We start from the raw sequence: 57671 nt of genomic DNA on the forward strand, positions 1-57671 counted from the left end.
CGAGCTGAACGACAACCTGGCGCAGTTCACGAACTCCTTCACCAACACCGATCGCGAAGTGGCGACGGCGGTGCAGGACCTCAACCAACTGCTGAGCACCACCCGCGGCTTCCTCGACCAGAACGCCACCGTGCTGACCAAGGACGTCAACAACCTCGCCGACGTCACCAACGCGATCCTGCAGCCGGAGCCGCGCAAGGGCCTTGAGACGGGTCTGCACGTGTACCCCAACCTGGCGGCCAACATCGTCAACATCGCGTCGCCCAACGCCGGCGGCATCGTCGGCCTGCCGACCATCAACAACTACGCAAACCCGATGCAGTTCCTCTGCAGCGCAATTCAGGCGGGCAGCCGGCTGGGTTACCAGGATTCCGCGGAACTGTGCGCGCAGTACCTGGCACCGATCCTGGATGCGACGAAGTTCAACTACCCGCCGTTCGGGCTAAACCAGATCAACGCGGCGATGACGCTGCCCAAGCAGATCGCCTACTCGGAGACGCGCTTGCAGCCGCCGCCGGGATACAAGGACACCACCGTGCCCGGCGTCTTCTCACGGGACACGCTGTTCTCGCACGGCAACCACGAGCCGGGTTGGACCGTCGCACCGGGCATGCAGGGCGTCGAGGTGCAGCCGTTCACACAGAACATGCTGACTCCCGAGTCGCTCGGCGAGCTCATGGGCGGACCGGACATCGTCGCACCGCCCGCGCCGCCGGCATTCGGCGTCAACAACGGCCGTCTGCCCGGGCCGCCGAACGCCTACGGCGAGAACAGCCCGCTGCCCCCGCCGTGGTACCCGCAGCCAGGTCCGCCGCCGGCACCGGCGCCGGGCGTCCTCCCCGGCGATCCGATTGGCCCGATCACCCCGGCGGGCGGAGCGGTGCCAGCCGCCGCACCCGCGCCGGCTGGACCACCGCTGCCCGCTGAAGCAGGAGCTGGTTGATGAGCCGCTTGCGCGAAGAAAAGACAAGGCCGTTGCGCATCTCGCCGAGAACCGTCGTCAAGCGCGGCGGAGCCCTGCTCGCCGCGGGTCTGATCCTGACGTCGTGCGGGTGGAAGGGCATCGCGAACGTGCCCGTGCCGGGAGGCGCGGGTACCGGCTCGAACGCGATGACCATCTACGTGCAGATGCCAGACACGTTGGCGCTCAACGTCAACAGCCGGGTGCGCGTCGCCGACGTCTTCGTCGGCAGCGTGCGGGCCATCGAGCTGAAGAACTGGGTCGCGACCCTGACGCTGGACGTGGAGCCGGGGCTCAAGCTGCCCGCCGACACCACCGCGGCGATCGGTCAGACGTCACTGCTCGGGTCGCAGCACGTCGAGCTCGACGCGCCGACGACGAAGTCGGACGGCCCGTTGCTGAAGAACGGCGACACTATTCCGCTGTCCAGGGCGAGCGCGTTCCCCACCACGGAGCGGACGCTGGCCAGCATCGGCACCATCCTCACCGGCGGCGGCATCCCGAACCTCGAGGTCATCCAGACCGAGGTCGCCAACATCCTGACCGGTCGCGGTGACCAGATCCGCGAGTTCCTGGGACGTCTGGACACCTTCACCGCCGAGCTGAACAACCAGCGCGAAGACATCACCCGCGCGATCGACTCGACGAACCGGTTGCTCGCCATCGTGGCGCAGCGCAACGACACCCTCGACCGCGTCCTCACCGAGTTCCCGCCGCTGATCAAGCACTTCGCCGACACCAGGGACCTGTTCGCCGACGCGGTGACGGCCCTCGGTCGGGTCAGCAAGGCCACCGACGACGCGCTGTCGCAGGCCAACCCGGACATCACGACCAACCTGAAGAATCTTCAGCGGCCGCTCGTCCAGTTGGGCAAGGCGTCCCCGTACCTCCTCGGTGCGCTGAAGGTCATCGGAACGGCGCCGTTCAGCATCGAGAACGTGCCGAAGGCCATTCGCGGTGACTACATCAACGTGTCGCTCAACGTGGACCTCACGCTGTCGGCAATCGACAACGGTGTGCTTTCCGGCACCGGTGTGTCGGGCATGCTGCGGGCTCTGGAACAGTCGTGGGGCCGCGATCCGGCGACGATGATCCCGGACGTGCGCTTCACCCCGAACCCGCACGATGCGCCGGGCGGACCGCTGGTCGAGAGAGGTGAGTGAGCGATGCTGACCCGCTTCATCAAGATTCAGCTGGTGATCTTCACCATCCTGACGATCATCGCGTTGGTGGTCCTCGGCTGGTACTACCTGCGGCTGCCCAGCGTGGCGGGCATCGGGCAGTACGAGCTGAAGGCTCAACTGCCCCGGTCCGGTGGCCTCTACTCGACGGCCAACGTGACCTACCTGGGCACGCAGATCGGCAAGGTCACCGACGTCAAGCCCACCCCGACGGGCGTCGAGGCCACCATGAGCATCGACAGCAAGTACAAGATCCCCGCCGACGCGACGGCGAACGTGCACTCCGTCTCGGCGATCGGCGAGCAGTACCTGGACCTGGTGTCGACGGCCGACCAGCCGGGCAAGTATCTGGCCGCCGGGTCGACGATCTTGAACGGCACGGTGCCCAGCGAGGTCGGACCGGCTCTCGACAAGGCAAACGAGGGCCTCGCGGCCCTGCCGAAGGAGAAGATCGACTCTCTGCTGACCGAGACGTCTCAAGCCGTCGGCGGGCTTGGTCCCGCGCTGCAACGGTTGGTCGACTCGACCACCGCCATCGCCAGTGACTTCAAGGACAACCTCGGCCCCGTCAACGACATCATCAACAACTCGACGCCGATCCTGGACAGCCAGGTCAACTCGGGTGACGCGATCTCGCAGTGGGCCAGGAACCTGAACACCATTACGTCGCAGACCGCCGAGCAGGATCAGGCGCTGCGCAGTGGGCTGCAGCAGGCTGCCCCGACGGCCGATCAGCTCAACGCGGTGTTCGGCGACGTCCGAGAGGCGTTGCCGCAGACCCTGGCGAACCTCGCGATCGTCACCGACATGCTGAAGCGCTATCACGCGGGCCTCGAACAGGCGTTGGTGATCCTGCCCCAGGGTGCGACGGTCGCCCAGGCGGGCACCATCTTCCCCGGCGAGGGTCTGCTGCACTTCGGTCTGTCGATCAACCAGCCGCCGCCGTGTCTGACGGGCTTCCTTCCTGCTTCGGAATGGCGTTCCCCGGCCGACACGTCGACCAAGCCGCTGCCCGACGGGCTGTACTGCAAGATCCCGAAGGACTTCCAGGGCAACGTCGTCCGTGGTGCTCGCAACTACCCGTGTGCTGACGTGCCCGGCAAGCGCGCGGCGACGCCGGACGAGTGCCACAGCAACACGCCGTACGAGCCGATGGGCACCAACCCCTGGTACGGCGATCCGAACCAGATCCTGACGTGCCCGGCGGCAGGCGCGCGCTGCGACCAGCCGGTCAAGCCCGGTTACGTGGTGCCTGCACCGACGATTAACAACGGGCTCAACCCGTTGCCCGCCGATCAGTTGCCGCCGAAGCCACCGTCACCGCTGAGCGACCCGCTTACGGCCCCTGGCCAGGGCACGGTCGCCTGCAGTGGCCAGCAGCCCAACCCGTGTGTCTACACTCCGGCAGCAGGACCGACGGCGGTTTACACGCCGTCCAACGGTCAGGTCGTCGGACCCGACGGAGTCACGTACTCCGTCACCAACTCAAGTGATCCAGGAGAAAACGGATGGAAGGAGATGCTGGCACCAGCCGGCTGAACCCCCAAGACATCCCTAGCGAATCCGACGCGTCGGTGGAGTCCGACGCACAATCCGATCTTCAGCAGGACCTGGTGACCCGTCGACCCGAGCGGTTCGGCCGCGGGTGGCTCGTCGCAATCTGTCTGGCTCTGCTCGTCCTCACCGCGGGCGTGGGAGCCGGTGGCTATCTCGCGCTCAAGTCGCACGACCAGAGCGAAGCCATCGCCCGCGAGGACGCGATGGCGCTGCAGCGGGCCAAGGAGTGCGTCGAGGCAACCCAAGCCCCCGACATCGCGGCGATGACGGCCAGCCAGACCAAGGTCATCGAATGCGCCACCGGCGACTTCGGCGTGCAGGCCAACCTGTTCGCCAGCATGCTCGTCGAGGCCTATCAGGCGGCCAACGTCAAGGTTCAGGTGTCCGACATGCGCGGCGCCGTCGAGAAGCACAACGACGACGGTTCGGTGGACGTGCTGGTAGCGGTCCGGGTGAAGGTGACCAACTCCCAAGCCGCCGACCAGGAACAGGGATACCGCCTGCGCGTGAACATGGCGCCCGCCGACGGCACCTACAAGATAAACCGCCTGGACCAGGTCACCTCGTGACGGCCGTTCTGGACGACACCACCGAGACGACGACGGCGCCGGACGACGTCGTCCGCTTCGCGTCGTGGCCGGCACGGGCGGCCGCGCTGCTGCTCGACGTGCTGCCCGGCGTCGCCGTGGTCGCGACGATGGCGCTGCTGGCGTACACCACACCCGTCGGGGGCTGGCTCTGGTGGGTGTTCATGGCAGCGATGGCGGTCGCCGTCCTCGCCACGCTGGTGAACCGGTGGCTCCTGCCGTCGGTGGTCGGCGCGACGATGGGTCGCGCGGTCGCGAGCATTCGCGTCACGACGCCGACCGGGCAACCGGTGGGCAGCGTCCGCTTGATCGCGCGCGATTTCGCCCACCTCCTCGACACGGCGGCGTTGTTCGTAGGCTGGCTGTGGCCGCTTGGCGACAAGCGGCATCGGACGTTCGCGGATCTGTTGCTGCGCACCGAAGTTCGGGTCGTGGACGACGGCGCCGAGCCCTCGGGCCGCGACGTGCGACGGATCGCCGGTTCCGTGCTGCTGGCCGCGGCCGTGCTGTGCGCGGCCGGTGGCGGGTTGGGCTACCTCCAGGTGTTCCGCCAGGACCGAGCTCTCGAACACGCGCGCACCGAGATCGCGGAGCAGGGGCCGCGGATCGTCGAGCAATTGCTGAGCTACGGCACCAAGTCCGTCGTCGACGACTTCGCACGCGCGCAGGGGCTGGCCACCGACGGATATCGGCCCCAACTCGTCGCGCAGCAGCAGGCCGTCCAGAAGGCGGGCGTCACCGACAACGAATACTGGGCGGTGAGCAGCGCGGTGCTGTCGGTGACGCAGGATCGGGCGGCGATGCTGCTGGCCTTGCAGGGGCAACGCGGATCGGATCCGAACAACCTCAAGTTCATCACAGCCACCGTGCGGGCGGACTTCGAGAAGACGAACGACCGGTGGCAGGTCGCCGCTCTCACCGTTCTGAAGAAGCCGTTGACGGGTCAGAACGGCGCCCCGCAGCAAGCGGCGCCACCGCCGCCGCCGTCCCCAAAGCCGGCCCCGCCGAAGGGGTCTGGCCGATGAGCCCGCGGCGCAAGGTGGACGCCAACGAGCGGAACTTCTTCTCGGCTGGCGCAGCCACCACCAAGGCACCGCTGCGGTGGGGCCTCCCGTTGACGGCGATCCTGGCCTTCGTACTGGCGGCCGTCGCGATCGCGGGCAGCATCTTCATGGTCGCCGACCACGAGAGCGTGAAGCGGACCGAGGACAGGGACGCGTCCGCGCTGTTCTACGTGCGTGGCTTCATGACGGAGTACACCTCGTTGGATCCGTTCCACGCCAACGACTATGCGGACCGCATCCTCGCTCAGGGCACCGGCGACTTCGCAAAGTCGTTCAAGGAGAAGCTGAACGACATCGTGATTAGGGTCGCTCGGGCCGAACCCACCACGGGTGTCGTTCAAGAGGCCGGCATACAGCGGTGGAACGACAACGGCAGCGCAGACATCCTGGTGGCGACCAACGTGAAATCCACCGGACCCGACGGCAAGACGCCCATTGAGAGCGGAACCCGTTGGGTCATTACGACTATCGAGGAGGGACAGCAGTGGAAGATCAGTCAGCTGATTCAAGTGATCTGACCGCCGACGCTGCCGCCGCCTCAGTTCCGCAGGGCAAGGCGGGGCGCAGCCGCCACCGGTTGCCGCGGCAGAAGGCGCAACAGGTCGACCAGCCAGTTGAAACGACGGAAGCCGAGGAGGAGGCTCCCGCCGCCGACGAGCCTGCCGAGGTCGTGGCAGAGGAGACGGTGGAGGCCGACGAGGCAGACGTCGCAGAGGTCGGCGATGTCGAAGCGGTCGTGCCTGCCGAACCCAAGCGCCGCCGTCGTCCGCTGTGGAAGCGCGGCACGGCCGATGCCGAGCCGGTGGCCGCGGAGGCGGAGGCGGAGGCTCCCGAAACCTCTGACGTCGAAAGCGTTGACGCCGAAAGCGTTGACGCCGAAAGCGTTGACGTCGAGAGCGCCGAAGCCGAGGAGCTCGAAGAGGTCGTCCTCGTACCGCATCGCACGGCGGGACGCGCGCTCAAGCTCGTCGCGGTGGCTGCGGGTGTGCTGTTCGTCGGTGCGACTGCCTTCGCGGGCGCCGCAATTCAGCCCTACCTCGCGGATCGGGCAGCGGTGCAGACGAAGTTCGCGATCGCCGAGACCGCGGCCAGCGCCATCACCACGCTCTGGACCTACACGCCCGACGACATGGACAAGCTGCCCGAGCGCTCCGCGAAGTACCTCGGCGGCGACTTCGCGGCCGACTACAAGCGCTACATCGACGCGATCGTCGCGCCGAACAAGCAGGCTCAGGTCACCAACAACACGCAGGTCCTCGGCGCAGCGGTGGAGTCGTTGACGCCGACGGAGGCCACCGCGATCGTCTACACCAACTCGGTGGCGACCAGTCCGGTCACCAAGGGCATCCCGTCGTTGCGGTACCTGTCCTACCGGCTCACCATGAAGCCTCAGGGCAACCGCTGGCTGATCACGCAGATGGTCGCCGTGACGAAGCTGGACTTGACCCCACGCCTGTAGCCGCGGAGGTGCGATGGCCGTCGAATCCCCTGTCTCCCAACGGTTGACGGTCACCGCGCTGCTGTTGCTTACCTTCGCGACGGGGTTGGTCGACGCCGTCAGCGTGCTGATCCTCGGCCATGTGTTCGTGGCCAACATGACCGGCAACGTCATCTTCCTTGGCTTCTGGCTGGTGCCGCACTCCGGCGTCGACATGCTCGCCGCGGTGGTGGCGATCATCAGCTTCGTCGCCGGCGCGGTGATCGGGGGTCGGTTGGCCCGGCATCTCGACGCGAAGGTCCGCCGTTGGCTGGTGGTGGCGCTAGGGCTGGAAGTCGTCATGCTGGTGAGCCTTTCGGTGTTGGCCGGTACCGGTGTCTTGCAGTACACCGGTGGCGGCCGACTGATCCTCATCTCCGGGCTCGCCGTCGTGTTCGGCACCCAGAACGCGACCGCGCGCCAGTTCGGGGTGCAGGAACTCAGCACGACGGTGTTGACGCAGACCGTCGTCGGCATCGGGTTCGACAGCAGGCTTGCCGGCGGAACTGGCGAGCGGGAGAAGCTGCGGTACGGCGTCATCCTCGTCATGTGCACCGGTGCGGTGCTCGGTGCGACGTTGACGTTGTGGACCGTTGCGCCGGTCATCGCCCTCGCCGCAACGGTAGTCGCGACGAGCGCGGCGATCTTCGCCTTCGGGTCGGCTGGCAAGGCGACGTAACTGGGGCGGTGCCAATTGGCGACGGCGCCCGTCCGCAGCACACTGACGGCATTGCCGAGAACCGCGATATGCGGTGCAAGCGCGGATTCCCACAAGTATGGGCAAAGTCGCCACTGGCGCGCGTGGCGGTGACTGCTTACCTAGCTGGGCTCGGTTGCTTGCGAGGTAAGGAATCAGCGGAGGCGAAGACGGGCGATTGCCCTGTTGACGCGGCAGAAGTCGCGCGCGCGCTCGCTTGTGGGCTAACTGATGGCACCGTCAGCAATCTGCATTTTGCCGCCCGCGTAAGTGTTAATGTGCTGTGACTCAGCGCACAACGAGGATTGAAGGGTCAGGTCAGATGGCAGGGAGTCACCGCACCAAGAGTCGTCGGCAGTTCAGCGTGGCGCTCGTCAGCGCCGCCACAGCGACGGCCACGGCCCTGACCGTCGGTGTCCAACCGCCGCCCGACCCGGCCAAGCGTGTCCGCATCGAGGGCGTCGACCTGACCGCCGCGATCCAGTTGCTGCCGACGCACGACAAAGTTCCCGACATCACCGGTGGACTGGGAACGACGATCTACAACGGCGGCCAGGCGATTTCCGACGTCGTCATCAGGGCCGTCGTCAACGGCATCAAGCTCTCTGCACTCGCCCAGGCCGCCGGCGTCGACCCGAAGAGCCTGATCACCGGACTGCTCGCCGACCTGCCCGCCAACCTGCTCCCGGGCATTCTGGCGACGCTGTCCCTGGACATACCGCTGTTGGGCCCGGTCCTCGAGCAGCTGACCGGCGGTGACCTCGCACTGCTGACAAGCATCCTGGACCTGCTGCAGATCGACGAAGTCACCGGCGCCACCCTGACCGGCGTCCTCGCGCTGCTCGGTCTCGATCTCTCTGATCCATTGAATCTCTCCAACCTCAATGTTCCGGGTCTGAACGTCGTCACGTCGGGACCGGCCTTCGCGGCGCTGAAGATGCTCGGCATCGACCTCGGCTGGGTACCGGCACTGCCGAATTCGGTGGCCGCCGACATCAACGGCACCCCGTACGCCCGCCTGGGCGTGGACGGCGTCTTGGACCTTCTCTTGGGCGAATTGAAGAAGAGTCCACTCGGCGGGGCGCTAGCGCTGATCGCCCCGCTGACCAATCTGATCGCGAGCCTCTCCGATCAGATTCCCGACGTGATCGACGTCCGTGTCGTCCCCACCGTCGGAATGGGTTTCGGAGCCTTCGCCGCAGCCATGGCGTATGAGAAGGTGCTCGCCGATCTCTCCATGCAACCCGGCGGTCTGGACCACGTCTTCGGCGCCGATCCGATACTTGGCAGCCTCACCATCCTGCCGCTGATCCTGATTAACAACCCGGCCCGCCCCGACGGCGGCGCGCTCGCCCGATTCGGGCCCCTGGCCGCGCTCTTCGGCATCAACACCGTCAACCCCACGACCCATGCCGCCAACAACGGTGACGACGATCCGTTGAACATCCCCGTTCTGGGAACCGGTGTCGAACTCGGCCATGCGAATCTGCTGCCGATTCTGATCGACGCCACCTACGAGTACCAACCGCTCTCAGACTTGGCCTCGTGGCCCAACCCCTTCACACTGCTCAACAACCTGGCGGCCGGCCTGTCGCCGACGTACATGCTGCGCGGACTGAACCTGGACCTCGACGGGCTCACCGACCAGATCCTCGAGGGTGTGGGTGCCGCCGTCGACGGAATCGATCCCGCCGACCCCAAGTCGGCATTGGCGATCAACCTGTACCTGACGCTGCACTCGGCGACGTTGCCGATGTTGGAGCCGCTCTACCTGACGTCGGACGTGCTCAACATCGTGGGACTCAACCCGTTGGCGCAGATTCCGATGCGATTGGCCAATGCCCTTGCGCCCGCGCTGCGCATCCTCACCGACGCGGGATACGCCAACACAGTGCGCAACCCCGACGGCACCTACGAACGAGACTTCTCGCAGGCGGGTACCGAGGTGCCGTTCTTGTCCTTCCCGAAACTGAACCCCGGCCTGGTGCTCAGCGACGCCTTCAACGCGTTGGTGGCCGGTTTCCAGAAGGAACTCGGACCCAACCCGACTGCGGGTACGCCGAACGTCCTGGCCAACATCCTGAAAGCTCTGCTCAAGGGCGACCTGCTCGATGGGCTGGGCGTGCTCAAGGCCCCGCTGGCCACCCCTAAGACCACGGCCCTGTCCAAGACCGCGGCGGAAGACGTTCCTTCCGCCAACGCTCAACTGCTCAGTGTCGTCCCTTCGGGTGGGGACGCCCCGAAGGGTGCTGCGCCCGAACAGAATTCGAAGTTCGGGGATATTCAGCCGGTCAGTGGTGAGACCACCCCTGCGGCAGGCGAGAAGACTCCGGCCGCCGGCGAGGAGACCCCCGGCGATGAGGGCGACAAGGAGACCTCCGGCGCGGAGGACGACAAGACTCCGGTCGTAGGTGACAAGACGCCCGCTGCCGGCGACAAGACTCCGGATGCCGGCGACAAGACGCCCGCTGCCGGCGACAAGACTCCGGATGCAGGGGACAAGGCTCCGGCCGCGAACGAGGACCCGAAGCCTGCTTCAGGACCCAAACATGCCAAGCCAGAGGGGGATTCGACGCCGTCGGTCAGTGTCAAGACCGGCAAGACGAATGCGCCGAAGCATGCCAAGCCGCAGAAGCCGAATGCCGCCGGCGTGAAGACCGGCGTCAAGGCTGGCGCGGACAAGACGACCTCGGACAAGACGGCGTCGGACAAGACCGGTGCGGACGGCGGGTCGGCCGACAAGGCGGCCTAAGGCCACTCGACGGCGAGGCGACTCGGCAGGGCGCTCGCGGGACGTCGCCGCCACCGGTTGGTGGCCGCAACGTTTCGTCGGCACCAACCTCACGAAAACGTTTACGTAAACGTTTTCATGGCCTAGTGTCACAAGTCACAACGCCCCGGGGCGTCAGTTCGAAGATGGGGATCACCAGTGAGTAGTACCTCTCGCGCCCACGAAGTGGGCGGCGGTGCGACCGTGGACGACCGAGGTGGGATCAGAGCCGAGCTCGTCGGAGCGTCGAAGCGCTTCGAGAGCGTCTACGCCGTTCGGGACGTGTCCCTGCAGATCAGGTCCGGCGAAGTGCTGGCCCTGGTGGGCGAGAACGGCGCTGGCAAGAGCACCTGCGTGAAGATGCTTGGCGGGGTCTACCACCCCACCGAGGGGGTGGTCCGGGTCGGCGGCGTCGACGTCGACCTGCGCACGCCGCTCGACGCGCAGCACCTCGGCATCGCCGTCGTTCACCAGCACCCTGGGTTGTTCCCCGACCTGCCGATCTACGAGAACGTCTACGCCGGAAGGCCTCTCACCAATCGCTTCGGTCTGCTGGACCACGCCAGGATGAGCCAGGAGGCACGCCGGTGGCTGGAGGTCCTCGGCCTGCGGGTCGACCCGGCGATGACCACCGGCGAGCTGAACACCTCCGAACAGCAGTTGGTGGAGATTGCGAAGGCGCTGGCCTTCGACGCCACCATCCTGATCCTCGACGAACCCACCGCGTCGCTGACGATCGGTGAGACGCAGCGGCTGTTCTCGGTCATCGAAGACCTCAAGGAGCGTGGCGTGGCCATGCTCTTCGTCGGCCACCGCCTCGAAGAGATCGTGGCCATCTCCGATCGGGTCACGGTGATGCGGGACGGTCGGTGGGTCGCCGACCTGGTCACTGCCGACGTCGACCAGCACCGGATCGTCGAGCTGATGGTCGGCCGCGAGCTGACCGACATCTATCCGTCCAAGACCGCAACCATCGGCGAAGTCGTCCTCAAACTGTCCAATCTCGGTGTCACGGGCCACTTCTCGGACATCAGCCTCGACGTGCGCGCCGGTGAGATCGTCGGCCTGGCCGGCCTCGTCGGCGCGGGACGCACCGAAGTCGCCCGGGCCGTCTTCGGCATCGACAAGCCCGCCGCCGGCGAGATCGAACTGGACGGGCAAGTGGTGCGGATCGGGTCGCCCGCGGCCGCCCTCGCGCACGGCATCGCCTACGTCTCGGAGGACCGCCGCGGACAGAGCATCGTTGAGGACTTCTCGATTCTCGACAACGCCACCCTGCCCGTCATCGACCAGGCGTCGCGCTTCGGTCTGATCCGGCACCGCGCCGAATTCGCGCTGGTGGACGGCCCGTTGCAGCGCATGCAGCTCAAGTTCAGGAGCTACGCCCAGCCCATCGGCAACCTGTCCGGCGGCAATCAGCAGAAGGTGGTGCTGGCCAAGTGGCTGGCGACCAACCCGCGGTTGCTCATCCTCGACGAGCCCACCCAGGGCGTCGACATCCAGGCCAAGGCCGAGGTCCACCACATCATCGCCGAGTTGGCGCAGCAGGGTCTGGCCATCCTGATGATCTCGTCGGACATGCCCGAGCTGCTGGGTACCTGCGACCGGATCTACGTGATGCACCAGGGCAAGATCACCGCGGAGTTCGACGCCGAGCACGCCAACCAGATCGACATCGGTTTGGCGGCAACGGGTCTGCTCGACTCTGGGCGGGAAGTCGGTGCCACCTCCAGCGCCGACCTCGAGGTCATCAAGGCCCGTGAGGAATCCGAGGTGGTGAGCGTCGGCGAGGGCCGGCGGTCGGGGTGGCGCAAGGTCGTCGCCAGGCGCGAGGTCGGACTGCTCGCCGCGGTGATCGCGATCCTGGTGCCGCTGGGGTTCATCAACCCAAACCTGGTCAGCCCATCCAACATTGGCGACCTCGGCGTGACGACCGCTCTCTACGGAGTGGCGTGCCTCGGTCAGATGGTGGTGATGCTGACCCGCAACATCGACCTCTCCCAAGGTTCGGTCATCGGATTGTCCGCCTACGTCGCGGCCTGGTTCATGAGTTCCCAGCCGGACGCACCCGTCGTCGTCGGAATCCTCATCGCCGTCGGGGTCGGGGTCGCGTGCGGTGCGTTCAACGGTGTGATCGTCGCCTACGGCCGGGTGCCGTCCATCGTCGTCACGCTCGGAACACTGGCGATCTTCCGCGGGATCGACGCCATCCTGTCCAACGGCCGACAGATCTCGTCGGGCATGGTCCCGCCCGGCTGGCTGGCGTGGACGGCGGGGCGGCTCTTCGGCGTCTCGCTTCTGGTGTACATCGGGCTGGCGCTGTTCGTCCTGTTCGCAATCTTCCTGCGCACCACGCGTTTTGGCCGCGACATCTACGCCACCGGCTCGAATCCGGCCGGCGCCGACCTGATCGGCATCAAGACCCAGGCGCGCACGTTCGCCGCCTTCGTCATCTCCGGCACGCTGGCCGGGTTCGCGGGAGCGATGTGGGCGTCCCACTTCGCCACCGTCGACGGCCAGCTCGCCTACGGGTTGGAGCTCACGCTCGTCGCCTCGGTCGTGGTCGGCGGGGTCTCCCTGCGGGGCGGCGCCGGGACCGTCCTCGGCGTCCTGCTCGGCACCGTCACGCTGATCATCATCCAGAACGCCATCACGGTCGCCAGGATCAATCCGTCCTACCTGCAGGCCTTCTTCGGTGGCGCGATCCTGCTCACCGTCTTGATCGACACGCTGCTCTCGCGACGCGGCACCCGAGGAGCACGCTGATGTGGGGCACCGTCACGGCCAAACTCCGGTCCTGGGAATTCATCCTCCTCGTCCTGGTCGTCGTGGTCCTGCTGGTCGCCGCGACCCTGGTGCCGGGCTTCACCAGGCCGTTCAGCATCTCCACCGGTCTGGCCACCTTCGCCCCCGCGGCGTTGATGGCGCTGCCGCTGGCGCTGCTGGTGATCGTTCGCGACATCGACATCTCCGTGGCGAGCATCGCCGGACTCTCCTCCGTCGCCGCGGGTCTGGCCATCGAAGCGGGACAGTCGGTTCCGGTGGTCATCGTGGCGGCCCTGGTCACGGGCCTGCTCTGCGGTGCGGTCAACGGCTTCTTCGTCGCAGTGATGGGACTGCCCGCCCTGCTGGTGACGCTCGGGACCCTGGCCCTGTTCCGCGGGCTGTGTTATGTCCTCCTCGGGGGGACGCCCATCTCGCCGCTCCCGGAATTCTTCACCGTGCTCGGCAACGACAACATTCCCGGCTTCGTGGTCCCCTGGGCGATCGTGCCCTTCCTGGTGCTCGCCGTGGTCTTCGGAATCGTCCTGCACCGCAGCACCGTCGGACGGCGCATCTACGCCATCGGCGGCAACCCGGAAACCGCCCGCTACAGCGGCATTCGCGTCGCGCGCATCCGGTTCATCCTCTTCGTCGTCTCCGGTGTGGTGTCCGGCCTGGCCGGGATGATCTACATGGGCATCACCAGCCAGGTCGCGCCGGACGGCGCTCAGGGCCTCGAGCTCGACGTGATCACGGTCGTGTTCCTGGCCGGGGTCAGCGTGCTCGGCGGCAAGGGACGGATCACCGGCGTCGTACTCGCCAGCATCCTGATTCTGGCGCTCCGCAAATCACTGCAGCTGATGAACGTCAGCGGCTACACCCAGGGCATCGCGGTCGGCGGCGTGCTGATCGCGTCGTTGCTGGTCACCAACCTCTCGCAACGCTTCTTCGGCGCCGTCCGCGAGCGTCGCCGCCCCGCCTCTCAGCTGGGGGCCGACACCACGTGACCCCGCGTCATCCCCGCACACCTCGACAGCCGGTTGCCACGACCCGTGGCCGCCGTACTCACCCCTTGAAAGGACTCCCCATGAATCGATCGGCCCTCACCCTGGCGGTTGGAGCGACGGCAATGCTGACGCTCTCGCTGACCTCCTGTGCTTCCGACGGCGGCGGATCCGGCGAGAGCGGCGCGAACAACGCCGCAGGCAAGTGCGTCGAGGGCCCGATCAAGATCGGCCTCATTCCCAAGCTGGGCACCGACCCCTACATGGTGACGGTGCAGAAGGCCGTCGAGGCCGCCGCCGCCAAGGACGGGTCGACGGTCATCTACACCTCGCCAAGCGACGCGACCGGCGCGGCGCAGATCCCCTTCGTCAACCAGTTGATCTCCCAGGGCGTCGACGTCATCGCGATCTCCGGCAGCGACCTGAACAGTGCGTCGGCCGCCTTGGCCAAGGCGAAGCAGGCGGGCATCAAGGTCATCTCCTGGGACTCCGACGTCGCGCCAGACTCCCGCGCGTTCTTCCTGAACCAGGCCGACACCAGCAAGATCGGTGACCAGATGCTGGCGTCGCTGTCCGACATGATCGGCGGCGAGGGCGAGTTCGCGATCCTGTCCTCCACCCAGACGGCGGTCAACCAGAACGCGTGGATCGCCAGCATCAAGGACAAGCTGGCCAACGACGCCAAGTACTCCAAGATGAAGCTCGTCACGGTGGCGTACGGCGAGGAGAAGGCCGACGTCAACGCGCAGAAGGCCAAGGAACTCGTCCAGGCGTACCCGAACCTCAAGGGCATCATCGTCCCCGCGGGCATCGGCCTGCCCGCCGCTGCCGAGGCGCTGTCGCAGAGCGGTGACCTGGGTCGCGTGAAGATCTCCGGCCTCGGACCGGTGACGCTGGTCAAGCAGTACATCGACACCGGCAACGTGCAGGACGTGTGGTGGAACGTGCAGAACCTCGGCACGCTGACCTTCGCCACCGCGGAGCAGTACGCCCGGTGCAAGATCGAGCCGAAGGAAGGCACGTCCTACGAGGTCGACGGCCTCGGCAAGTTCACCGTCGGCGAGAACGGCACGGTGCTGCTGGGCGAGCCGACCATCGTCACCCCCGAGAACGTGAAGGACTTCCCGTTCTGATCGGTCCGAGCAGCGGCTAACGAGTCGAGTCGGGGGATGCCGTGCGGTGTCCCCCGACTCGGGGCTGAGGGGAGAAGTTCGCCTGTCCACCATCAAGGACGTCGCACGGCTCGCCGGGGTGTCGGTCGCGACCGTGTCACACGTCCTGAACGGCACCCGATTCGTCAGCGTCCCCACCCGCGAGCGCGTGGAGGACGCGGTTGCCACCCTGGGCTACGTCAGCAATTCGGCGGCGGCGTCGCTGCGCTCGGGGCGCACCCAGACCTTCGGACTCGTCATGTCGGCGGTGATGAACCCGTATTTCAACGAAGTCGTCACCTCCATCGAAAGGGCAACGGTCGCAAGCGGATACAGCTTGCTGCTGGCTGACCACCGCGACGAGGCGGAGCTGGAATACCGGGCGGTGCTCAACCTGGGGACCCACAAGGTCGACGGCTTGTTGTTGCAGCCGTCGGCGGATCCGAGCCGGGCCGTGGAGTTCCTCCAGGAACGATCCGTGCCCACCGTCTTCGTCGACCGCTTCGACACCAGTGGTGGGGCCGACGGGTACGACTTCGCGGGAACCGAAAACCACGACGCCACAGTCGAAGTCGTCAGGCACCTGATCGAGCATGGCCATCGCCGGGTCGGGATGGTGTCCGGCCAAGCGGGGAGTTCGACGACCGAGGAACGCATCGCCGGGTACCGGGCCGCGCTCGACGCCGCGGGCCTGCCCCATGACCGCGCGTTGATCGAGCCGGGCCATTCCGACGAGAAGCTGGCCGAGCGGGCCACCCACCGCTTGCTGGATCTCGACGATCCGCCGACGGCTCTGTTCTCCGGCAACAACCGGATGACGATCGGGATCATGCAGGCGCTGCGCACCCGCGGAATCGTCCCGCCGGAGGGAATCGCCCTGGGCGTCTTCGACGACTTTCCCTGGGCCGACCTGTTTCTCCCGCGCTTGACCTGCGCCGCGCAACGCGCCGAGGAGATCGGCGTCGCCAGCGTCGACTTGCTGCTGCGCCGGATCGCCGAGCCCGACCGTCCCGCCGAGACGGTGCGGTTTCCCACCGACTTCCGGCGCCGCAACTCCTGCGGCTGCCACTGATCAGCTGAAGGCGAGCCAGCTCGGCAGGGCACGCTCGCGGGAGTCGCACAGCACGGCCATCGTGTCGCACGAGCCCTTGGGAACCCCTGCGCCCGCCCACATGCCGCCGCTGTCCCGGCGCAACACGACCGCCGACGAGCCGCCGCCGTCGAGCAGGATGGCGGTGTCGCTGCCCAGTCCGCGGAACAGATCCTGGATCTGGTCGGGCGTGTAGCTGCCACCCTGGAAGACGTACATCTCGTCGCGATCCCTGGCGTAGGCGATGGCCGTGCGGGCGGCGCTGGGACCGGGGTCGTTCAGCTGGCCGGTGGCCCCAGGTGCCAACAGCCCCAGCCCGCTGACGGCGACGAAGCGGGTGCCCTTGTCCACCAGATCCTTGACGACCGGGGTGGCCGCGTCGTAGTCGTCGGCCGCGCGGGGTGGCACGACGAACGGGGCGCCGCCGACGGGCAGGATCATCGTCGTCAACGCGGTCCACACCTCGTCGCCGCCGGAGAGCGCCTGCTTGCCCGCGTAGGCCAGGGTCCCGGTGACCGCGGCGTTGGCAGGCCCGCCGCCGCGGGTGTTGTCGAAGTACGCCCCAAGCGGCGAGCTGCAGCCGGTCGACTTCCAGGAGCCACCCCGTTGGCCGCGCACGTCGAAGAAGTTGGCGTTGATCGCGATCGTCGGTTTGCCGAGCGCCTGCCACGCCTGGATGGGGGTGAAGGTCTCCGAGGCTTGCAGCAGGCCCTCGCTGGTGCGGGCGCCAGGCGTCGATTCGCAGCGGGCCTGATAGCCGCGATGGGAATCGACGAGTAGCCGGGGCGTCAGCCGCTGGGATGCCGACTTGATGATCATCAGCCGGCCGCCGCTGCCCACCTCATACCGGCTGCCCGCGGCGTTGAGCATCGGAGCGGGGTTGTTGCCACCGAAGTTGTAGACCAGGTAGGAGCCCCGCGTGTTCGCGATGGCGCTCGCGAGCAGTTCGCGCCCGTCAGCGGCCCGCGCGGTGGGGGCGGTACCCATGGTCGCCAGGACCGCAGCTAGCGCCGCGGTCGTCGCCGAGGCGACGAGACGACGGAGGTTGACTGCGGTACCAGGCACGGAGAGCCCCCATCGGATGATTGCCACGACCTGCTCGAGGGCACGTACTAGCAATCACAGCCGACCCACAGTCGGCTTTGGTCACGTCACCGACACGATTCGGCAACGACCGTTTGCCGGCACGCCTCTGGTGGGTTTGCCGGCGACCTTCAGGGCAACGTCTCAGCGACCGGGGGGCGCGACCCGGTAGATGGCGTCGGCCGCGTCGTCGGTGACGTAGACGGCGCCGTCGGGTCCGACCACTGCGGCGACGGGCCGGCCCCACCGCGTCCCGTCCGCGGCCTGGAACCCGCCGACGAGCGTCTGTTGGTTGCCGAGGGTGCCGTTCTGCCAGGGGAAGAAGGACACCTCGGGTGCCCGCGGTGGTTGCCGGTTCCACGAACCGTGTACGCCGACCAACGCCCCCTTGTCGTACGGCGCCGGCAGGACGCCGTCGACGAAGGCCATTCCGAGCGGCGCCGAGTGTGCGCCCATGCTCTGCTCGATGGGCGGCAGCGTCGCGCAGTCGAGCTTCGACCCGTCGGCGTTGGTCTGCACGTCGCGGATGAGCGGCAGGTTGGCCGGACCGCCGTTGGGATTGCAATATGGCCAACCCAATTCACGGCCCGGGGTCAGCTTGGCGAGGGATTCCGGGGGATGGTCGTTGACGTAGTCGGGCACCACCTGGCCGTAGGACGGACCTTGGTCGGGCACCTCCACGTTGTCGCGGTTGTTGACCGCGGTCCACACGGCGCCGTCGGGTGCGACGGCCAGTCCGGTGCCGTTGCGGACGCCGGTCGCGAACGGCGCGTAGGGCCCACCGCCAGGCGGAACCCGCATCACGGTGGCCCGCTGGGGGTTGGCGGCGCGGTCCTCGGCGGAGATGTTTCCGGTCGATCCGATCGAAAAGTACACGGCACCATCGGGTCCCACGGCGACGCTCTTCAGCGCGTGAGAGTAGGCGCCGCGGAGGTCGGGGCTCTTCGCGTCGGGAAGATCAGCCGCGACGGTGCGTTCGGGCGTGGCCTTGCCGTCGGCGTAGGCGAAGGCGTCGACCTGATCGCTTTCGGCGATGAAGAGCGTGGAGCCCTGGAAGGCCAGGCCGTGGGGCTGATTCATGCCGTTGACGAGGAGTTGCATCTGCGGGCCCAACCCCGAGGGTTCGATCCGGATCACCTGCCCGGCGCTGGGCAGCGAGACCAGCAGGGCGCCGTCCGGCGCCCAGACCGCCAACCGCGGCTTGGGCACCCTAGCCCAGACCGACATCGTCCAGCCCTTGGGCACCAAGGCCTTTCGCGGTTCGTCGAATGGCTCGGCGGCGAGATCGCCGGAGACCTGAACCGTCACCTCGTCGAGACCGGCTGCGCTGGGCGCCTGGCTCCCGGTGGTGGTGGTCTCCGACGCCGGCGGGGCGCTCGTGGAGCACCCCGCCAGCAGTAGGACGCCGACTAGAGCAAAAGCCTTATGCCGCAGACAAACTCGCATGCATCTCCCAGACCAGGATCTCCGACGGTTCGGTCGCGGTGATCCGCTGGCCGCCCGATGCCGTGAAGCGCACGGCGTCGCCTTCGTGCAGTGGGCCCGCGCCCTCGAGTACGACCTCGCCCCGGGGGACGAACAAATGCAGGTACGGGGCCTGCGGCAACTCGACGGTGTCGCCGGGCTCCAGCCGCGCGCCGCGAAGGGCTGCGTACTTGTTGCTTATGGTGATCGCGGCGTCGTCGGCGTACTCGGGCATGCCGGAGGCGATGGTCACCAACTTGCCGCGCAGCGCCTCGTCGTCGATCTCGAGCTGCTGGTAGCCGGGCGTGATGCCGGATTCGTCGGGCACCACCCACATCTGGACGAAGTGGACGGGGTCGGCGTGCGTGGCGTCGCCGGTGAGCGTCCACGAGTCGTTCTTCTCGGAGTGCAGGATGCCTCGACCGGCCGACATCCGTTGCGCCAGACCGGGATAGATCACACCCGAGTGGCCGGTGGAGTCCTGGTGCACCAGCGATCCGCGCAGCACCCAGGTGACGATCTCCATGTCTCGGTGCGGGTGGGTGTCAAAACCCCTGCCGGGCTTGACGACGTCGTCGTTGTTGACCAGCAGCAGGCCGTGGTGGGTGTTGTTCGGGTCGTAGTTCCCGCCGAACGAGAAGGAATGCTTGGAGTCCAGCCAGGAGATCTTGGTGGCGGAGCGATCCTGTGCGCGTCGGACGTCGACGATGTCGGTCGTGGTCATGAAGAGCTCCTCGGGCGTCGTCGCCAGCCTAGGTGGCCGGCACTGGACAGGACAACTTAGATGATGTGTCATATATTCCATGTGGCTTTCCGAGGAGCAGCAGCGGGCGTGGCGTAACTACCTGTCGATGAGCGCTCGACTACAGGTGGAGATGAACCGACAGCTGCAGCGCGACTGCGGACTCTCACTCGCCGACTACGACGTGCTCGTCGCGCTCGACGAACTCGCGGTGTGCCGGGTCAACGAACTCGGGGAGCGCCTCGGCTGGGAGCAGAGCAGGCTGTCGCACCAGCTCAGACGCATGCGGACCAGGGGACTCGTCGACCGTCGCGGCGCCGACGACGACCGACGAGGCGCCACCGTCGAGCTGACCGACGCCGGTCGGACCGCGCTGCAGACCGCCGCGCCTGCGCACGTCGAGTTCGTCCGCGACGTCGTCTTCGACGGCGTGAGCGCCGCCGAACTGCGGGCACTCGACAGCTGGACCTCGCAGGTCCTGTCACGGCTGGACGGAGGGTCTGCTTAATCTGTCCTGCGTGGACATCAACGGAGCAAGTGCAATCGTCACCGGTGGCGCGTCGGGCATCGGCGCGGCCTCGGCCCGCCAGCTGGCCGCCAAGGGTGCGCGCGTCGTCGTCGCCGACCTGAACGCCGAACGCGGACAGGAACTCGCGCACGAGATCGGCGGCGTTTTCGTCAGCGTCGACGTCACCGACACCGCGCAGATCGAAGACGCCGTCAACACCGCCGCGGACCTCGGCCCGCTGCGCGCCCTGGTCAACTCGGCAGGCATCGGCTGGGCCCAGCGCACCATCGGCAAGGACGGCGAGTTCTCCTCGGCGCACAACCTCGACGTGTACAAGAAGGTGCTCGCGATCAACTTGGTCGGCACCTTCGACTGCATCCGGCTGGCCGCCACGGCGATGAGCCGCAACGAGCCCACCGAGACCGGCGAGCGCGGCGCGATCGTGAACATGACCAGCGTCGCGGCGTTCGACGGTCAGATCGGCCAGGCCGCCTACTCGTCGTCCAAGGGTGGCGTCGTTGGCCTGACCCTTCCGGTGGCCCGCGACCTGTCGGCCGTCGGCATCCGCGTCAACACCGTCGCCCCCGGCCTGATCGACACCCCGATCTACGGCGAGGGCCCGGACTCGGAGGCGTTCAAGGCCAAGCTTGGCCAGTCGGTGCTGTTCCCGCACCGCCTCGGCAAGCCCGACGAGCTGGCGTCGATGGTGGTCGAGCTGATCACCAACTCGTACATGAACGCCGAGGTGGTTCGCGTCGACGGCGGCATCAGGATGCCCCCGAAGTAGCCGCTCCCTATCCGCCGAATGTGGACTTCCTCCACGCGTTCTCGACGATGGCGTGAAGGAAGTCCACGTTCGGCGGGTGGTCCCAGGATTCGGGGCTAGCGTTGTCTGGTGCCCTCCGTCGCGGTTCGCTTGGCCGCCGTCGCCACGGCCGTGACCCTGGTGCTCGGCGGCTGCTCGCAGGATGCGAGCACCACCGCAGGCCCGTGGCCCCCCGATCCCGGACGCGGGCCGTGCGAGGTGACCAAGCAACCCGACGTGCCCGCCACGATGCGCGACGGCACCGTGCTGCGCGCCGACGTCTACCGGCCCAAGACGTCCGACGCCGTGCCAGTGATCCTGATGCGCACGCAGTACGGCAAGGACGGCGCCCAGGCCGGCACCCGATATCAGCCACCGGACTGGTTCGCCTCGCACTGTTACCTCGTCGTGGTGCAGGACATCCGCGGCCAGGGCGCATCCGGCGGCACCTTCAGCGAGTTCACCCACGACCAGGCCGACGGGTACGACTCCGTCGAATGGGCGGCCGCCCTACCGGGGTCGAACGGCAAGGTCGGCATGTACGGCTCGTCGTACGTCGGCGCGACGCAGTGGCTGGCCGCCGTCACCGCACCGCCGCACCTCGTCACGATCGTGCCTGCGAACACCGCGTCGGACTACTACGACGGCTGGACCTACGAGGGCGGTGAGTTCCGGCTCGCCTTCGTGCTGCCGTGGGCCATGGAGGCCATCGCCACCACCGCCGCACAGAACCGCGGCGACCAGACAACCGTGCACGAACTTGCCTCTGCGGTAAGGGATCCCACCCGATGGCTGGACTTCCGGCCGTTCAAGGACCTGCCGCCGATGCAGCCGGGAAACCCCGCGGTGGCGCCCTGGTACTTCGACTGGATCCGGCATTCGACGAGGGACGACTTCTGGAAGCGGGTCAGCATCCGCGACCGCTACCCGGCGGTGACCGTGCCGGTGATGCACTTCGAGGGCTGGTATGACGCCTTCCTCGCCGGCGGCGTTGAGAACTTCGCGGGGATGGTGGCCCACGGCGCGACCGCCGACGCCCGCGCGAACCAGCGCCTGATCATCGGCCCGTGGGACCACGTCGACTGGGGTCGACCCGGCTCGGAACCCGCTCCGATGCTGAAGTCGATCGGCGCGGTCGCGAACAGCCCGATCAACGAGCTGATGCTCGAGTGGTACGACCACTTCCTGAAGGGCACGTCCAACGGCATCGGTGGCGCGCCCCGGGTCGACTACTTCCTGATGGGCGCCAACGTCTGGAAGACGGCGACGAATTGGCCGCTGCCGCAAACCCGTCCGGCGACGTACTACCTGTCCGGGGCCGGTGGCTCGGACCGCACGGGCCAACTGGTGGACGCGCCGCCGGCCGCCGACGCGCCGGACGTCTACACCTACGACCCGCGCTTCCCCGCGCCCAGTCTGGGTGGGCACTCCTGCTGTGGAGCGCAGTCCGGACCGCAGGGACCCTACGACCAGACCCCGGTCGAACAGCGATCCGACGTCCTGGTCTACAGCAGCCCGCCGTTGCCGGGGGACACCGAGGTGACGGGGGCCGCGACGGTCGACCTGTGGGCCCAATCGTCGGCTCCCGACACCGATTTCACCGCCAAGCTGACGGTGGTCAAGCCCGACGGCGAGGTCGTCAACCTCAACGACGGCATCCTGCGGACGTCCTTCCGAGATTCACTGTCCAACCCGACGCCGGTGCCACCCAACCAGCCGACCCGGTATCGGATCCAGATCTGGCCCACCAGTTACCAATACCGCGCCGGGGACCGGATCAGGGTGGAGATCTCCAGCAGCGACTACCCGCAGTTCGCGCCGAACCCCAACACCGGTGAGCCGTTCGGCCAGAGCGCGAACACGGTGGTGGCCACGCAGACGATCCTGCACGACGCAGCGCATCCGTCGAGCATCACGCTGCCGGTGATTCCGGCGGGCTGACCGCCTACAGCGTGGGGGCCAGTCCGAACTTCTCGAACAGGTCGCCGTCCTGTGCGTGGAACGCCACCACGTGTGACACCCCACCGGCTTGCACGCTCAGCACGTGCAGTTGAAAGGCCTCGTGGGCGCCCGTCTCGGGGTTGAGCATGTACAGCGCCGCCGCGGGCTGACCGTTGGCGGTGGTGCTGACGAAGCGCATGTCCCCTGCGCCCTGCGCGGGGCAGTGCACCGTCGACAGGGTGACGATGTCCGCCGGACCCCGATACCAGCCGTCGAAGGGCGGCATCTCGAAGATCGCGTCCTCGGTGAACAGCTTCACCAGCTGATCCATGTCGTAGGTCTCGAAGGCGTGGACGTACTTCGCCAGCATCTCCTGGGCTTCCGGCGACTCCGGCGCGGCGATGTCGTCGTCCTGGCTCGGCTGAATCTCGTCGAGCTGCGCCCGAGCCCGCTGAAGAAGGCTGTTGACCGCCGCGGTGGACGCGCCGATCGCCTCGCCGACCTCGGCGGCCTTCCACTGCAACACCTCGCGGAGCAGCAGGACGGCGCGTTGGCGGGCCGAAAGATGTTGTAGCGCAGCGATGAACGCCAGCCGCACCGAATCACGCGATGCCACGATGACCGACGGATCCGACGGATGCTCGTCGGGGACATCCGGCAGCGGCTGCAGCCAGGTGACCTCGGGATGCTGGGCGATGTCGGCGGTCGGGTCGGAGTTGGGAGCGCCGAGACCACTCGGCAACGGTCGACGCTGACGCCCGTCGAGCGCGGTGAGGCACGTGTTGGTGGCGATCCGGTAAAGCCAGGTGCGAATCGACGAGCGGCCCTCGAAGCCGTCGTAGGACTTCCACGCCCGAAGGTACGTCTCCTGCACCAAGTCCTCGGCGTCGTGGAGTGATCCCGTCATGCGGTAGCAGTGGGCCAGCAGCTCCCGCCGGTACCGCTGGGCGTCGGCGAGGAAGGCGTCCTTGGAGTCGAATGTTTCGGCAAGCACACTCACGAACCCGAGCCTACTCAAGGGGTGTGACGAGCGACACCGTCGTCGTCTGAACCGTTCAGCCTGGCCCGCTAGTCTCCCCTGATGGCCACAACCCGCAGCGAACGCAGCTTCGACGGTGTCGGCGGCACGAAGATCGTCTACGACGTATGGACGCCCAACGTCGAGCCGCTCGGCGTGGTGATCCTGTGCCACGGATTCGGCGAACACGCCCGCCGCTACGACCACGTCGCGCAGCGCTTCGGCGAAGGCGGGCTCCTCACCTACGCCCTCGACCTGCGCGGACACGGCCGCTCCGGCGGCAAGCGCGTCTACCTGAAGGACATCGACGAGTACGCCGACGACTTCCACCACCTGGTCGGCATCGCCACGGCCGCCGATCCTGGGCTCAAGCGCGTCGTGCTCGGCCACAGCATGGGCGGCGGCGTCGTCTTCACCTACGGCGTCGAGCATCCCGACGACTACGCCCTGATGGTGCTGTCCGGTCCCGCGGTCTACGCCCAGGACGAGGTGTCGCCGGTGATGACCGTCGTGGCCAAGGTGCTCGGCAGCGTCCTGCCCGGACTGCCGGTGGAGGAGCTTCCGGCCGCCGCGGTGTCCCGCGACCCCCAGGTCGTCGCCGCCTACGAGGCCGACCCGCTGGTGCACCACGGCAAGTTGCCCGCGGGGATCGCCAAGGCGCTGATCGGCGTCGGCGAGACCATGCCGCAGCGCGCGGCGTCGCTGACGGCTCCGCTGCTCGTCGTGCACGGCGGTCAGGACAAGCTGATCCCGGTCGCAGGCAGCCGCCGACTCGTCGAGTGCGTCGGCTCCACTGACGTCAACCTGAAGGTGTATCCCGAGCTGTACCACGAAGTCTTCAACGAGCCCGAGCAAGCGGTGGTACTCGACGACGTGGTGTCCTGGATCGAGGTCCGACTGTGAAGAGGATCCTGGCCGTGCTGGCCGCGCTGTTCCTGGTCGCGGGCTGCTCCTCCGACGGTGACGCCGCGGCCCCGCCGCCGCGACAGGGCTGGGTCGAGGACGACGTCAGCTTCACCGCCGACGGGCTGACCATCTACGGCACCTACCGGCACCTGGTCGACGCCCCACCCGGGCCCGCGGCCCTGCTGATCTCCGAGAGCGGGAACACCGACCGCAACGGCGACAACGCCGTGGCCGGACCGGTCGGCAACATGCGGCAGCTGGCGGAGTACTTGTCCGGCAAGGGAATCAGCACCCTGCGCTACGACAAGGTGGGCACCGGCAAGACAGGCCTTGGCCCGTACGCGCTTCGGCCCGCCGAGGTTGGCAGTGCGGTCTACGACCTGGGGGCCAAGGCCGCCGTCCGCCACCTTGCGGGCCTGCCGGGCACTGACAAGGCGCGCCTTTCGGTCTACGCCCTCGGCGAGGGCACCGTCCACGCGATGTCCCTGGCCAACGACAAGGCTCCGGACGCACCGAAGATCCACTCGCTCGGGCTCTTTGCGCCGCTGGCGGGTCGCTACCTCGACATCATCACCGGACGCGTGCGGACCGGTCTTGACGCGGACGTCGCGGCGGGCGCCAAGACGCGCGAGCAGGCCGACGCGGTGTTGACGACGTGGGACGCCACCGTCGTGCAGGCGCGGACCACGCGCACCGCGCCCGGCAAATTGCCCGAGGGGCTCGGCGCGATCCTCAATCCTCAGAACGTGGGCGCGGTCGTCGAGGCCGACCTGATCGACCCGCTGGTGTCGGCGGCGGCCCTGCCTGCGGGCATGCCGGTGCTGGCCACCTGCTCGGACGCCGACAGCCAGGCGAGTTGCCCCGCCGAGCAGCCGTTGTTCGACGCGCTCGCCCACACCGCGCTGACCGTGGTGCGGCTCAAGGGCGTCAACCACGTGCTGCGCGACGACCCGACCGACAACGTCGGCAACTATTCGAAGAAGGATCCGCTGTCGCCCCAGCTGGTGGCCGGCCTCGACGGCTTCGTCGGCAAGTAGTCGCTAGACTTCGACGATGACGAGAACCGTTGTTGCCCAAGCCTATGGCGGGCCGGAAGTCCTTGCGCTGCAAGACATCGAGCTTCCCGACCTCGCCGAGGGGCAGGTTCTGGTCGACGTCCGCGCGGCGGGCACCAACCCGTTCGACTACAAGGTGTACAGCGGCGACATGGGCGACGACCCGGCGAGGTTGCCCCTTGCGGTCGGGTCGGAGCTGGCAGGCGTCGTCGCGGCAATCACGCCCGGCGCCACCGGATACACCGGGCCTCTGACAGTCGGCGACGAGGTGATCGTCACGAACATCAACAATGGCTACGCCGACCAGGTCGTCGCGAACGCCGCTGACGTGGGCCGCAAGCCCCAGAACCTGAGCTTCGAGCAAGCCGCGGGTCTGGTCTTGGCCGGCGCGACGGCGTGGCACCTGTTGGCCAACACGCGGGTGGGGACGGGCGACACCGTGCTCATCCACGGAGCCAGTGGCGGAGTCGGGTTGATGGCGGTGCAGCTCGCGGTCGCCCGTGGAGCTCGGGTCATCGCCACCGCGAGCCCCGCCCGGCACGACCAGCTGCGGAAATACGGTGCGGAACCCGTCGCGTACGGCGACGGCCTCGCCGACCGCGTCCGCGCGATCGGGTCGGTCGACGCGGCGCTCGACCTGGTCGGCACCGACGAAGCCCTCGACACGTCGGTCGAGCTCGTCGCAGACCGCTCCCGGATCGCCACCATCGCCGGATTCGCACGGGCGGGCGAACTCGGAATAGCGGTCCTGACCGGGGCAGAAGGCGGCCAGGCGATCCGCGACGCCGCCCGGCCCGAACTCGTCGAACTGGCGGCGCAGGGACAGCTGGAAGTGACCGTCGACCGGGTGTTTCCGCTCGCAGAGGCGGCCGAGGCGCACCGGTATCTGCAGACCGGTCACGCCCGCGGAAAAGTCGTACTGGTCCCATAGCTTGATGCCATGACGACAAGCGAGAAGCGGAGCGGGATCGCGCATGACTGACGACAAGATGCTGGCGCGCATCGCAGCCCTCCTGCGCCAAGCCGAGAACACCGAGAACCCGCATGAAGCCGAGGCGTTCATGTCGGCCGCGCAGCGGCTCGCGACCACCACGTCGATCGACCTGGCCGTTGCCAGGGCGCATTCGGCGACGCGCACCGCGGCACAGGCGCCGATTCAACGCACCATCACCATCGGGGAGGCGGGCAGCAAGGGCCTGCGCACCTACGTCCAACTGTTCGTCGCGATCGCCTTGGCCAACGACGTGAAGTGCGACGTCGCGTCCAACTCGACGTTCGTCTACGCCTACGGATTCGCCGAGGACATCGACGCCACGCATGCGTTGTACGCCAGCCTGGTGGTGCAGATGGTGAAGGCCTCGGATGCCTACATCGCGACGGGTGAACACCGGCCGACCCCGACCATCACCGCCCGGCTGAACTTTCACCTGGCGTTCGGTGGCCGCGTCGGGCAGCGGCTGGCCGAGGCACGCGAGGAGGCAAGGCAGTCCGCCACCACCGGCCGAGATCAGCAGCCGGGAACGGCAGTGGCGTTGCGCAACAAGGACATCGAGCTGAAGAGCTTCTACCGCGCGGCGTCGAAGGCGCGCGGAACCTGGCGTGCCAGCAGCGCATCGGCGGGCTATTCGTCGGACGCTCGACGGGCCGGGGACAGGGCGGGTCGACGCGCCAGGCTCGGGCCGAGCACCGAGCTCTCTGGGGCGCGAAAGCCCTTGGGTCGGTAGGTGCCGCGCGACACTCAGCGCTCCAAGGTCTACGCCGCCGAACAGTTCGTGCGGACGTTGTTCGACCGTGCTGCGGAACGGGGGACCAGGGCCGTCGACTTCTTCGGTGCCCAGCTGACCCTGCCGCCGGAGGCGCGGTTCGCCTCGACGGACTCGGTGCGGGACTACGTCGCCGACGTGCTGGCCCTGCCGCCGGTGCGGTCGCGATGGCCTGCCGCCGAACCGCTGTCGGTGCGCGCCCGCCGCGGGGTCACCGCCGCGCACTACGAGTACGACGGCGGGGTCGCGACGATCGCGGTGCCCGACCGGCAGAGCACGTGGGCGCTGCGGGAATTGGTGGTCCTGCACGAGGTGGCCCATCACCTGTGCCGATGCGAACCTCCGCACGGACCCGACTTCGTCGCCGCCTTCTGCGAGTTGGCCGAGACGGTGATGGGCCCGGAGGTGGGGCACGTGCTGCGGGTGACGTACGCGAGGGAAGGCGTACGGTAGCCAGGCATGGACGAACCGGACCCACGGGCCCTCGATGCGATGTACGGCGAGTTGTTGCACACCGAGGACGCGGTGCTGGCAGCCGCACGCGAAAGTGCCGTCGCCGCAGGCATGCCCGCCATCGAAGTGTCCGCTCAGCATGCCAAGTTGCTGACGCTGCTGGCGACCATCTCCCACGCCACTAGCGTGCTCGAGATCGGCACCCTCGCCGGGTACAGCACGATCGCCCTCGCCCGCGGCGTCGGAGAGACCGGTCGCGTCGTCACACTGGAGTACGAACCGCGGCATGCCGAGGTGGCTCGGGGGAACCTGGCCGCCGCCGGGGTCGACGACCGCGTGGAGATCCTCGTCGGCGCCGCCCTGGACACGCTGCCGACGCTCGCCGAGCGGGGTGAGCGCTTCGACATGTTCTTCGTCGACGCGGACAAGGAGAACAACGTGGCGTACGTGAACTGGGCGGTCGAGTTGGCCACCCCAGGGGCGCTGCTCGTGGTCGACAACGTCGCCCGCTTCGGCCGGGTGCTCGACCCCGCGCCCGACGACCGGCAGGCCCAGGCCGTGCGCGACATGTTCGCGATGATGGGTGAGCACCCCCGTCTGGACACTGCCGCGATCCAGACCGTCGGCACCAAGGGGTGGGACGGCTTCGCCGTCGCCGTCATCCGGCCCTGAGCCGAATGCGAACGCCTGTCTGACGTTCTTCGCGCAACGCCGCGCGCGCCGGTCGGGTTCTTGTAGCGTCGGAGACGTGCCGCCTGCGCGGAGGACACCCAGCATTGCTCCCGTGACCGTGCTGGTCACGCTCCTCTTCGTGGCCGCGGCCGCCCTGCGGGGATACGTCCCCGGGGCTGAACTCGGCCCCCGCCGGCCGTCGTCGGACAATCCGTTCGTGTCGGCCGTGGTCGTCGGGCTGCTGATGGCCTCGGTCGCCGTCGTCGCGGTTGCGGTCGTCGCCAGGTTGCGGAACCGCACCGCGACCCCGGCCCGGGTGGCGAGCAGACCGGACTGGTCCCGTGGCGACCGGGGCCGCCCGACGTGGCGGATCGCGCTGATCGCGTTCGGGGTGATCCTCGGCTGGCTTCTGCTGTCGACGCTGTTGAGTCGGCTGGGCCCGGGTCCTGGGGACGACGACGCCGACGGCGTGGGTGCGACGCCGACCGCGACCGACGCCGCCCGGCCCGCCTCGGATGCGGGTGGGACCCCGCCGACCCCGACGCTGCCACCCGACCAGGGGACGGACTTGCTTGGTTACTTCTACGCCGCGACGGCGGTCTTCGTCGTCGTGCTGGTGGTCGGAACGATCGTCGCCGCGCGCCGACGTGGTCCCCTGCCAGCGAGCGCTCCCGACCACTCCGATCCGTCCGCCGCCGCCGGATCCCAATCCCTCGCTCTCGCAGCCGAAGTCGGACTCGCCGAGGTCGAGGACCTCAGCAGGGAGCCGCGCAAGGCGATCATCGCGTGCTATGCCGCCATGGAACGGCAGCTGTCGCTGCTGCCCGACGCCGCGCCGCGCGACTTCGACACCGCATCGGAGGTGCTCGCCCGCGCCGTCGACCATCACGCCCTGGCCCCCGACAGCGCCACCCAGCTGGTCGACCTCTTCGAGGAGGCCCGCTTCAGCCCGCACGTCATGAACGAGGGCCATCGCGACGCGGCGGTCGCGGTCCTCACCCAGGTGTTGGGCGAGCTGCGGAGCCGGGCGTGAGGAGGATCGGGGTCATCGCGATCGTGGTGGTCCTCGGTGTGCAGCTGCTGGCGTTGGTGCATCCCGACCGGCACGTCGCGCTGTGGATGGGGGCGGCCGCCGCAACGATCGCGCTGCTGACGGTGCGCTGGTTGGTGGTGCGCGACGCAGGCTCGGCATTCGACGACTCCCGCGCCCGCGACCCGGCCGAGACGTTGCGCCGCTGGCGGTCCAAGACCGAGATCATGATCGCCCGCGCCGACTCCACCCGCTCGGACTGGGACAAGTATCTGCGGCCCATGCTCGCGCGGCAGTTCGAACTGGCCACCGGTGCACGAAAGGGCAAGGACCCGAGGGTCTTTCGGGCTACCGCCGTTGCGCTCTTCGGTGAGCAGCTGTGGGTGTGGGTGGATCCCGACAACGTGTCCCGCACCGGCGTCGACGAACCCGGACCGGGCCGAGCGGTGCTCGACGACGTGCTGCGGCGACTGGAGGGAATATGAGCTTGCCGGTGACCACCACCGCCGCCCGCTGCGAGGCGGTGCTCGACGAGATCCAGCGCGTCGTCGTCGGCCGACGGCCCGCGCTGACACTCATCCAGACGGCGCTGCTGGCGCGTGGGCACGTCCTCATCGAAGACCTTCCCGGCCTTGGCAAGACGCTGATCGCACGGTGCTTCGCCGCGGCGCTCGGGCTGGAGTTCACCCGGGTGCAGTTCACGCCCGACCTGCTGCCTGCCGACCTGCTGGGGTCGACGATCTACGATATGCAGTCGGGGCGGTTCGAGTTCCGCCCCGGCCCGATCTTCAGCAACCTCCTGCTGGCCGACGAGATCAACCGCACGCCGCCCAAGACACAAGCCGCGCTGCTGGAGGCGATGGCCGAACGTCAGGTGAGCGTCGACGGGATCACCCACCACCTTCCCGACCCCTTCATCGTGCTGGCCACCGACAACCCGATCGAATACGAGGGCACCTATCCGCTGCCGGAGGCGCAGCTCGACAGGTTCACCATCCGGTTGGAGCTACGCTATCTGACCGAGCGGGACGAGGCCGCGATGCTGCGGCGCCGGCTGGACCGCGGATCGGCCGAGCCTGCCGTGGCCCAAATCGTGGACGCAACAGACCTTCTCGCCATGCGCGAGTCGGTCGAACAGGTGACGGTGCACGACGACGTGCTGCAGTACGTGGTGTCGCTGGCGACGGCCAGCCGCCAGCACCCCCAGGTGGCGGTCGGCGCGAGCCCGCGCGCCGAATTGGACCTCGTCCAGCTGGCCCGCGCCAGGGCGCTGCTCCTTGGCCGGGACTACGTGATCCCCGAGGACGTCAAGGCGTTGGCCGTGCCCGCCATGGCGCACCGGATCAGCTTGCGCCCCGAGATGTGGGTCCGGCAGGTGCGCACTTCCGACGTGGTGGAGGAACTGCTGCGTCGGCTGCCGGTGCCGAGGACCCGCGGGACGACGTGATCGAGACGCGTTCGGTCGACGTCGAATTGCGTTGGCGGGCATCGCCACTGACGCTGTCGCTCGCGTCGTGCGCGGCGGTGGCGCTGGCGGTGGCCCTAATCGGGTCGCGGTGGCAGCTCGTGGTGTTCGCCGCCCCGCTGATCGGTGTGCTGGTGTCCCTGCGGTGGCAGCGCCCGCTGCCGACGGTTCAGGTGCACGCCGAGCCGGGCCTGGTGCGCTGCTTCGAGAACGAACGGGTCCGACTCGAGGTGTGGGGGAACGCCGACGACCTGACGGTCGAGGTGGCCGACGGCGCAGTCCTCGAGGTGACCCGCCTGCCGTCTGGGCGGTTGGAGATCGTGACGTCGGCGCCTCGGTGGGGCCGATACCCGGTGACCGTCCGGGTGCGCGTGACCGGGAAGGGCGGCCTGCTCACCGGATCGCCCTCAGCCGGGTCCGTGACGGTCGCCGAGATGTTCGTATTTCCCGTCGCATCAGCGCAATCCACCGCACTGCCGCGGACCGAACTGCTCGACCGCCTCGGAACCCACCTCACCCGGCACGTCGGCAGGGGTGTCGAATTCGGCGGTATCCGGGCGTACGTCCCCGGCGACCAGTTGCGCACCGTCAACTGGCCGGTCAGCGCGCGCCGCGGCAGCCTTCACGTCACCGAGCGGCTGAGTGAGCGGGCCACCGACGTCGTCGTGCTCGTCGACGGTTACGACCAGCCGCCGGGACCCGCCACCGCAGCCGCCGAACGCACGATGCGTGGCGCCGTGCAGGTGGTGCAGAGCGCGCTGCGCAACGGCGACCGGGCCGGCGTCGTGGCCCTTGGCGGTCGAACCCGTTGGCTGAGTGCAGACATCGGCCGTCGCCAGTTCTACCGCGTCCTCGACGCGATCCTCGGCGCGGGGGACGGGCACGAAACCACCCCCGGCACGCTGGCGCCGCGCGCGGCGATGCCGCCGGGTGCGGTCGTCGTGGCGTTCTCGACCCTGCTGGACACCGACTTCGCCCTTGCTCTGATCGACCTCTGTCGCCGGGGCCACGTCGTGGTGGCAGTCGACGTCCTCGACGGTGCGCCCTTCGAAGATCTGGACGACCCGCTGATCGCCCGGATGTGGTCGATGCAAAGGGCTTTCATGTACCGGGACATGCGGACCATCGGCGTCGACGTGGTCGGATGGTCGACCGACGGCACCCTCGACCAGGTGATGGGTCTGGTACCGAGGCGCCGCAAGCGGGCAACGGCGAGGAGATGACGTGACTCGCCTGCTGTCCTTGGCATTTGGACTGCTGATGGTCGCCGCGGCCACCCTGGCAAGCAGCGGGCCCGCGCTCGTCCTGGCGGCGGTGGCCGTGACCGCACTGTTGGCGGGCTTGGCGATTCGGCTGGCGGCGACCGTCGCGGTGGTGGCCGTCGTCGGGGCGCTGGCCCTCTCGGAGCCGTCGCCGGTGGTCGCGGCGATCGCAGGCCTGGCGGGCGTCGCGTACCTCGTGGTCCGGCACGCCGACGGTACGGATGTCGCGTCGGCCCTGACGGTGCCGACGGTGCTGGCCGCGCTTGGTCTGTCCGCCGTGACCGTGCTCGGCGCGACCGTTCCGCTCGCCCTTCCGTGGGCCCCGTTGGTGGCGCCGTTGGCCGTCGTCGCGGCCTACGTCATCGTGCTCGACCGGTACGCCGGGGATCCCGGACACGGCGGCCCGCTACGCTGACCAACCCATGACAGGTGTCAAGCCCGACCGACCCAGCTGGATCGCCCGACTGCTGGACTTCGAGCGTGACGGCGACGTGTTCACCGCTCCGCAACCGCCTGCCGGTCCGGGCACCCGCCTCTTCGGCGGGTTGATCGCCGCCCAGTCGCTGGCCGCGGCGGGGGCCACCGTCGAGCCCGACAAGCACCCGCAGTCGCTGCACCTGTACTTCGTGCGCGGCGGGGAGTACGGCGTCGACGTCGAACTGGACGTCGTCCGGACCAGGGACGGCCGCTCGTTCGACACCCGGCAGGTCACCGCCGTGCAGAACGGAAAGACCATCCTCGAGATGATTGCGTCGTTCCACCGGCCCGAGACCGGCGCCGACTGGCATCCCGCGACGCCGCCGGGCCTCGAATTCGAGGCGGCCGTGCCCAAGGTGCACGACGTGGGCTTCGCCGACCGCTTCGAGCTGCGGACCAGGCCCGACGACGACTCGCCCTTCGCGGTGCCTCCGTTCTGGATCCGTACCAGGGACCGCATCGAGGATTCGGCGCTGGTCCAGGCCTGCACCCTGACGTTCATGTCCGACTTCGGGCCGGTTCCGGTGGCGCGGCCGCGCGCCGCTCCGGCGGACCTCGGGGCCGGCTTCGCGGCCAGCCTGGACCACGCGGTGTGGTTCCACCGCCCGTTCGTGCCGCACGACTGGCACCGCTACGAGGTCAAGCCGCTGAACAACAGTGACTCCCGCGGCCTCGTCGTCGGGTCGATGTACTCGGGCTCCGGCGCGCTGATTGCCAGCACCACCCAGGAGGCGCTGTGGCGTTTCTGACGGGCTGGGACACTGTGTGGCGTGAGCACACCTAGCGCGCCCGCGGCACCTCCGAGTTGCTACCGGCATCCCGACCGCGCCACCTACATCAGCTGCACGCGGTGTCAGCGGTACATCTGCCCGGACTGCATGAGGTCTGCGGCGGTCGGGCACCAGTGCCCCAACTGCGTCGACGAGGGCGCCAAGTCGGTGCGCAAACCCAAGCGCAACCTCGGCGCCAAGCCGGTTGTCACGTACGCGCTGGTCGCGGCCAACGTGGTGATGTTCGTCCTGCAGATGGTGGTGCCAGGACTGGAGCGGGCGCTGTTCCTCTGGCCCGCGGGCGTGGTGGCGTTCGACGAATACTATCGGCTGCTGACCTCGGCGTTCCTGCACGACGGGCCGACCCACATCCTGTTCAACATGTGGGCGCTGTGGGTCATCGGCCCCCCACTCGAGCGGTGGCTGGGGCGCACCCGGTTCGTCGCCCTGTACCTGCTGAGCGCGCTGGGCGGATCGGTGGTGGTGTTCCTTCTGACGCCGATCAACGTGCCGACGCTGGGAGCCTCCGGCGCGATCTTCGGCCTGTTTGCCGCGACGCTGGTGCTCTCCCGCAAGCTCAACCTCGACATGCGGTGGATCGCCGGACTGATCGTGGTGAACCTGGTCATCACGTTCGTCGTGCCGTCGATCAGCTGGCAGGGCCACCTCGGTGGGTTGCTGACCGGCGCGGCCCTCGGCGCGTTGTACGGCTATGCGCCGAGAGCCCATCGCGCGCTGATCGAGGTGGCGGCGTCGCTGGCGCTGGTGGCGGTGTGCGTCGCCCTGGTGTGGTGGCGGGCGACGAGCCTGCTTACCGGTGTCGGATAGCGGTTAGGGCGTGCCGCCGCAGCGGTTCTTGAGGTCCATCAGCGGCTGACGGATTCCGGTGATGTCGTTCTTGGTGTCCGGGTGCACGTTCAGGTAGTCCTTCATCTGCTTCGACACCTGGTCCTTCGGAAGCCCTTCGAGGCTGGTCACGAACCAGTTGTAGTCGGGGTGCGTGAAGAGGTACGCCGAGGTCGACGCGTCGACTCCAGCCCTGACGCCCTCGAGGTCGGCGGCAGAGCAGTTGGGCGGGTTCAGCGCCGGATCCTCGTTGGCGAACGCCGACGGCAATGCCCCGAACAGCGTGGTACCGATCAGCCCGCCGGCGAGCAGCGCTCCACCGGTGAGGCGACGCGCGACGCGTCCGGGCGACGACGGGGCGGGAGATCCAGTAGCGGACATGATCAGGCTCCTTTGGTGTGTGCACTGAGTTTGCCGTGGGATGCGACACATTGCATGACTCACGAGTCAATTCACAGGTTATTCGCCAATGTCTCACAGTCCCTACGCGGGTGGCTCTCATGTCTCGAGGTGTCGTCGTTCACGGAACACGTTGATAACGAGCCGATTACGCCGCGCGTGGGCGGCAAGGAGTCCGTTGGCGGCGCTGTTAGCTTGCGCAGGACGGATTGTTCTAGGAGATGGGATCCAGCCGTGTTGGCGACGATCAGTAGTGGAATTCGACGCGGATGGGCGCGACGGCTCGCCGTGTGCGCACTCGTCGTCGCGGTGATGCCGGGTGCGCTCGGCTCGGCCGGGCTGATGCCGACGGCGTCGGCGTACTCCCGGGCGGGGCTGCCGGTCGAGGGGCTGCAGGTGCCGTCGGCGGCGATGGGCCGCAACATTCTGGTGCAGTTTCAGGGTGGTGGACCGCACGCGGTCTACCTCCTCGACGGTCTTCGCGCGCAGGACGACTTCAGCGGGTGGGACATCAACACCCCAGCGTTCGAGTGGTTCTACGAGTCCGGGGTGTCCTTGGTGATGCCCGTCGGCGGGCAATCGAGCTTCTACAGCGACTGGTACCAGCCGGCCAAGGGAAGCAACGGCACGTCGACCTACAAGTGGGAGACGTTCCTGACCCAGGAACTGCCCGCATACCTGGCCGCCAACAAGGGCATCTCGCCGACGGGCAACGCCGTGGTCGGTCTGTCGATGTCGGGTGGCGCCGCGCTGAACCTGGCGGCTCACTATCCGTCGCAGTTCATCTTCGCCGGGTCGCTGTCCGGGTTCCTCAACCCGTCGGCGGGCCTGTGGCCGACGATGATCGGCTTCGCCATGAAGGACGCGGGCGGTTACAACGCCACCGACATGTGGGGCGTATCGAGTGATCCGGCCTGGCGGCGCAACGACCCGATGGTGAATCTGCCGACGCTGGTGGCCAACAACACCGCCATCTGGGTGTACTGCGGCAACGGCAGGACGTCTGACCTGGACTCCGCAGGCGACTTCGGCGTGCAGTACAGCGCGCAGTTCCTCGAGAACATCACCATCAACACCAACAAGGACTTCCAGAAGCAGTACCTGGCCCTTGGCGGCCGCAACGCCGTGTTCAACTTCCCGAACGACGGCACCCACAGCTGGGGTTATTGGGGTGCTCAACTGCAGGCGATGAAGCCCGATCTGCTCAGGGTGCTCGGCGTCGGCGTGGCGCCTCCGCCACCGCCGCCTGCCCCGCCAGTCGGGTAGAAACGGCCCCGGTCGGGTAGAAGTGAGGCATGGCCAGCGTCGACGTATCGGTTACCTCCAAGCTCTCTCCCGACAAGGCGTGGAAGTTGGCGTCCGATCTCGGTCGCTTCGACGAGTGGCTGACGATCTTCGGTGGCTGGCGCAGCCCGGTGCCCGACGTGATCGAGAAGGGCACCAGGGTGTCGTCGTTGATCAAGGTCAAGGGATTTCGCAACACCATCCACTGGGAGGTGACGAACTACGACGAGCCCAACCGCATCGAGATGTGCGGCAAGGGTTTCGGCGGGGTTCAGATCTCGCTGCGCACCGACATCAGTGACGCTGACCCGGGCACCACGTTCCACCTGGTCGCCGAGCTCAGTGGCGCGGTGCTCAACGGGCCGGTCGGCGCACTGGTCGCGCGGGTGATCAAGGGTGACGTCAAGCGGTCCGTCGAGAACCTGGCGAGCCTGCAGTAGGGCTCAGGTCTCGCGGAAGGTGACGTTGTCGGCGAGCGGACTGCGCGGCACCTCCAGGGTGTTGGCGGCGAAGCTCGGGTCCGGATATCCGATCGACACCCCGCAGAGGATCCGCATGTCCTCGGCGATGTCGAGCTGCTCGCGTATCACCTCCGGATAGCCGGCGATCGACACCTGCACGCAGCTGCCGATGCCGCGTGCGGTCAACGCCAGCATGAAGGTCTGCAGGAACATGCCGACTCCCAGCGCGTCGACGTAGTCCAGGTCGCGGTGCATGCAGACCACCGCCCCGAGCGGCGCTCGGAAGAACTCCCAATTCCTCAGCACCGCAACTCTTCTCGCGGCGGCGTCGTGACGCGGCACCCCCATCGTCCCGTAGAGGATGGCGCCGAGGTCGCGTCGGAAGTGGCTGAATTCCTCAGGCAGCGGCGGCACCTTTGGGTCGCCCTTGGCCGCTTCGTCGAGAAGCGCTTCGACCAGCCGGTCGCGGGCCGGGCCGGAGTTGAACACCACCCGCCACGGCTGGATGTTCGAGTTGGACGGGGCCCGGACCGCGAGGTCGAGCGCCTCGATCACCAGGTCCTTCGGTACGGGTTTGTCCCGCAAGAACAGTCGGGTCGAACGCCGCGCGCGGATGGTGTCTTCGAGGTCGTACATCGGTCTCCCTAGAGTGTGGCGACGTAGCCGCCGTCGACTCGGACGTCCGCGCCGGTGGTGTTGCCGGAGCGGCTGCTGGCCAGGAAGACGGCCAGGTCGGCGACTTCCCCCGGGGTGGTGAAGCGGCCCGTCGGTGCACCAGCGGAGACAGAGGCGACGACGTCGTCGGCGGTCGCGCCGCTGGCCGAGGCGAACTGGGACGCCACCCCGCCCTCGGCGAGCCACAGATCGGTCGAGACCGGTCCCGGGCTGATCGTGTTGACGCGAATCCCCTTGGGGCCGAACTCCTTCGACAGGCTCTTCGCGTAACTGGCCAACGCGGCCTTGGTGGCGCTGTAGTCGACGATGTTGGGTTCGGGCAGCGTCGCGTTGACCGACCCGATCATCACCACCGCGCCGCCACCGCGAGCCAGCATGTGCGGCAACGCCTCTCGCGTCGTGCGTACGGCCGACATGAAGTTCACCGCCAGTGCCGCGTCCCATTCCTCGTCGGTGACCGACAGGATGCCGTCGAATCGCGTCGCCACGGCCCCGGTGTTGTTGACCAGCACGTCGACCCCGCCCCGGGCGGCGGCCGCCTCGACCAGCGCACGGGGACCCCCGGCGGTGGCGAGGTCGGCGGCGACGAACAGCGCCGAACCCGCGTCCTCGAGCGCGCCGAGCTCCGGTGAGTTGTTCCTGGCGCCGGCGACGACGAAGGCCCCCGCGGCGGCGAACGCCTGGGTGACGGCAAGCCCGATGCCCCTACTTGCGCCGGTGACGACGACGATCTTGTCCGCGAGGTTCATGTCCATGGTGCATATGGTGCGCCACGAGACGCGTCCTGGCCGGGGATCCAGTCGCCCGCTGTACGGGGGATGGTCCGACGAGTCCCGGGGTGGGCATGCCCTTGGGGCGCTATGACCGTTTTCTGCACCGTGGCTGCGAATCTGCGGCGCGCTTGCGGTAGATCGCGACCGTGGTGCAGAAAACCGTCGTAGCGCCGTGTTCATCAGCGCTGATGAGGGGCGCTCGGGTCGATGCCGGTCGGCGACACCTCTACGGTGTAGTGACGAGGTGTGTCGCATCGCCGATGAAGGGTGTCGAGGACGTTGTTGGGCCATGGGCTGGTCGTCCTCTTCGCGCTGTGTTCGGCCGTGTGCATGGCCATCGGCATCGTCGTGCGACAGCGGGCCACGATGGATCTGCCTGCCGATCAAAGCGTGAGCACTCGCATGTTTGCCACCCTGCTGCGGCGACCGCTCTGGTGGGCGGGCACGTCGGTGGCGGTCGCGGGCTACGTCTTTCAGGCGCTCGCACTGATCAAGGGTTCGCTGATCGTCGTCCAACCACTTCTGGTGTCGGCGTTGCTGTTTGCCCTACCGCTCAGCGCCCGGCTGGCCGGCCGCCGCGTCACCCGTCGGGAATGGTTGTGGGCGGCGCTGCTGACCGTGTCGCTGGCCTTCTTCGTCCTGCTCGCGCGGCCCGGTCCGCCGGATCGGCCGGCGTCGCTGGTGGTTACGGCCGTCGTGTCCGTTGCCTGCGTGGCTGTGATCGCCGCGTGCATCTTGATTGCCCGACGCTTGGAGGGGGCGCGCAGGGCGGTGCTGTTCGCCGTCGGCGTCGGGGTGCTGTTCGGAGCGGTCGCCGTCGTCACCAAGTACGTGATGCACCTGATGAACGAGCGCGGGGCGGTCGGGTTGCTGTCCACCCCCGCGCCGTATCTGCTGGTGGCGCTGGGCATCATCGCGACGCTGCTGCAGCAGTCCGCCTTTCACGCCGGGGCCCTGCAGACGTCGGTGCCTGCGATGCTCGTCCTCGAGCCCATCGTCGCGGTGTGTCTCGGCGCCGTTCTCTTGGGTGAGGAACTCGACGTCGACGGGTATCGGCTCATCGCGCTGGCCCTTGCGGTCGGCGCCATGACCGCCGCGACCTTCTCACTCGGCCGCGGCGAAGGTGCCTATGCGGCCGAGCTGGAGATCGAGGCGGCCCGCGCCGCTTGATCAGCCCCGCGTCGAGGTGAAGTAGGTGACGCCGTTCATGGTGGGGCCGTCGTCCTCGGCCTCGGGGATTGCGTCGAACCCGTTGGTCGACAACAGCTGTCCCATGGGCGTGCCGACCGACGACCAGCCGCGGGCGTCGAGGTACTCGCCGACGTCGTTGCGCTCGCCTACGAAGGTGAGGTCGGTGAAGTCGAGGTCCAGGCCGTGCTCGCGCATCTTGGCGGTCGACTCGCGCATCCGCTCGCGGTTGTCCTCGGAATCGAAGCCTGCGGTGTTCGGAACCGCCTCGCTGCCCAGCCGGCTGCCGGGTGCGCTGAGTGCGGTGACGGCGTCGAGCAGCTTGTCCTGCGCCTCGGGCGGCAGGTAGCCGTAGAGGCCCTCGGCGATCCACGCCGACGGCTGGCTGGCGTCGAAGCCGGCGGTCTGGAGCGCGGCCGGCCAGTCGTCACGCAGGTCGACGGCCACTGCGCGACGGTCGGCCTTGGGCTCCGCGCCGAGTCCGGCCAGCGTCGTGGTCTTGAACTCGACGACGGCCGGCTGGTCGATTTCGTACACCGTCATGCCGGCGGGCCAGTCCAGTCGGTAGGCCCTGGCGTCCAGACCAGAGGCCAAGATCACGGCCTGGCGGATTCCGGAGGCCGCGGCGTCGGCGAAGAACTCGTCGAAGTACCGCGTCCTGGCCGCCATCGCGGCGGGCATCTGCGCCAGACCCCAGCTGGTGCTACCGGAGTCCACGTCGGTGGAGGACAGCTCGCCGCTGGCCCAGCGGGTCATGAAGTCGACCCCGACGGCGCGCACCAGCGGTTCGGCGAACGGATCGTCGATCACGCCGTCGCGGGTGGCGATTGCCCTCGCGGCCGCCACCAGGGTTGCGGTGGCGCCCACGCTGGTGGCGAGGTCCCAGGTGTCTTCGTTGGTGCGGGTCATCGTGTACCTCTCAATTGATTGCTTAGCCAGTGTAACGACTAACCTTGTGAGTGGGCTCGCTCACAGGAAACTGGCAGGTCAAGCATTTGGGGCATATGTTTAGTTTTGCTAACGTTGTAACGATCGGGTCAGGCAACGGCGCCTGCCGCAGCAGTCTTCATCGAGTAATACGCAGATATTTCTAGGGGTCTTCCATGTCGAACAACAGCCGCGAAGCGCGCCTCGAGCGCCGCATCGCCAACCTGTACAACGACGACGAGCAGTTCGCCGCCGCAAAGCCAGACAACGCCGTCAGCGAGGCCGCCGGTCAACCCGATTTGCACCTGCCAGACGTCGTCCGAACGATCATGGAGGGCTACGCCAACCGGCCCGCCCTCGGCCAGCGCGCCGTCGAGTACGTCACCGAGGCGGGCCGCACCACCGCCAAGCTGACGCCGCGCTTCGACACCGTCACCTACGGCGAACTGTGGGAGCGCGTGCAGGCCGTCGCCGCCGCGCTGCAGAGCCAGCCGGTCGACGCCGGTGACCGCATCGCCATCCTCGGCTTCACCAGCGTCGACTACACCGTCGTCGACGTCGCCACCACCCAACTCGGCGCGGTATCCGTCCCGTTGCAGACCAGCGCTCCTCACGCACAGCTGCAGCCGATCGTCGCCGAGACCGAGCCTGCCGTCGTGGCATCGAGCGTCGACTACCTCGACGACGCCGTCGAGCTCATCCTCGCCGCAGCGCAGGAACCGGCCCGCCTCATCGTGTTCGACTTCCAGCCGCAGGTCGACGACCAGCGCGAGGCGCTCGACGCGGCCAAGGCCCGCCTGGCCGGGACCTCCGTGGTCGTGGAGACCATGGCCGACGTGCTGACCCGTGGCCGCACGCTGGACGCGCCCCGCGGCGTGACCGCAGCGGACGACGATGATCCCATCTCGCTTCTCGTCTACACCTCGGGGAGCACCGGGGCGCCCAAGGGCGCGATCTACCCCGAGTCCAAGGTCGCCAACATGTGGCGCACGGTCGCCAACAGCCACTGGGACGACAACCAGGGCGTGCTGCCCGCCATCTCGCTCGCCTTCCTGCCGATGAGCCACGTGATGGGCCGCGGCATCCTCTACGGCGCGCTGGCCGCAGGTGGCACCGTCAACTTCGCCGCCCGCAGCGACCTGTCCACCTTCCTCGAGGACCTGGCGCTGACCAGGCCCACGCAGCTCAGCTTCGTCCCGCGCATCTGGGACATGCTGCATCAGGAGTACCTGAGCCAATCCGATGGCGGCGCGACGGTTGACGAGCTCCGGCAGAGCCTGCTCGGCGGTCGGTTCGTCACCGCACTGACCGGGTCCGCGCCCATCTCGCCCGAACTGAAGACCTGGGTCGAGGAGTTCCTCGACATGCACCTGCTGGAGGGCTACGGCTCGACCGAGGCGGGCGCGGTCTTCGTCGACGGCGTCATCCGGCGCCCACCGGTGATCGACTACAAGCTCGTCGACGTTCCCGAGCTGGGCTACTACGGCACCGACCGGCCACACCCCCGCGGCGAGCTGCTGGTCAAGTCCGAGCAGGTCTTCCCCGGCTACTACAAGCGTCCCGAGGTCACCGCCCAGGTGTTCGACGCCGACGGCTACTACAAGACCGGTGACATCGTCGCCGAGCTCGGGCCCGACCAGGTTCAGTACCTCGACCGACGCAACAACGTGTTGAAGCTCTCGCAGGGCGAGTTCGTCACCGTCTCCAAGCTGGAGGCCGCCTTCACCGCCAGCCCGCTGGTGCAGCAGATCTACATCTACGGCAACAGTGCCCGGCCGTACCTGCTGGCCGTGGTGGTTCCCACTGACGACGCCCAATCGCGTTACGACGCAACCGGATTGAAGTCGGCGATCGCCGACTCGCTGAAGGAGGCCGCCAAGACGGCCGGACTGCAGTCGTTCGAGGTTCCGCGCGACTTCATCGTCGAACCGACTCCCTTCACGGTGGAGAACGGTCTGCTGACCGGCATCCGCAAGCTGGCCTGGCCGAAGCTGAAGGAGCGCTACGGCGCCGAGCTGGAGCAGCGGTACGCCGATCTGGCCGACGGACAGGAAGGCGAACTGCGGGCACTGCGCCAGAGCGGTGCCGACCAGCCCGTGCTGGAGACCGTCAGCCGGGCGGCGAGCGCGCTGCTCGGTGCGGCCGCCTCCGACGTTCGGGCCGACGCACAGTTCACCGATCTCGGCGGAGACTCGTTGTCCGCCTTGACCTTCGCCAACCTGCTGCACGACATCTTCGGAGTCGACGTGCCAGTCGGCGTGATCGTCAGCCCGGCCAGCGACCTTGCGTCGATCGCCGCGTACGTCGAGGCGGAGCGCGCCGGCGGCAGCAAGCGGCCGACGTACGACGCGATCCACGGTCGTGACGCCACCGTGGTGCGCGCGGCCGACCTGACCCTGGACAAGTTCGTCGATGCCGAGACACTCGCCGCCGCGACGTCGATCCCCGGTCCCACCTCCGAGGTGCGCACCGTGTTGCTCACCGGCGCAACGGGATTCCTCGGCCGCTACCTGGCCCTGGAATGGCTGGAACGGATGGACCTGGTCGACGGCAAGGTCATCTGCATCGTCCGCGCCAAGACCGACGCCGAAGCCCGCGCCCGGCTCGACGCGACATTCGACAGTGGTGACCCAAAGCTGTTGCAGCACTACCGCTCCCTGGCGAGCGAGCACCTCGAGGTGCTCGCCGGCGACAAGGGTGAGGCCAACCTCGGCCTCGACGACGCCACCTGGCAGCGGCTGGCCGACACCGTCGACCTGATCGTCGACCCGGCGGCGCTGGTCAACCACGTCCTGCCCTACAGTCAGCTGTTCGCGCCGAACGTGCTCGGCACCGCGGAGCTCATTCGCATCGCCCTCACCACGAAGATCAAGCCCTTCGTCTACGTGTCCACGATCGCCGTCGGCGCGGGCATCAACCCCGCGGACAACACCGAGGACGCCGACGTCCGCGTGGTCAGCGCCACCCGCGTCGTCGACGACGGCTACGCCAACGGGTACGGCAACAGCAAGTGGGGCGGCGAGGTGCTGCTGCGCGAGGCCAACGAGCACTACGGCCTGCCCGCGTCGGTGTTCCGCTGCGACATGATCCTGGCCGACACCACCTACGCCGGACAGCTCAACCTGCCCGACATGTTCACCCGCATGATGCTGAGCCTGGTGGCGACCGGCGTTGCGCCGCAGTCGTTCTACCAGCTCGGCGCCGACGGTGGTCGCCAGCGGGCGCACTACGACGGGCTGCCGGTCGAGTTCATCGCCGAGGCCATCTCGACGCTGGGCGTGCACGTTCAGGACGGTTTCGAGACCTACCACGTGATGAACCCGTATGACGACGGCATCGGCATGGACGAGTTCGTCGACTGGCTGATCGAGGCCGGCCATTCGATTCGCCGCGTCGAGGACTACGGCGACTGGCTGCAGCGGTTCGAGACCACGCTGCGGAGCCTGCCGGAGAAGCAACGCAACGCCTCGCTGCTGCCGCTGCTGCACAACTACCAGTCCCCGGAGCATCCGGTGAACGGGTCGATCGCCCCGACGGATCGGTTCCGGGCGGCGGTGCAGGAGGCGAAGATCGGCCCGGACCCGACAGATCCAGACATTCCGCACCTAACTTCCGACGTGATCGTCAAGTACGTGACGGATCTGAAGCTGCTCGGCCTGCTCTAATCACCACGCGATTTGGGCGCGTAAACGTTCGGTCACCGAACGGGTGCGCGCCCAAATCGCTGGGGGGTCAGGGATTGATCGTGTACTCGCCGATCTGGCGTCCCCAGACGGTCTCGGTGGCCAACGGCTGTCCGAGCTCGAGGTGGTTGTACGGCGCGATCGACGCCCCGGTGTCCATGACCAGATACGGCATCGGCCACAGATCCCTGGTCACCGGCTGCCAGCACCCCGGTCGGCCCTCTGGCCCGCCGCGCGCGTTCACGCGCGGCAGGTTGTCGGGGTAGACGTAGGCGTTGCCAGGGCCGACGAGCTCGTCGCGGAGGTTCAACGAGTAACCGTTGCCGCCGCCGAACTTCGAGAACGCGGGTTCGACGTCGTGGTAATTGCGGATGGTGCAGAACAATTCGGGGCTGTACTCGTCGAGCAGGGCACTGGTCGGCACCAGATCGGCCACACCGCGGACCAAATACGGGGCGCCCTTCTCGACGACGTCCCCTGCGGTGCTGCCGAAGCCGACCGCCGCCATCAGCGCCGCGTCGAGGTCACCGCTGCGCTCGTTGAGCGTGCCCGCCGTGACAACCGCGTCCGTCAAACCGTCGAACAGGTCTGGCGCGCTTGCGGAGTAGACGTCGGCGAGGTCGGCCAATCTCTGGTTGTCCTCGCGGGCCCGGGGAAGCAGCGGGTTCACGTCGGCCAGGATCGCGTTGCCGTTCTCGATCGACTCCCCGAAGCGGCTTCCCAAGCCGCTCAGCGCTTGTGCTGTCGCGGTGAGTGTTTGGTTCAGCTTGACCGGGTCGACGTGGTGGGCGACCTCCACCACCGTCTCGAAGAGGGTGTTGAACTCGGTGCTCGTATTCGTCGAGCGGATGGGGGTGGCTGCGCTCACCCGCGCCGCGTCGGGCTTGGCGGGGGTCGACAGCGCGACGTACTTGTTGCCGAACACCGTGGAGGCCTTGATCTCCGCGTCGACGTTGGCCGGCAGCAGCCCCACGTCGTCACGCGCCACGTCAAGGGCCAGCCTGGCCATCGGTGTCCCGTCGACGTTCACGGCGCCAACCGTTGCGACGCGACCGATCTCGACACCGTTGTAGGTCACCTTCGACCCCGGGTCCGTCGACAAGCCGGACCGTGGGGAGAGCAGCGTCAGCTGGGTGGTGTCGGAGAACACCCCGCGGAACTCGCACCACACCAAGGCCACTACGACGCCGACGACCAGGAAGAGCACCGTTGCCGACGTCTTGACCGGAGGGTCGTGACGCCAATGCCGAAAGCGGGGCTCCAGGGCGGTCAGGGGCGAGTGGATGACCTGCCCCCTTCGGACCGTCGGCCCCGGAGCGGTACGACGGCAGAAGTGTCCCAACCGGTTGGTGGGGATGCAAGCCCGACGGGGAGACTGCGGCCTTGATCACCTTTTCGGGCCAATCATGGTCTGGGACACATTGATCGGAGGCGGGTCCGTCAGCCGTTGCCGAAGCCGATCAGACTGTGCACCTGCGGAAGGGTCGCCGTGGTGGCGAAACCGGGTGCGGCCGCGCAGACCGCCGGAATCGCGTTGACCACCTGCATGGCGGTGGCGACATTCGCGGAGTTGACGTGCTCTCCCATCGTGGCGTCCCGCTCGAAGCTCGCCAGCGACAGGAAGTGCGCCCGCATCGAGGGATCGCCCTCGATGGTCAGCGTCCAGCCCTCCCGGGGTTTCGGCCAGTGCCCAGGATATTCGTTCCCGACGGTCCACAGCGTCTCGATCTCGACGAGCGGCTGACCGTCGCGGCAGCCCACCCAGTTCCACCGTTGACCCGCGGTGGTCCCCGCCCGCAACACGTGATCGAAGATCTCGTGGTCGCCTTTGGCGGCGACGGCCTCGACGTTCGCCGTGACCTCGTCGATGCCGGCGTGCAGCGTATCGGCCAGCAGCCACACCTGTTCGGTGAAGATCGAACTGTTGAACGCCAGGAAGTCGTTTGCCGTCGTGGAGATTTCGTCGACCGGGTGACCGAAACGCATGTTGTCGAACGTGATCGCGGTGCTGTCGTACACCGACCAATCCGCCCGTTCCTGGAGTTTCAGCTTGTCGACGGTGCGGCTCATGCCCGACAGGGCCAGCGGCAGCGCACCCGAGAGGTTGCCCGGGTTGAGCCCGCAACCGTGGACACTGGTGCCGCCCTGCAGGCAGGCGGCCAGCACGCGGTCGCGGTCGCGGAGCCGAATGCGATTGGGGTGAAACAGGAATGCCGTCGTCACGACGTTCTTGCCGCTGGCCAGGATCGCGCACACCTCGCCGATCGACGTCAGCCTCGGGGTGTACACCACACAGTCCGCCTCGACCGCCAGTACCCGGTCGAGGTCGGTCGTCGCAATCACGCCGACGGGGTCGCGACCGATCAGGGTGCCTGCGTCGACGCCGTCCTTGTCCGCGGAATGAGCCTTGACACCCACCAACTCGAGACCGGTGCGCGGATCGAGGATCGTCGCGAGAGCTTCCTTGCCGACCGCGCCGGTACCCCACTGAATGATCCTTAGTGCCATCCGATCACAGTGACACGTCAGCCCCTGGCACGTCGAGTCTTTCGACTACCGGCGTTCAGGCATGCCAGGACGACCAGTGCGTCACCGCCACCGTGACCACCGGGCCGTCGAGCGCCACCCGTTCGTACTGGGTGTACTTCTGGCGCAACGCGGCATACCCGACGGCCATCTGCTCGCCGCTCTCGTGCACCGTCGCAAGCCCGTCCGCGCGGACCCACCACAGCTGCGCCCAGTCCTCGTCGTAGTGGTCGACCAGCAGGCTCACCCGGGGGTTGGCGGCGATGTTCGCCAGCCGGCGCAAGCGCCACGTCGACTTCCGCTTGGCGTCCACCGCGGTGTACAGCGTCGTCTCGTCCCCGACGGTCCGCACGGTGAACACGATGGGAACCAGGTGCGGCGCACCGTCCTCGCCGACGGTGGACAGCGCCGCCACCGGCGCCTCCGCGAAGCGTGCGACGGCATCGAACTCGGTCACCGCGAGGGCTTTTGGGGACTCACGCTCATGGGCGAGCGGGTGACGTTTTGTTCGGGCTTCTTGGTCGGCCGCGACGGTGGGCGAACGATCACCGGCGCCCGCTCGATCTCCGACGCCGACGGGGGAGGCGGCGGTGGCGGGGGAGGCGGGGGTGGTGGCAACGGCTCCTCGCTGGTGGTGGTCGGGGCCGACGACGCCGAGGGCGCACTGGACGTCTCGTCGGCGGGCGCGGTCTGTTCACCGGAAGCTCCGCGGAAGGCCAGCAGGACGACCGACACCACCAAGGCGACGGCCGCGACCGACACGGCCACCACGACGACGGCGGTGGGACCCGTTCGGTACCACGGCGTCGGAGCGGCTTTGAAGTTCCAGGTGCTCGCGTCGAACGCGTCGAACGTCTGCGCCTCGGCCTTGGTGGGAGGCGGCGGTTCGACCCACTCGACGTGAGGCTGCGGATCGTCGGGGTAGTCGTCGACGTACTCGTCGGACCGCGTAACGGCCAAGGGATCCGTGTCGACTGGCTCGTCGACCGGATCGTCCAACCTGGCCTCCCCCGGGGCCTCGCCGTCCGCCACCCCACGATGTTAGGTGGCGACCAGCGCTTATGGGTCACCGGATGCCAAATTGGTCCCGCGGGTCGACGATTCGGGAGAGACCCTTGCGAACCGCTGCCGACCTGCGGGCCCAGCGGTAAGGTCCCCGAAGACTGTTAGTTCCAGACCGGTTCGTTCATCGCCGCGACCAGGCGTGGTCATCTCAGCGTCACCGTCGCGCATCCCGCCCATAAGAAGGTTCGCCAATGAAGAAAATGCGGCTCGCCGCCAGCGCCTTGGTCCTCGTCGTCGCGGGCGGACTCGTCGGGTGTGCCCCACCGGAGTCAAAGGACAAGGGGGAGAAGACCTCCTCCGGCGTCAACTCGAGCGAGGCCACCTCGGCGGCCGACTTCGGCGGCGAGAACATGGCGGGTCTGATCGACGCCGCGAAGAAGGAAGGCGAGCTCAACGTCATCGCGCTGCCCCCGGACTGGGCGAACTACGGCGCCATCATCAAGGCGTTCGGCGACAAGTACGGCATCAAGGTCAACTCGGCCCAGCCCGACGCCGCCAGCCAGGACGAGATCAACGCCGCCACCCAGCAGAAGGGCAAGTCGTCCGCGCCGGACGTCTTCGACCTCGGCCAGGCCGTCGCGTTGGCCAACACCGCGATGTTCGCGCCGTACAAGGTGGCCAAGTTCGACGAGATCTCCACGGAGATGAAGGCGGCCGACGGCGCCTGGGTCAACGACTACGGCGGCTACATCTCGATCGGCTACGACTCGGCCAAGGTGCCGGAGGTCAAGAACGTCGACGACCTGCTCGGCCCCGACTTCAAGGGCAAGGTCGCGCTCAACGGCGATCCGACCCAGGCCGGCGCGGCGTTCTCCGGCGTCATGATGGTTGCCCTCAGCCAGGGTGGTTCGCCCGACGACATCGCCCCCGGCGTGGAGTTCTTCCGCAAGCTCAAGGAAGCGGGCAACTTCCTGCCCGTCGACCCGACTCCGGCCACCGTCGAGTCCGGTCAGACGCCGGTCGTCATCGACTGGGACTACCTGAACGTCGCGGAGACCAAGAAGCTGCCCTCGTGGAAGGTGGTCATCCCACCCAACGCCGCGCTGGCGGGCTACTACTACCAGGCGATCAACAAGGACGCACCGCATCCCGCGGCCGCCCGGCTGTGGCAGGAATTCCTCTACAGCGACGAGGGTCAGAACCTGTACCTGCAGGGCAGTGCGCGTCCGGTGCGGGCCGACAGCATGGTCACCGCGGGCACGATCGACCTGACCGCCTACCGGCAGTTGCCGCCGGTCGACGGTTCGGCGGTCTTCGTGACTCAGCAGCAGAGCGACGCCGCGAAGAAGTACCTGGAGGCCAACTGGGCCAAGGCGATCGGCTGATTGCCCTGGCCAAGATCCGTAGTCGCCTGGTCGACTCCCTGCCACTGCTGCCCTTCTTCGCAGTGGTGGGGATCTTCCTCATCGTCCCAACGGTCACCGTCATCACCAGCGCGGTAATCGAGGACGGCCGGTTCTCGCTCGCTCGGCTGAGCGCGCTGTTCTCCGAGACCGCGCTGACCGCACTGGGCAGGAGCGTGTTCCTCTCCGGCAGCACCGCATTGCTCGGCGCGGTGTTCGGTGCGCTGCTGGCGTGGCTGATCGTGTCGCGGCCCGCCTCGTCGATGATCCGCCGCGGCGTGATCTCGCTGTGCAGCGTGCTCGCTCAATTCGGTGGTGTGGCACTGGCGTTCGCGTTCCTCGCCACGATCGGACTGAACGGCGTTCTCACGCTGTGGGTGCAGGAGCATCTCGGCTGGAACCTCGCCGGCTCGGGTTGGTTGTACGGGCTGCCGGGGCTGGTGCTGGTGTACACGTACTTCCAGATCCCGCTGATGGTCATCGTGTTCCTTCCCGCGCTGGAGGGCTTGCGCGACCAGTGGCGGGAAGCCGCGGTCAGCCTCGGCGCGTCGACGTGGCAGTACTGGCGCGAAGTGGCAGTTCCGCTGCTGACCCCGGCGTTCCTCGGCGCGGTACTTCTGTTGTTCGCCAACGCCTTTGCCGCCTACGCGACCGCGGCCGCCCTGGTCAGTCAGGGCAGCCCGATCGTGCCGCTGCTGATCCGCGCCGCGCTCACCAGCGAGGTGGTACTCGGTCAGTCGGGCTTCGCGTACGCCTTGGCGCTGGAGATGATCGTCGTGGTGGCCCTGGTGATGGGCGCCTACAGCCTGCTGGTGCGTCGTACGTCGCGGTGGTTGCGATGAGGTGGTTGCGATGAGCACCAGGGTGGTCAAGGGTGCGCTGTGGGTGGCGTTCGGGTTGTTCTTCCTCTTCCCGCTGTACGCGATGGCCGACTTCTCCACGCGCAACCTGCTCCAGGGCGGGCGCACGATGACGGCCTGGGCCAACCTGGTCACCGACGACGCGCTCTACCAGTCGATCGTCACGTCGCTGTTGCTCGCGGTGCTGACCGTAGTGGTGATGCTGATTCTGTTGGTGCCCACCATGATCTGGGTGCGGCTGCGGACACCGTGGGCCAAGGGCGTCATCGAGTTCCTGTGTCTGCTGCCGCTGACGATTCCCGCGCTGGTGGTCGTCGTCGGCTTGAAGAACGTCTACCTGTGGGTGACGTACTTCTTCGGCGAGTCCGCCCTGACCCTGACCTTCGTCTACGTCGTCGTCGTGTTGCCGTTCTCCTACCGGTCGATCGACGCGGCACTGTCGGCGATCGACCTCGGCACCCTGTCGGAGGCCGCGCGGTCACTCGGGGCGGGGTGGACGACGACCATCGCCCGTGTCGTCGTCCCCAACATCTGGTCGGGTGTGCTGTCGGCGGCGTTCATCTCCGTGGCCGTCGTGCTCGGGGAGTACACCATCGCGTCGCTGTCCGGCTACCAGACCCTGCCCATCCAGATCGTCGCGCTCGGCAAGACCGACGGCCCCACCTCGGTGGCGGCGTCGTTGGCCACCTTGCTCTTCGGTTTCGTTCTGCTTCTTGCACTTTCACTGGTCACCCGACGGAGGCGTCACGCATGAGCACCACTGGCGGGGTTGCGGTCGAACTGACCGACCTCACCCGAACCTATGGCAGCGTCAAGGCGCTCGACGGTCTGAACTTGAAGATGGAGCCCGGCGAATTCATCGCTCTGCTCGGTCCGTCGGGTTGCGGCAAGACCACCGCGCTGCGCATCCTCGCCGGCCTCGACAAGGCCACCTCAGGCACCGTCACAGTCGACGGTCGCGACCTGACCTCGGTGCCGGCCAGCAAGCGGGACATGGGAATGGTGTTCCAGGCCTACAGCCTGTTCCCGCATCTCACCGCGTCGGAGAACGTCCAGTTCGGGCTCAAGATGCGGGGCAGTGCGAAGGGCGAAAGGGCAACGCGCGCAGCCGAGATGCTCGACCTGGTGGGGTTGTCCGAGCACGCCAACAAGTACGCATCGGAGATGTCGGGCGGTCAGCAGCAGCGCGTCGCGTTGGCGCGCGCGCTGGCGATCCAGCCGCGGGTCCTGCTGCTCGACGAGCCGCTGTCGGCGCTCGACGCGAAGGTGCGCACCCAACTCCGCGACGAGATCCGCCGCGTACAGCTCGAGGTCGGCACCACGACGCTGTTCGTCACCCACGACCAGGAGGAGGCGCTTGCCGTCGCCGACCGGGTCGGCGTGATGAGCAAGGGCCGCCTCGAGCAGCTCGCCCCGCCTGCCGAGGTGTACGCCAACCCCGCGACCCCCTTCGTCGCGGAGTTCGTCGGACTGAACAACCAAGTGCCTGCCGCGGTTTCGGGTGGCCGAGCCTCGGTGCTCGGGTCCGAACTGCCGACGCTGGCCGGATCGATCACCTCGGGTTCCGGGACCGCGATGGTGCGACCCGAGTCCGTCACCGTCACCGCCGACGAGTCGGGTGCGGCGACGGTCCGGTCGGTGGCCTTCCTCGGGCCCATCTCGCGGGTGTACGTCGAGCTGTCCGACGGCGCCGTCGTGCACGCGCAGTTGAGCAGTTCGCAGGCCAGGGAATTCTCCCCAGGCCAGCGGGTGGCGGTGGGCGTTCAGCCCACCGACGTGCTGGTCGTTCCCGTTCGCGCCGAGTAGCCGAGGTCGCGGGCGAGCATCTCGTCGACCAGCGCCCGACGGGTCAGGGCGGTGGTGGTGCCTCCGCGCACGGCGACGATCGGCGCACCGTCGGAGGCGCGCGAGCGGGCGACGGCGAGCACGTCGCCCGGGTGAATGTCGCAGGGCAGCAGGACGTCTCGTGCGATCTCCGTCTCGCCTGCGGTCACGGTGACTCGCTCCGCGGTGGACAGTGGGTGCCGATTCGCGAGCGCCACGACGCCGTCGGCCGGAGGCATGACACCGGGGTCGACGACGACGATCCGCGGTGAGTCGGCCGGCGAGATCACCGACGCGACCCGGCAGGCCGTGACACCGGCGAACATCATTGCAGAGCAACCGCTTTCGAGGACGACGCGCGGTCGAGCCAAGCGGGTGGCCGCACACGCCGCGTCGAGAGCGTCGTCGACGAACGCGGTGACGGGATCGGAGTCGAACGTCAGGTGCACCTCGGTGAGGAACTTGCCGTGGTCACGTCGCGCCGCCCGCATCGCCGAGAACATTCGTCGGACCGACCGTTCGACGTCGCCGTCGGGCCGGCAGTGGAAGCCGACGAGTTCCAGCCCCGGCTCGCGCACCACCCGCTCGACGACGGCTGGATCCGGGGCCCCGTCGGGTGCGCCGACCAGGACGCGTTGCCGGCCAAAGGTCCTGCCACACAGGTACGCGACGTCCATCGTCGACTCGACGACGAGGCGCGCCGGTGCGACGGACGCAGCGAGCACCAGGTCCTCATGGGACAAGCCACGCGAGTGCACGACCATCCGGGCGGGGTCGGCGCCGGCGGCGCGGGCCGCGGCGAGGTCGGCGCCGGACCGGATCGCCACGCCGATGCCCTCGTCGTCGACCCAGCGCATGATGGTGGTCGGCAACGACGTCGCGGCCAGGACGGGTACCAGGTCGCCGGTCGCGTGCCGAGAGTGCAGTCGTCCCCGCAGCTCGACCTCGTCGAGAAGGTGTGTCGGCGTGCCGAATTCGGCTGCCACATCGGTGATGGGCACGCCGCCGAGGCACAGCCTGCCGAGCTCGTCGACGACGGTGCTGTGCGGCCACAGGTCGGCGGAGATGCGCTGGGCGGCGGCGCGGCGCAGCGATGGCAGATGATCGAGCAGAGTCACCGTTTCACGATGCGCCTGCCGACCTGACCTCGGCGAGGATCTTTACGGCTTCTCGACGCCGACTGCACGCATCTTTGCGGGGGCTAGACGTCCTTGACCGGTTCGATGCCCAGATCTCGGTAGGTGACCAGCGCCGCGAACGGCACGTTGCGACGGGCGAATCGGCCGGCGGCCACGTCGCCGCGGTCGACCATCGGGATGACACCGGTCACGACGGCACCCGCCGCGACGACGCGGTCGAATGCGATCTCGGTGGAGCCGCCGGTGCTGATGACGTCGTCGACCAGCAGGACACGCATGCCTGGCTCGATGCGGGTGCCCTCAATCCACTGTTCGCGGCCGCGCTGCTTCTGCTCCTTGCGGACGGAGAACCACGCCTTGCCGGTCACCATCGCGATGCCGTGCGACAGAGGGTCCGCGCCCATGGTGAGTCCGCCGACGGCGTCGAATTCGATCCCGGTCTGGACGGCGAGGTCGGCCACCGCACGGCTGACGATGGTCAGGCGCTCACCGGTGTTGATCGCGTTCTTGCCGTCGATGTAGTCGTGGCTCAGCTGGCCACTGGCCAGCCTGAACGGCTCCTCGCGGCGTTCGTAGCCACGGGTGCGAATCAGGTCGAAGGCGGCTTGCCAGGTCTCGGGGCGCTCGGACACGCATAGATCGTATGGCACGGCTCGGATGGCACGGCTCGCGTGACGATCAGCCTTCGCGCGCCCGCCGCGTCAGTTCCACCGTGGCGGCCCGCAGTTGGTCGGGGGAGTCGAGGCGTTCGGCGAAGCCGACGCGCGGGTAGGCCACGCCGCGCTCGGTGGTCACCTTGAGATCGAGCCCGTAGCGGTCGACGCCGGTGCAGGTGGCCGCCGTGGTGTCCGGGTAGCCGCCGAGCGTCCTGGCCATCGCGGCCAAGGCGTCGGCGTGGTCGGCGTTGAGGTGCTCGATGGCACCCGCGGCGATCGGCTGAACCGAGTCGGGTTGCGCCGTCGCGTAGTCGGGTCCGGCGGCCGAGTCCATTCGCCCGTAGCCGCCGACCCAGCGGACCCTGTCGACCCGCAGCACCCACAGGGTGAAGTCGCTGTAGTCGACGTAGTACTTCGCCGCGGGAACGGCGTCGAGATGGGCTTGGCGGGCGGCTGCCAGCTCGTCGCCGGCCGGGCGTTCGACGACACCGGCCAGGGTGATGCGGGAGTTGGCGAGCGGATCGGTGTCGGTGGCCGCGGCGACGATCGCGATGCTCGCCCGCGGATCGCCGGACAGGTTGCGGCCGTGCTCGGCGAGGTTGGAGACGCACAGCACCGGCGCGCCACCGAGCAGTCCGTAGGTGACGAACGACGCCCACGGATCACCGGTCGCCGTCAGCGAGGCCAGCGTGCCGGTGTTGGTCGACGCCGCGATCGTGCGGGCCTCCTCGGCGGCCGACGGTCGCGTCGTGTTGACGGCCGCGGTCAGCGGGGGCGGAATCGACGGCGCGTCGCCGGGATCGCCATGGTCGCGCAAGGTATCACCGGATGCCACGTCCGAACCCTACCGCCGCCCGGTAGCGGGTTTGCCTCGCCGGCTCTTGCACCAGTTCGCTGGGGTTCGCCGGCCACCTAAAGGTCGACGTCACAGCGGTGTGGTGTGAGACAATCAGCCGACTGCATTTCGCCAGCTCAGGCGATAGGTGTAACTGAAACGAGAGGGTTGTGCCGAACGTCGTGATCCGAGTGTTGCTCGCCGGCGCTGCGCTGATTGCGGCGTTGCTGATGAGCGGCTTGGGGATGGGTGTGGCGGCCGCGGATCCGGAGGATCCGACCAACCCGACGGATCCCGGCACCGGTGGTGACCCGCCTACCTCCAGCGAACCCGAGCCGACGACGGGGCTGCCGTCGACCATTCCGCAGCCCAGCATCTTCGACATTCCGCAGACGATCGCCACGCAGCTGCGCGACATGTTCGGCAAACCCCTCAGCATCTTCGGAAACGGTCGGGTGCCTGGCACTCTGACCACCCCGGACGTCCCGACCGAGGGTGCGTCGACCGGCCGTAACCGCGACCGGCCGATCACCGGGAAGATCGAGCCGAAGACGGACCTCACCCCACCCTCGACCGCGCCGTCCCGGCGCACCATCAGCACCGTCGAGGTCACGCTCCCCTTCACGCCGAAGATCACCGTTCCGGTGCCCTCGGTCCCCGTGCCCGGTTACGAGACCATGCGGTGGTCGCTCAACCTGACCGACCCCTACGCGGCCTACACGTCGGTCGGGCAGACCTTGAGCACCGTGAATTCGCTGCTGATGGACGCCTACGCGCCGTACGACCCGTTCCGCCCGCCTGCGCCCAAACCGCAGCCGACGTTCCGGACGATGCAGGAGGAGCCGTCGGTCGTCGACGTCGACGGCACCGGGGGCATCGTCCCGCTGTCGAACGGCTCCTCGGGTCTGCCCGTGCTGCAGGCCCCAGTGGTGGTCCCGCCGATCCGCATCGCGCCGCCGCCTCGTCCCGTTGGCGGCCCGCCGCCGCGTCCCATTGGCGGCCCGCCGCCGCGCCCGATCCGCGGCTCGGCCCCCGCGGGCGTGAAGGTCCTCGCGGCGGGTTCGGCGGGCGTGCGAGCTCCCGAGCTCAAGGGGTCCGTGGCCCAGACCGGATCGATACCGACGGAGCAGATCACGCCCGCCGGATCGGCGTCGGCGTCCGGCATGGGGGCCTCGGCCCCGCGGCAGGGATACCCGCGCTACCTGCGCACGGCGCGCGCGAACGAGCTGGCGATGGTCGCGGTCCCTGGGCTCGCCGCACTCGTCGCCGTCACCTTCGGCGGCGGCGTCATCGGATACCGGCAGGCCAACTCCGGGCGCTACCTGCGAACCGACGCCGCGCGATTCCTGCAATGAGCTCGACCGCCGTCGACCCCGACGGGGTCGAGTGGAGCGTCCGGCGTCGTTGGTACCCGTGGCGTCGCGCGCTCTCGTTGCGCGATCTGTGGTCGTCGACCCCCGGTGGTAAGAAGGCCGCGAGCGAGGCGGACTCGACCGAACCCGAGGAGTCCGCCCTCCCGAAGAACTTCCTGCTGAAGGCGTTCTTCATCGTGGCTGCGGCGATCGTGTGGGTCGTCTACAGCATCGGCAAGTTGCTCTTCTACACCGCGGTGGTCGTCCTGTTCCTCGTCGGCTCGATCGTCGAGCTGGCCGTGGCGCTGGTCGTCATGCCAATCGCGTTGCTGCTCAGAGTCATTGGGCAAAGTCGTTGGCCCGTCGAGATCGGGCGTCAAGGTGAACACGTCCTGACCCGCCACGCCGAGGACTTCGCTGCGGCGGGGGAACTGCGCGACGGCCTGCTCACCGACATCGGGCGCGGTCTGCTGCCCGTCGCCGAGAAGGTCCCGTCGGCTGATTCAAAGTGACTGGTCGTGGGTAGCTTTGAAGACTGATGACTGAGGCGATGAACCTTCCGTTCGACCAATGGCTCCCGACGCAGCGGTGGTACGCGGGTCGGGGCCGCGAACTCTCCACGGTGCAGGCGGGTGAGGTGGTCCCGCTGCGGGGCGATCTCGACTTGGTGTTGCTCGACGTCGAGTTCACCGACGGCACGTCGCACCGCTACCAACAGCTGGTCCGCTGGGACGGTGAACTGGGTGCCGCGACGATCGGCTCGTCGGGCGTGCACACCGGCTACGACGCCCTCTACGACCCGGCCGCGGCCAAGTTCCTGCTGTCGCTGATCGACGAATCCGCCACCGTCGGCCCACTGCGCTTCGTCAAGGAGCCGGGCGTCGAATTGCCACTGCACCTCGACGGTCGGGTCATCGGTGCCGAGCAGAGCAACACCAGCGTGGTCTTCGGTGACGCCGCCATGTTCAAGGTGTTCCGTCGCGTCACACCCGGCGTCAACCCCGACATCGAGCTGAATCGCGAGCTGGCCCGCGCGGGCAATCCGCACGTGGCCCGGCTGCTCGGCTCGTTCGAGACGACCTTCGACGGCGAGTCGTACTCGCTGGGCATGGTGACCGAGTTCGCCGCCAACTCCTCCGAGGGCTGGGACATGGCCACCGCGAGCACGCGGGACCTGGCAGGCACCGGCGCGGACTTCGCCGGCGAGTCCTACCGCCTCGGTGAGGCCGTCGCCTCCGTGCACCAGACGTTGGCCGCGGCGCTGGGCACCGAGCAGCAGCCGTTTCCCGTCGACGCGCTTCTCGAGCGGTTGAACGCGGTGGCATCGATGGTGCCCGCCGTCGAGCAGTACCGGGATGCGATCGAGGAGCGCTATCGGAAGCTGGCCGGCGAGTCGCAGACCGTGCAGCGCGTGCACGGCGACCTGCACCTCGGCCAGGTTCTGCGCACGCCGGAGCGATGGTTGGTCATCGACTTCGAAGGCGAGCCAGGGCAACCGCTCGAGGAACGCCGCAGGCCGGACTCGGCGTTGAGAGACGTCGCGGGCGTGCTGCGGTCCTACGAGTACGCGGCCTACCAACGGCTGGTCGACGGTTCCGAGCGCGACGACGAGCTGGCCGCGCTGGCCAGTGCGTGGGCCGGTCGCAACTGTGCGTCCTTCTGCGACGGGTACACCGCCGCGGCCGGTCACGATCCGCGGGACTCCGGCGGGACGCTCGCCGCGTATGAACTCGACAAGGCGGTCTACGAGGCCGGTTATGAGGCCAGGTACCGCCCGACCTGGTTGCCCATCCCGATGGCGTCGATCGCCCGGCTGGTGGGCGGCTAGGCGAGCGCCGCGACGGCCGCCTGCGCGGGCTTCGGGGTCCAATCCGAGCGGTACAGGCCGAACGTGTCGTCGGGGTTGCCGCTGCCGGTGTTGCGGTCACGGGTGGTGTAGACGTAGGCCGGTCCGGCGTACGAGAGCGTGCGCCACTTGGAGAGGAAGTCCGTCAGGTACGCCGCCTGGGTGCCCTCGTCGACGCTGGAGGTCGGCTCGCCGTACTCGGTGGCCCAGATCTTCTTGCCGCCGTCGCCGTTGGCCGCCATCCGGTCGTGGATCGCGCCCACCTGCAGCAGT

56 protein-coding genes (2 of these 56 running past the window's edge) are annotated in these 57671 nt (G+C 68.2%); 40 read left to right on the top strand and 16 right to left on the bottom strand.

The features are described from left to right. From ASD37_RS14095 to ASD37_RS14155, 13 genes are all read left to right on the top strand, one after another. Nucleotides 1–943 carry the 3' portion of a virulence factor Mce family protein gene (locus ASD37_RS14095; protein WP_056551745.1) on the top strand. It extends 692 nt beyond the left edge of the window, so the window shows 943 of its 1635 coding nt (coding positions 693–1635); its start codon lies beyond the left edge, outside the window; the stop codon is at nt 941–943. Next, nucleotides 943–2124 carry a virulence factor Mce family protein gene (locus ASD37_RS14100; RefSeq protein ID WP_056551747.1) on the top strand — a complete coding sequence of 394 codons (1182 nt, stop codon included), beginning with the start codon at nt 943–945 and terminating at the stop codon, nt 2122–2124. The genes ASD37_RS14095 and ASD37_RS14100 overlap by 1 nt, the downstream gene beginning before the upstream one ends. Before the next feature lie 3 nt (nt 2125–2127). After that, nucleotides 2128–3681 carry a virulence factor Mce family protein gene (locus tag ASD37_RS14105; protein ID WP_056551749.1) on the top strand — a complete coding sequence of 518 codons (1554 nt, stop codon included), beginning with the start codon at nt 2128–2130 and terminating at the stop codon, nt 3679–3681. Then, nucleotides 3651–4268 carry a hypothetical protein gene (locus tag ASD37_RS14110; protein WP_056551750.1) on the top strand — a complete coding sequence of 206 codons (618 nt, stop codon included), beginning with the start codon at nt 3651–3653 and terminating at the stop codon, nt 4266–4268. The genes ASD37_RS14105 and ASD37_RS14110 overlap by 31 nt, the downstream gene beginning before the upstream one ends. Beyond that, the gene (locus ASD37_RS14115) at nt 4265–5311 is read left to right on the top strand and encodes an RDD family protein (RefSeq protein ID WP_056551752.1); all 1047 of its coding nucleotides are present in this window, start codon (nt 4265–4267) and stop codon (nt 5309–5311) included. Before ASD37_RS14110 ends, ASD37_RS14115 begins: the two co-directional genes overlap by 4 nt. Beyond that, complete coding sequence (locus ASD37_RS14120; RefSeq protein WP_056551754.1) at nt 5308–5868, top strand: hypothetical protein; 561 nt, start codon at nt 5308–5310, stop codon at nt 5866–5868. The genes ASD37_RS14115 and ASD37_RS14120 overlap by 4 nt, the downstream gene beginning before the upstream one ends. Further along, nucleotides 5835–6809, top strand: a complete 975-nt coding sequence (locus ASD37_RS14125) for a hypothetical protein (RefSeq protein ID WP_056551756.1) — start codon at nt 5835–5837, stop codon at nt 6807–6809. Before ASD37_RS14120 ends, ASD37_RS14125 begins: the two co-directional genes overlap by 34 nt. A 13-nt stretch (nt 6810–6822) precedes the next feature. Next, nucleotides 6823–7506, top strand: coding sequence for a YoaK family protein (locus ASD37_RS14130; protein WP_056551758.1), 684 nt, complete (start codon nt 6823–6825; stop codon nt 7504–7506). A 340-nt stretch (nt 7507–7846) separates the two neighbouring features. Continuing rightward, entirely contained in the window at nt 7847–10276 is a 2430-nt protein-coding gene (locus tag ASD37_RS14135; protein WP_056551760.1) for a hypothetical protein, read from the top strand. Between the two features lie 177 nt (nt 10277–10453). Then, nucleotides 10454–13060 (top strand): ATP-binding cassette domain-containing protein, encoded by a 2607-nt coding sequence (locus ASD37_RS14140; RefSeq protein WP_200959898.1) that lies wholly within the window; start codon nt 10454–10456, stop codon nt 13058–13060. Beyond that, complete coding sequence (locus ASD37_RS14145; RefSeq protein ID WP_056551764.1) at nt 13060–14064, top strand: ABC transporter permease; 1005 nt, start codon at nt 13060–13062, stop codon at nt 14062–14064. Before ASD37_RS14140 ends, ASD37_RS14145 begins: the two co-directional genes overlap by 1 nt. Before the next feature lie 80 nt (nt 14065–14144). After that, entirely contained in the window at nt 14145–15194 is a 1050-nt protein-coding gene (locus tag ASD37_RS14150) for a substrate-binding domain-containing protein (RefSeq protein WP_082570136.1), read from the top strand. 46 nt (nt 15195–15240) lie between these two features. Then, a complete protein-coding gene (locus ASD37_RS14155; RefSeq protein WP_200959899.1) occupies nt 15241–16284 on the top strand; it encodes a LacI family DNA-binding transcriptional regulator in 1044 nt (347 codons plus the stop codon). On the opposite strand, the gene ASD37_RS14160 is transcribed toward ASD37_RS14155, so the two are convergent. The 3 genes from ASD37_RS14160 to ASD37_RS14170 form a co-directional block, all read right to left on the bottom strand. Then, nucleotides 16285–17289, bottom strand: a complete 1005-nt coding sequence (locus ASD37_RS14160) for a phosphodiester glycosidase family protein (RefSeq protein WP_082570192.1) — start codon at nt 17287–17289, stop codon at nt 16285–16287. 240 nt (nt 17290–17529) lie between these two features. Further along, on the bottom strand, nt 17530–18831 hold the full coding sequence (locus ASD37_RS14165; protein WP_056551768.1) for a sorbosone dehydrogenase family protein: 1302 nt from the start codon (nt 18829–18831) through the stop codon (nt 17530–17532). Continuing rightward, entirely contained in the window at nt 18809–19573 is a 765-nt protein-coding gene (locus ASD37_RS14170) for a pirin-like bicupin family protein (protein WP_056551769.1), read from the bottom strand. Before ASD37_RS14170 ends, ASD37_RS14165 begins: the two co-directional genes overlap by 23 nt. Nucleotides 19574–19643: 70 nt before the next feature. Here ASD37_RS14170 and ASD37_RS14175 point away from each other — a divergent pair, with 70 nt between their 5' ends. From ASD37_RS14175 to ASD37_RS14185, 3 genes are all read left to right on the top strand, one after another. After that, nucleotides 19644–20099 carry a MarR family winged helix-turn-helix transcriptional regulator gene (locus tag ASD37_RS14175; protein WP_082570137.1) on the top strand — a complete coding sequence of 152 codons (456 nt, stop codon included), beginning with the start codon at nt 19644–19646 and terminating at the stop codon, nt 20097–20099. A 10-nt stretch (nt 20100–20109) separates the two neighbouring features. Then, the gene (locus ASD37_RS14180) at nt 20110–20886 is read left to right on the top strand and encodes an SDR family NAD(P)-dependent oxidoreductase (protein ID WP_056551773.1); all 777 of its coding nucleotides are present in this window, start codon (nt 20110–20112) and stop codon (nt 20884–20886) included. Between the two features lie 105 nt (nt 20887–20991). Then, entirely contained in the window at nt 20992–22845 is a 1854-nt protein-coding gene (locus ASD37_RS14185) for a CocE/NonD family hydrolase (protein ID WP_370073055.1), read from the top strand. 4 nt (nt 22846–22849) lie between these two features. On the opposite strand, the gene ASD37_RS14190 is transcribed toward ASD37_RS14185, so the two are convergent. Continuing rightward, a complete protein-coding gene (locus ASD37_RS14190) occupies nt 22850–23845 on the bottom strand; it encodes a sigma-70 family RNA polymerase sigma factor (protein ID WP_235568286.1) in 996 nt (331 codons plus the stop codon). 81 nt (nt 23846–23926) lie between these two features. On the opposite strand from ASD37_RS14190, the gene ASD37_RS14195 reads away from it, so the two are divergent. From ASD37_RS14195 to ASD37_RS14255, 13 genes are all read left to right on the top strand, one after another. Then, nucleotides 23927–24766: an alpha/beta hydrolase gene (locus ASD37_RS14195; protein ID WP_056551779.1), complete on the top strand. Its 840-nt coding sequence runs from the start codon at nt 23927–23929 to the stop codon at nt 24764–24766. After that, complete coding sequence (locus ASD37_RS14200) at nt 24763–25806, top strand: hypothetical protein (protein ID WP_056551781.1); 1044 nt, start codon at nt 24763–24765, stop codon at nt 25804–25806. The genes ASD37_RS14195 and ASD37_RS14200 overlap by 4 nt, the downstream gene beginning before the upstream one ends. Nucleotides 25807–25822: 16 nt before the next feature. Continuing rightward, complete coding sequence (locus ASD37_RS14205; RefSeq protein ID WP_056551784.1) at nt 25823–26755, top strand: NADP-dependent oxidoreductase; 933 nt, start codon at nt 25823–25825, stop codon at nt 26753–26755. Nucleotides 26756–26798: 43 nt separating this feature from the next. Continuing rightward, entirely contained in the window at nt 26799–27548 is a 750-nt protein-coding gene (locus tag ASD37_RS14210; RefSeq protein WP_056551787.1) for a DUF2786 domain-containing protein, read from the top strand. Beyond that, the gene (locus ASD37_RS14215) at nt 27549–28040 is read left to right on the top strand and encodes a TIGR04338 family metallohydrolase (protein WP_056551790.1); all 492 of its coding nucleotides are present in this window, start codon (nt 27549–27551) and stop codon (nt 28038–28040) included. It begins immediately after the preceding gene. Nucleotides 28041–28046: 6 nt separating this feature from the next. Beyond that, entirely contained in the window at nt 28047–28712 is a 666-nt protein-coding gene (locus ASD37_RS14220; RefSeq protein ID WP_056551793.1) for an O-methyltransferase, read from the top strand. 112 nt (nt 28713–28824) lie between these two features. Continuing rightward, a complete protein-coding gene (locus ASD37_RS14225) occupies nt 28825–29745 on the top strand; it encodes a DUF4129 domain-containing protein (RefSeq protein ID WP_235568295.1) in 921 nt (306 codons plus the stop codon). Next, on the top strand, nt 29742–30227 hold the full coding sequence (locus ASD37_RS14230) for a hypothetical protein (RefSeq protein WP_056551796.1): 486 nt from the start codon (nt 29742–29744) through the stop codon (nt 30225–30227). The genes ASD37_RS14225 and ASD37_RS14230 overlap by 4 nt, the downstream gene beginning before the upstream one ends. Continuing rightward, a complete protein-coding gene (locus ASD37_RS14235) occupies nt 30224–31189 on the top strand; it encodes a MoxR family ATPase (RefSeq protein WP_056551797.1) in 966 nt (321 codons plus the stop codon). The genes ASD37_RS14230 and ASD37_RS14235 overlap by 4 nt, the downstream gene beginning before the upstream one ends. Further along, nucleotides 31186–32430 (top strand): DUF58 domain-containing protein, encoded by a 1245-nt coding sequence (locus ASD37_RS14240; RefSeq protein ID WP_056551800.1) that lies wholly within the window; start codon nt 31186–31188, stop codon nt 32428–32430. The genes ASD37_RS14235 and ASD37_RS14240 overlap by 4 nt, the downstream gene beginning before the upstream one ends. Before the next feature lies 1 nt (nt 32431). Next, on the top strand, nt 32432–32884 hold the full coding sequence (locus ASD37_RS14245) for a hypothetical protein (RefSeq protein ID WP_235568297.1): 453 nt from the start codon (nt 32432–32434) through the stop codon (nt 32882–32884). Nucleotides 32885–32891: 7 nt separating this feature from the next. Continuing rightward, the gene (locus ASD37_RS14250; RefSeq protein WP_056551803.1) at nt 32892–33695 is read left to right on the top strand and encodes an acyl-CoA thioesterase II; all 804 of its coding nucleotides are present in this window, start codon (nt 32892–32894) and stop codon (nt 33693–33695) included. 21 nt (nt 33696–33716) lie between these two features. Beyond that, nucleotides 33717–34544, top strand: a complete 828-nt coding sequence (locus ASD37_RS14255; RefSeq protein ID WP_082570138.1) for a rhomboid family intramembrane serine protease — start codon at nt 33717–33719, stop codon at nt 34542–34544. 3 nt (nt 34545–34547) lie between these two features. On the opposite strand, the gene ASD37_RS14260 is transcribed toward ASD37_RS14255, so the two are convergent. Then, nucleotides 34548–34943 (bottom strand): heme-binding protein, encoded by a 396-nt coding sequence (locus tag ASD37_RS14260; RefSeq protein WP_056551808.1) that lies wholly within the window; start codon nt 34941–34943, stop codon nt 34548–34550. 330 nt (nt 34944–35273) lie between these two features. Here ASD37_RS14260 and ASD37_RS14265 point away from each other — a divergent pair, with 330 nt between their 5' ends. Both ASD37_RS14265 and ASD37_RS14270 read left to right on the top strand, forming a co-directional pair. Next, nucleotides 35274–36227 carry an esterase family protein gene (locus tag ASD37_RS14265; protein WP_056553310.1) on the top strand — a complete coding sequence of 318 codons (954 nt, stop codon included), beginning with the start codon at nt 35274–35276 and terminating at the stop codon, nt 36225–36227. Between the two features lie 29 nt (nt 36228–36256). After that, nucleotides 36257–36685: an SRPBCC family protein gene (locus ASD37_RS14270; RefSeq protein WP_056551811.1), complete on the top strand. Its 429-nt coding sequence runs from the start codon at nt 36257–36259 to the stop codon at nt 36683–36685. Nucleotides 36686–36688: 3 nt separating this feature from the next. On the opposite strand, the gene ASD37_RS14275 is transcribed toward ASD37_RS14270, so the two are convergent. Continuing rightward, the gene (locus ASD37_RS14275) at nt 36689–37342 is read right to left on the bottom strand and encodes a nitroreductase (RefSeq protein ID WP_056551816.1); all 654 of its coding nucleotides are present in this window, start codon (nt 37340–37342) and stop codon (nt 36689–36691) included. 8 nt (nt 37343–37350) lie between these two features. Next, nucleotides 37351–38136, bottom strand: a complete 786-nt coding sequence (locus ASD37_RS14280; RefSeq protein ID WP_056551820.1) for an SDR family NAD(P)-dependent oxidoreductase — start codon at nt 38134–38136, stop codon at nt 37351–37353. Nucleotides 38137–38433: 297 nt separating this feature from the next. Between ASD37_RS14280 and ASD37_RS14285 the strand changes: the two genes are divergently transcribed. Then, nucleotides 38434–39324, top strand: coding sequence for a DMT family transporter (locus tag ASD37_RS14285; RefSeq protein WP_056553312.1), 891 nt, complete (start codon nt 38434–38436; stop codon nt 39322–39324). On the opposite strand, the gene ASD37_RS14290 is transcribed toward ASD37_RS14285, so the two are convergent. Further along, the gene (locus tag ASD37_RS14290) at nt 39325–40251 is read right to left on the bottom strand and encodes a class I SAM-dependent methyltransferase (RefSeq protein ID WP_056551823.1); all 927 of its coding nucleotides are present in this window, start codon (nt 40249–40251) and stop codon (nt 39325–39327) included. A gap of 194 nt (nt 40252–40445) precedes the next feature. On the opposite strand from ASD37_RS14290, the gene car reads away from it, so the two are divergent. Continuing rightward, complete coding sequence (gene car, locus ASD37_RS14295) at nt 40446–43934, top strand: carboxylic acid reductase (protein ID WP_056551826.1); 3489 nt, start codon at nt 40446–40448, stop codon at nt 43932–43934. A 67-nt stretch (nt 43935–44001) separates the two neighbouring features. Here the strand turns inward: car and ASD37_RS14300 are convergent, their stop codons facing one another. The 4 genes from ASD37_RS14300 to ASD37_RS14315 form a co-directional block, all read right to left on the bottom strand. Next, nucleotides 44002–45216, bottom strand: coding sequence for an MCE family protein (locus ASD37_RS14300; protein ID WP_056553315.1), 1215 nt, complete (start codon nt 45214–45216; stop codon nt 44002–44004). A 176-nt stretch (nt 45217–45392) separates the two neighbouring features. Then, entirely contained in the window at nt 45393–46460 is a 1068-nt protein-coding gene (locus ASD37_RS14305; protein WP_056551828.1) for a dihydrodipicolinate reductase, read from the bottom strand. Between the two features lie 55 nt (nt 46461–46515). Next, a complete protein-coding gene (locus ASD37_RS14310) occupies nt 46516–46935 on the bottom strand; it encodes a TIGR03668 family PPOX class F420-dependent oxidoreductase (RefSeq protein ID WP_056551831.1) in 420 nt (139 codons plus the stop codon). Then, entirely contained in the window at nt 46932–47510 is a 579-nt protein-coding gene (locus ASD37_RS14315) for a hypothetical protein (RefSeq protein WP_056551833.1), read from the bottom strand. Before ASD37_RS14315 ends, ASD37_RS14310 begins: the two co-directional genes overlap by 4 nt. Nucleotides 47511–47734: 224 nt before the next feature. Here ASD37_RS14315 and ASD37_RS14320 point away from each other — a divergent pair, with 224 nt between their 5' ends. Genes ASD37_RS14320 through ASD37_RS14335 form a run of 4 tightly spaced genes read left to right on the top strand, consistent with a single transcriptional unit; the run spans nt 47735 to nt 51552 of the window. Then, nucleotides 47735–48868, top strand: a complete 1134-nt coding sequence (locus ASD37_RS14320) for an ABC transporter substrate-binding protein (RefSeq protein ID WP_056551836.1) — start codon at nt 47735–47737, stop codon at nt 48866–48868. A 5-nt stretch (nt 48869–48873) separates the two neighbouring features. Further along, nucleotides 48874–49728 carry an ABC transporter permease subunit gene (locus ASD37_RS14325; RefSeq protein ID WP_056553317.1) on the top strand — a complete coding sequence of 285 codons (855 nt, stop codon included), beginning with the start codon at nt 48874–48876 and terminating at the stop codon, nt 49726–49728. 10 nt (nt 49729–49738) lie between these two features. Then, complete coding sequence (locus ASD37_RS14330) at nt 49739–50500, top strand: ABC transporter permease (RefSeq protein WP_056553320.1); 762 nt, start codon at nt 49739–49741, stop codon at nt 50498–50500. Beyond that, the gene (locus ASD37_RS14335; protein WP_056551839.1) at nt 50497–51552 is read left to right on the top strand and encodes an ABC transporter ATP-binding protein; all 1056 of its coding nucleotides are present in this window, start codon (nt 50497–50499) and stop codon (nt 51550–51552) included. Before ASD37_RS14330 ends, ASD37_RS14335 begins: the two co-directional genes overlap by 4 nt. Here ASD37_RS14335 and ASD37_RS14340 read toward each other — a convergent pair. The 3 genes from ASD37_RS14340 to ASD37_RS14350 form a co-directional block, all read right to left on the bottom strand. After that, nucleotides 51510–52688 (bottom strand): hypothetical protein, encoded by a 1179-nt coding sequence (locus ASD37_RS14340; RefSeq protein WP_056551841.1) that lies wholly within the window; start codon nt 52686–52688, stop codon nt 51510–51512. The two genes, ASD37_RS14335 and ASD37_RS14340, sit on opposite strands and share 43 nt — an antisense overlap. 83 nt (nt 52689–52771) lie before the next feature. Continuing rightward, nucleotides 52772–53341, bottom strand: a complete 570-nt coding sequence (locus tag ASD37_RS14345; protein WP_056551845.1) for an orotate phosphoribosyltransferase — start codon at nt 53339–53341, stop codon at nt 52772–52774. 46 nt (nt 53342–53387) lie between these two features. Continuing rightward, nucleotides 53388–54200, bottom strand: a complete 813-nt coding sequence (locus ASD37_RS14350) for a HugZ family protein (RefSeq protein WP_082570140.1) — start codon at nt 54198–54200, stop codon at nt 53388–53390. A 170-nt stretch (nt 54201–54370) separates the two neighbouring features. On the opposite strand from ASD37_RS14350, the gene ASD37_RS14355 reads away from it, so the two are divergent. Genes ASD37_RS14355 through ASD37_RS14365 form a run of 3 tightly spaced genes read left to right on the top strand, consistent with a single transcriptional unit; the run spans nt 54371 to nt 57380 of the window. Next, a complete protein-coding gene (locus tag ASD37_RS14355; protein WP_056551851.1) occupies nt 54371–55555 on the top strand; it encodes a hypothetical protein in 1185 nt (394 codons plus the stop codon). Next, nucleotides 55552–56064 (top strand): hypothetical protein, encoded by a 513-nt coding sequence (locus ASD37_RS14360; RefSeq protein WP_056551854.1) that lies wholly within the window; start codon nt 55552–55554, stop codon nt 56062–56064. Before ASD37_RS14355 ends, ASD37_RS14360 begins: the two co-directional genes overlap by 4 nt. 38 nt (nt 56065–56102) lie before the next feature. Then, nucleotides 56103–57380 (top strand): phosphotransferase, encoded by a 1278-nt coding sequence (locus ASD37_RS14365; protein WP_056551857.1) that lies wholly within the window; start codon nt 56103–56105, stop codon nt 57378–57380. Here the strand turns inward: ASD37_RS14365 and ASD37_RS14370 are convergent. Next, on the bottom strand, nt 57377–57671 hold the 3' portion of the coding sequence (locus ASD37_RS14370) for a cellulase family glycosylhydrolase (RefSeq protein WP_056551860.1). 782 nt of this gene lie beyond the right edge of the window; 295 of the gene's 1077 nt are visible here — the last part of the coding sequence; its start codon lies beyond the right edge, outside the window; the stop codon is at nt 57377–57379. The two genes, ASD37_RS14365 and ASD37_RS14370, sit on opposite strands and share 4 nt — an antisense overlap.

This window comes from Mycobacterium sp. Root135 (assembly GCF_001426545.1).
GTDB lineage: Bacteria > Actinomycetota > Actinomycetes > Mycobacteriales > Mycobacteriaceae > Mycobacterium.

Coding starts and splice junctions, on each gene's coding strand:
- ASD37_RS14100 (WP_056551747.1), top strand. CDS start 943: ATGAGCCGCTTGCGCGAAGAAAAGACAAGGCCGTTGCGCATCTCGCCG.
- ASD37_RS14105 (WP_056551749.1), top strand. CDS start 2,128: ATGCTGACCCGCTTCATCAAGATTCAGCTGGTGATCTTCACCATCCTG.
- ASD37_RS14110 (WP_056551750.1), top strand. CDS start 3,651: ATGGAAGGAGATGCTGGCACCAGCCGGCTGAACCCCCAAGACATCCCT.
- ASD37_RS14120 (WP_056551754.1), top strand. CDS start 5,308: ATGAGCCCGCGGCGCAAGGTGGACGCCAACGAGCGGAACTTCTTCTCG.
- ASD37_RS14130 (WP_056551758.1), top strand. CDS start 6,823: ATGGCCGTCGAATCCCCTGTCTCCCAACGGTTGACGGTCACCGCGCTG.
- ASD37_RS14135 (WP_056551760.1), top strand. CDS start 7,847: ATGGCAGGGAGTCACCGCACCAAGAGTCGTCGGCAGTTCAGCGTGGCG.
- ASD37_RS14145 (WP_056551764.1), top strand. CDS start 13,060: ATGTGGGGCACCGTCACGGCCAAACTCCGGTCCTGGGAATTCATCCTC.
- ASD37_RS14150 (WP_082570136.1), top strand. CDS start 14,145: ATGAATCGATCGGCCCTCACCCTGGCGGTTGGAGCGACGGCAATGCTG.
- ASD37_RS14160 (WP_082570192.1), bottom strand. CDS start 17,289: ATGGGTACCGCCCCCACCGCGCGGGCCGCTGACGGGCGCGAACTGCTC.
- ASD37_RS14165 (WP_056551768.1), bottom strand. CDS start 18,831: ATGCGAGTTTGTCTGCGGCATAAGGCTTTTGCTCTAGTCGGCGTCCTA.
- ASD37_RS14170 (WP_056551769.1), bottom strand. CDS start 19,573: ATGACCACGACCGACATCGTCGACGTCCGACGCGCACAGGATCGCTCC.
- ASD37_RS14195 (WP_056551779.1), top strand. CDS start 23,927: ATGGCCACAACCCGCAGCGAACGCAGCTTCGACGGTGTCGGCGGCACG.
- ASD37_RS14205 (WP_056551784.1), top strand. CDS start 25,823: ATGACGAGAACCGTTGTTGCCCAAGCCTATGGCGGGCCGGAAGTCCTT.
- ASD37_RS14210 (WP_056551787.1), top strand. CDS start 26,799: ATGACTGACGACAAGATGCTGGCGCGCATCGCAGCCCTCCTGCGCCAA.
- ASD37_RS14220 (WP_056551793.1), top strand. CDS start 28,047: ATGGACGAACCGGACCCACGGGCCCTCGATGCGATGTACGGCGAGTTG.
- ASD37_RS14235 (WP_056551797.1), top strand. CDS start 30,224: ATGAGCTTGCCGGTGACCACCACCGCCGCCCGCTGCGAGGCGGTGCTC.
- ASD37_RS14250 (WP_056551803.1), top strand. CDS start 32,892: ATGACAGGTGTCAAGCCCGACCGACCCAGCTGGATCGCCCGACTGCTG.
- ASD37_RS14260 (WP_056551808.1), bottom strand. CDS start 34,943: ATGTCCGCTACTGGATCTCCCGCCCCGTCGTCGCCCGGACGCGTCGCG.
- ASD37_RS14265 (WP_056553310.1), top strand. CDS start 35,274: ATGCCGGGTGCGCTCGGCTCGGCCGGGCTGATGCCGACGGCGTCGGCG.
- ASD37_RS14270 (WP_056551811.1), top strand. CDS start 36,257: ATGGCCAGCGTCGACGTATCGGTTACCTCCAAGCTCTCTCCCGACAAG.
- ASD37_RS14275 (WP_056551816.1), bottom strand. CDS start 37,342: ATGTACGACCTCGAAGACACCATCCGCGCGCGGCGTTCGACCCGACTG.
- ASD37_RS14280 (WP_056551820.1), bottom strand. CDS start 38,136: ATGGACATGAACCTCGCGGACAAGATCGTCGTCGTCACCGGCGCAAGT.
- ASD37_RS14290 (WP_056551823.1), bottom strand. CDS start 40,251: ATGACCCGCACCAACGAAGACACCTGGGACCTCGCCACCAGCGTGGGC.
- car (WP_056551826.1), top strand. CDS start 40,446: ATGTCGAACAACAGCCGCGAAGCGCGCCTCGAGCGCCGCATCGCCAAC.
- ASD37_RS14305 (WP_056551828.1), bottom strand. CDS start 46,460: ATGGCACTAAGGATCATTCAGTGGGGTACCGGCGCGGTCGGCAAGGAA.
- ASD37_RS14320 (WP_056551836.1), top strand. CDS start 47,735: ATGAAGAAAATGCGGCTCGCCGCCAGCGCCTTGGTCCTCGTCGTCGCG.
- ASD37_RS14330 (WP_056553320.1), top strand. CDS start 49,739: ATGAGCACCAGGGTGGTCAAGGGTGCGCTGTGGGTGGCGTTCGGGTTG.
- ASD37_RS14335 (WP_056551839.1), top strand. CDS start 50,497: ATGAGCACCACTGGCGGGGTTGCGGTCGAACTGACCGACCTCACCCGA.
- ASD37_RS14360 (WP_056551854.1), top strand. CDS start 55,552: ATGAGCTCGACCGCCGTCGACCCCGACGGGGTCGAGTGGAGCGTCCGG.
- ASD37_RS14365 (WP_056551857.1), top strand. CDS start 56,103: ATGAACCTTCCGTTCGACCAATGGCTCCCGACGCAGCGGTGGTACGCG.